Here is a 57,671-nt window from a genome sequence, read left to right as displayed (position 1 = left end):
GTACTGGGTGGCGCGCGCGTCGCCCTGCACCCGTACGAAGCGGGTGTCCTTCGCGTCCATGCCGATCGCCTCCCGGCCGCCCTTGCCCTGGGTGACGGTCGCCGCCGTACGCCAGGACCGGCCGTCGGCCGACACCTGGATGCGGTAGCGGGCGGCGTAGGCGTCCTGCCAGCGCAGGACGACCTGGCCGACCCGGGCGGGCGCCGCCAGCTCCACCTGCCACCAGGCGCCGTCCTCGACGGGGGACGACCAGCGGGTGGCCGGGTCGCCGTCGATCGCCTGCCACGCCGGGAAATCGGGCGTCTCGTCGCCGGACGACATGGCCGTGGCACCGGCCGCGCGGGTCAGGTCGGGGCCGCCGGTACGGGGCGAGGCCCGGACCGTCAGCGTCCGCTGTTCGCCGTGGAACGTCAGCGGCACCTCGTACGTACCCGCCGGTGTGCCGGGCTCGACCGCGACCTCCACCGGAACGGTCGTGCCGAGCCCGCGCGGGACCGTCGTCTCCTTGGGTACTTTCACCCGAATGCCGGAAGGCGCCTTGGCCGTCAGCGCGCCCCGCACCGCCCCCGGGCTCTCGGCCGCCAGCCGCGCCTCGACCTTCTGCGGGCCGCCGCCGATCTCCGCGTCCGTCTCGCCGCGCGCCAGATCCAGACTGGCCCGCGGCCCGTCGCCGAACCAGGGCACCACCCTGCGCACCGCGGGGGCCGTGGTCCCGGGACCCGACACGCCGTTGTTGGGGCCCGCGCCCTGCCAGGAGATCCGCACCGCGTCGGCCCGTACGCCCTTGGCGTCCGTCTGCGTCCAGCCGGTCGCCGAGAGCGGGCCCAGCGTGCGCCAGCCCTCACCGGGGACATGCGCCTGGACGCTCGCGCCCGCGCCCGTCCCCGGCTCGGTCATGGTGTTCACCGTGGTGAGCGGGCGGACCTTCCCGATGTCGACGGTGTACGCGTGCGCCGATCTGGTGACGTCCTTGCCGTCGGGCCTGCCCGCGCCCGTCCAGGCCGACGACTCCTTGACCGCGCGGTCAAGGAACGGGTCCAGCACGCCCGTGCCGACCTTCACCCGGCTCGCCTTGACCGCCTTGTGCAGCGGGTCGAGTTCCAGCGACGACTGCCAGGCGGACGAGCCTTCGCCGCGCGCCTCGTCCTGGAGCATGTCGACGGCGAGTTCGCCCGCCCTGCCGTAGCGCGACAGTTGCTCTATCCACGGCTGCGTCTCGGCGTCGAGCCGCCCGTCGGCGGTCGCCGCGAGCCGCAGCGGGGCCTCCCGCATCACCGTGAAGGCGGCCCGCAGCCGCGCCGCCGCGCTGTCCCGCACCTTCGGGTCGGTCTCCGACGACGTACGGGTGCGCCAGAAGTCGGCCAGCAGCGGCTTGAGATAGCCCGACTCCGTCGAACTCAGAATGGACGAAGAGTCGTTGCCCGCGAGCGCCGTCAGCGCCTCACGCGCCTTGACGTCCCCGCCCGCCAGATCGCTTATCGCCGCGTGCCAGGACGCGTCGGGCTGGTAGTCCCGCGGGTTCCAGGCGTAGTCGGCCGCGGTGAACAGCGGGATACGGGAAATCGCGGGCTGCTGCATGGCGTTGGCGAGCAGCGCCGCGGAACCGCCCGCGACGGCGGGCTCCCTGCCGGTGTACGGGCCGAGGAAGAGCCGCCCCTGCTCGTAGTCGTTGACCGGGTAGTTGTCCATTGTGACCAGCGGATGCTGGAACGCGGCACGCGCGCCCGCCAGTTCACGCCCGGTGATGGTGCGGGGGACCACCCCGACGCCCGTCCAGGCGACCTGCACCCGGCCGTCCAGCGCCTTGCCGAGCGCGGTGCGGTAGGCGGTCGCGCCGTCCTGGTAGTACTCGGTCGGCATCAACCCGAGCGGTTCCGCCCCGGGATGGCGCTGCGCGAGGTGGGCCGCCACCGCGTTGGCCACGCGCGCGTGCGCCCTGGCCGCCGCCTCCGGGCCCGAGCCGTAGGTGTCCGCGTCGTCGTCGCAGTGCCACTCGCTGTAACTCGCGTCCTGGAACTGCAACTGGAAGGCGCGCACCCCGAGCGCCCACATCGAGTCGATCTTGCGGTTGAGCGCCTTGACGTCCTTGTCCGACGCCAGGCACATCGCCTGCGCGGGGGCGACGGCCCAGGCGAGCGTCACATGGTTGGCACGGGCCCGCTCCGCGAGCGCGCGGAAGTCGGCCCGCTGCGCCGCCGGGTACGGATCACGCCACTGCGCCTGCCGGTACGGGTCGTCGCCCGGCGCGTACAGATAGCGGTTCTGCTTCGTGCGGCCCATGAAGTCGAGCTGCGCCAGCCGCTGCCGCTGGTCCCAGGGCGTGCCGTAGAACCCCTCCGTCGTGCCGCGCACCGCCGTGCCCGGCCAGTCGCGTACGACGACGCCCGGGACCACAGGGCCCGCGGGCTGCTTCACCACGAGCTGGCGCAGCGTCTGCGCCGCGTGGAACAGCCCGTCGTCACCGACGCCGTCCAGTGCGATCGTGCCGCGCCCCGCGACACCGCCGACGGCGATCCGGTAGCCGCCGGACGGGAGATCGGCGCTCTCGGGCGCGCGCAGGGCGCGCAGCGCGCTCCGCGCTTCCGTACCGCCCATCAGGACGACAGGGCCCGGCACCGAGGCAGCGGCGGCGGCCGAGGGAAGGGTCCGTACGATCCGCGCGCCCGCCTGGCTCAGCAGGTGTTTCACCGCTTCGACGGCGTACGGGTCGGCGTCCGCGGCCGCCACGACCGCGACCTCGTCGCCCAGCGGCACCGCCTGGCCCGCGGCCCGGATCGTCTGCGGCTTGGGCCACACCGCCGGGACGCCGGGCGCGGCGTCGCGGTCGGGGGTGGTCGCGGCCGGCGAACCCGGGTCGTGCGGGGCCGCCGACGCCTCCGGCGCGGCGCCGAGCAGACCACCGATCACCGCGACGGCGACGGCCGTCGCGGTCCGCTTCCTGCGCCCCAGCTGCACGCCTGATCCCCTCGCGCTCCGTAGTCCCGCTCCGTGGTCACACGCCTGCGTCCTGTCAGATCCTGTCGGTACAGGGCCTGAGGGGCACTGAGCCCACCACCCCGGCGGGTAGGTGTCAATGTGCGTGGCCGCTGTGTCGTAATTGCCCGGTGTGCAGGGCAGGGTGTTCACTTGGGGCCCACTGCCCGGTTCGGGCAGTCCGTTCGGCCGGACGGTCCAAGTGACCGGTCGGCGCGCCTCGTTCGGGTGACAGGCGCTGACGCGCGGGGGAACGGATCGTGAGCCGGAACACGTTCACCCGCCGTACACGTCTGCGGCTCCGCCCACTGGGTAGGGCTGCTGTGTCCCTTACGCCGATCATGGGAGGCGCCGTCATGGCCGCATCCGCACTTGTGCCGCCCGGCTGTTCCAAACGGCCCCTTTCCGAAGAGGCCCTGTCCAAACAGGTGGTGGAGGGTCCGCCGCAGGCCGTCCCCGGCCCGCTGACCAGCGAACCCCCACTCGCCGACGCCGCGCCGCTGACCAGCGAGCCGCCGCTTGCCGACACCGCCCCGCTCACCAGTGAGCCGACCGCGCCGGGCACGGCCGGCGGCACGGAGTCCCCAGGAGTCTGAATGGGCCTGGCCAGGCTCGCCCAACTGCACGGCGTCGCCACCTCCTACTCGCCCTCGCCGGACGTCGACGTACCGGTGTCCGACGAGGCGGTCGTCGCGGTGCTCGCCGCCCTCGGCGTCGACGCGTCCACGCCCGCCGCCGTCGACGAAGCCCTGACGCGCGCGGAGAGCGCGGCGGCGCGCCTGCTGCTGCCCCCGACGCTGGTGCTGTGGGGCGCCGCCGCGCACCCGGAGCCGCCGGCCGCCGTGCGCGCGCTGCCCGCGGGTACGACGCTGGTGCTCGACCTGGAGCGCGATCCGGAGACCGCGCCCGGCGATCCCCTGGAGCTGCCCGCAGGGGGTACGTGGCCGTCCCTTCCGCTCGGGGTGCACCGGCTGACGGCCGTCGCCCCCGACGGGCGCACCGCAGCCGCCGCGCTCGTGGCCGCCCCCGAGACGGTGCCGCAGCCGCCCGGCCGTACCCACGGCTTCCTGGTGCAGCTCTACTCCCTGCTCTCCAGCCGCTCCTGGGGCATGGGCGACCTCGGTGACCTCGCCGAGCTGGCCGGCTGGTCGGGGCGGGCCCTGGGCGCCGGATTCGTCCAGATCAACCCGCTGCACGCGGCTGTCCCCGGCGAGCGGACCGACCCCTCCCCGTACCGCCCCTCGTCCCGGCGCTTCCCCGACCCGGTCCATCTGCGGATCGAGGCGGTGCCCGAGTACGCCTACGTCGAGGGCGCCGACCGCGCGCGGCTCGACGCGCTGCTGGTGAAGGCCGCCGAGCTGCGCTCCGCCGTCCTCGACAAGGGCGCGCTGATCGACCGCGACGCCGTGTGGCTGCTCAAGCGCGAGGCGCTGGAGATCCTGGCCGGTGTCCCGCTCGGCCCCGGCCGCACGGCCGACTACCACGCCTTCCTGGCGTCCCAGGGCCAGGCCCTGGAGGACCACGCCACCTGGTACGCCCTCGCCGAGGCGTACGGCCCGCAGTGGCACGACTGGCCGGCCGGGCTCCGCGACCCCCGCTCGGCCGAGACCGAGGCCGCCCGCCGTGAGCTGCTGCCCCGCGTCGACTTCCACTCGCGGCTCGCCTGGCTGACCGATCAGCAGCTCGCGGCGGCCGGACAGGCCGCGGCCGACGCCGGCATGGCCGTCGGCATCGTCCACGACCTGGCGGTCGGTGTGCACCCCGACGGCGCCGACGCCTGGGCCCAGCAGGACGCCTTCGCCGCCGGGATGTCCGTCGGCGCCCCGCCGGACGCCTTCAACGCGCTCGGCCAGGACTGGGGGCTGCCGCCCTGGCGCCCCGACGTGCTCGCCGCCTCCGGCTACGCCCCGTACCGGGGCCTGCTGAAGGGCCTCCTGCGTAACGCGGGCGCGCTGCGGATCGACCATGTGATGGGTCTGTTCCGGCTCTGGTGGGTGCCGGCCGGCCAGGAACCCACCCGGGGAACGTATGTCCGGTACGACGCGGAGGCGATGCTCGCCGTCCTCGCCCTGGAGGCGCACCGCGCGGGCGCCGTCGTCATCGGCGAAGACCTCGGCACGGTCGAACCCGGCGTACGCGAGGCGCTGGAGCGGCGCGGGGTGCTCGGCACATCCGTGCTCTGGTTCGAGCGGGACTGGACCGGTACGGGACAGCCGCTGGCACCGGAGACCTGGCGCGCCGGGTGCGTGGCCACGGCGACCACCCACGACCTGCCGTCCACGGCCGCCCGGCTCACCGGCGAGCACGTGGAGCTGCGCCACCGCCTCGGCCTGCTCACCAGGCCGCTCGCCCAGGAACAGGCCGAGGAGCACGCCGAGGTGGCCGAATGGCTCGGCTACCTCACCGGACTCGATCTGCTCACCGACGGCAGCGACGACGAGGAGGAGCAGATCCGCGCGGTCTACCGCTTCCTGCTGCGCACCCCGGCCCGCATGGTCGGCGTCTGGCTGCCGGACACGGTGGGCGACCGCCGCCCGCAGAACCTGCCGGGCACCTGGGACCAGTACCCCAACTGGCGCCTGCCGGTCGCCGACGCGCAGGGCCGCCCGGTCACCCTGGAGGAGCTGGTCGCCTCGCCCCGGCTGCGTGCCCTGATGGACGTCCTGAGTCCCCGTACGGCACCCCCGCGCGCGCGGCGGCGGTAGGCGTTCGCTACGTTTGCACCGTGGACAAGAAGAACGCTCTGCGCGCCGGCGCCGTCGCGGCCGGTACGACGCTGATCATGCTGCTCATGTCGTCCCCGGCGCTGGCCCTGACCCGGGACGACGGCGACGACCCGGGATCCGGCCTGAGCGTGATCGAGACGCTCGGTCTGTTCGTCTTCACACCGCTGGTGCTGTTCGGCATCATCGCCGGTCTGGTGACGGTCCTCGACAAGTCCCGCAAGCAGCAGAAGCAGAGCCAGAGCTGACGCTCGAAGCTGCTGGGCGCCGCACGGCACGCGATGTGCCGGGACGGCGCCTTTGTGCGCGCGGGGGGAGTGAGCGCGGCGTACCCGGTAGAAAGACCGTTCTCCCCGCTATTATGGGCGGTATGACACAGACGGCATCCGGCACAGGCACCGGCAGGAAGGTCTCCGAGGCCCGGGAGCGGCTTCTGGGGACCGCCGCGCGGCTCTTCTACGCGGAGGGCATCCACACGGTGGGTGTCGACCGTCTGGTCGCCGAGGCGAAGGTCACCAACGCGACCTTCTACCGCCACTTCCGCAGCAAGGAAGAGCTGGCCGTCGCGTACATCGAGAGCGTCGACCAGGCGATCCGCACCCAGATCGGCGCGCTGACGGCCGCGGACGTGCCGACCGACGACATCCTGCGGGGCATCGGCGCCTCCCTGGTCGAGCAGATCCGCTCACCCGGCTACCGGGGCTGCGCGTTCCTCAACGCGGCGGCGGAGTTCCCCGACCCCGCCCACCCGGTCCACCGCGCCGTCGTGTCGCACCGCGCGTGGTTCCTGCGGACGATCACCGGACTGTTCGCGGAGATCACGACCGATCAGGCCGACCACGCCGGGCGGCACTTCGTCATGCTCCGCGACGGCGCGATGAGCGCGGGCTACCTCGGCGACCCGGTCCTGGCCGGCGAGACGCTGCAGCGCGGCATCGAGGGACTGCTCCGGATCCACACCGCCCGCGGGCCCGGCGGGAGCGCCGCCCCCACGCCGGGCGACGCGCCCTCGGCGACGGCGGTCACCGGCATCGAATGCGCGCCGCCCGACGCGTGAGCCCGGGTCCTCGGCCGGACAGGGCCTAGTGCCAGTTCCAGTCGATCAGCGTGGTCAGCGTGTCCGAGTGGAAGTCCGGGAAGTCCATCGGCACCACGCCCAGATGCGTACGGTCCGACACCCGCGCGGCCAGATAGCTCTGCACGCCCGGCATGATCGCGTCCGCGTTGAACTTCGGCCACCCCCCACCCGCGTAGCTGGTGAAGTTGATGTACATCAGCGCGGAGTCCTGGTCCGCCGCCGCGTTGTCGAACTGCTGCGTCACCTTCCCGGTCTTCTGCGACGGCGACGACAGTCCCTGGTAGATGTCCTGGAGCGAGAACCACTCGTTCGACAGGAAGTCGTTGTCGCCGCCCGGCCACTGCAGCACCGGCAGGTCGTTGTCGAACTGGGCGATCAGGACGATCCGTCCGCGCGCCTCGCCCAGGGACGGCACCCGGTCGGTGACGAGGAACCAGGGGCGCCAGCCCTTGGCGTCCAGGTAGACGTCGAAAACGTCCTTGAAGCGCGCGCCGACGTCGTTGTTGGTGCCGTTCTCCTTCTTCAGCCGCATCACGATCGTCTCGCCCGGATGCTGCCGCAGGAAGTCGCGGCACTGCGAGAGCACCCCGTCGAAGGTGATGCCCTGGTAGTACGAGGCGTGGTAGATCCCGAACGAGTCGTCGAGATGGTCCTGGAGGCCGTTGGCCCGGATGTCCAGGAAGCGCACGCCGCGCTGGAGTTGCTCGGCGATGCCCCAGTTCTGGGTGTGTGACCACTCGGTGCCGTTGTCGGGGTCGGTACAGCCCGAGTCGTGGGTGCCGGGGATGGTCATCCGCAGCAGTGACAGCGCGTCGGGCAGCCCGCCCATCCAGTCGGCGGGAACGGCGCTGCCGGTGGCCGCCGCGATGCGCGGGCCGGTCGCGATGCGCGGGGCGGTCGCGGCGCGCGCGGTCGCGATGCCGCCGCCGGTGGCGAGGGCGGTGGTGGTGAGGGCGGCTGCGGAGCGTATGAGGGAGCGACGGCTCAGAGTCATGGGCGGTACCTGCCCCACCGGGGAGCGTTCTCAACATCCCTTGTACGGAGGGGACTTCGGCGACCGGTGCCGGACGGGGGGCGGTCCCGCAGGACCGCCCCCCGCCCCGGCCGGCCAGGCCCTACGCCTGCGCGTCCGCCGCCTGCGCCCGCAGCGCGCGCTCCACGCCCGCGCGCGACTCCGACATCAGCCTGCGCAGCGCCGCGTTCGGACCCGCCGAAGCCAGCCACGCGTCCGTCGCCTCCAGCGTCGCCGCCTCGACCTGGATGCCCGGGTACAGGCCGAGCGCGACCTGCTGGGCCATCTCGTGCGAGCGGGAGCCCCACACGTCGGCCACCGCCGCGAAGTACTTCTCCGTGTACGGCGCCAGCAGCTCGCGCTGGTCGGCCTGGACGAAGCCGTCGATCACGGCCTCCTGTACCGCGTTCGGCAGCTTGTCGCTCTCCACCGCCGCCGCCCACGCCTCGGCCTTCGCCTCGGCCGTCGGCCGCGCCGAGCGCGCCGCCGCCGCGTGGCGCTCGCCCGCCGCCGTCTTGTCGCGCTCGTACTCCGCCGCGATCTCCTCCTCGTCGTGCAGCCCGACCGCGGCGAGGCGCTCGACGAACGCCCAGCGCAGCTCCGTGTCGACCGCGAGGCCCTCGATCGTCTCCGTGCCGTCCAGCAGGCCCTGCAGCACGTCCAGCTGCTGGGGGGTGCGGGCCGTCGCCGCGAAGGCGCGGGCCCAGGCGAGCTGGTGGTCGCCGGCCGGCTCGGCCGCGCGCAGATGCGCCAGCGTGGCGTCCGTCCACTGCGTCAGGCCCGTCTCACGCCAGGCCGGCGCCGCGTACATGTCCAGCGCCAGCTTCACCTGGCGGTGCAGGGACTGCACCACACCGATGTCCGACTCCTTCGTGATGCCGGACAGCACCAGCGCCAGGTAGTCGCGCGTGGCCAGTTCGCCGTCGCGCGTCATGTCCCAGGCCGAGGCCCACGACAGCGCGCGCGGCAGCGACTCGGCGAAGTCGCCGAGGTGCGCCGTGACGACGCGCAGCGACTCCTCGTCCAGCCGGACCTTCGCGTACGACAGGTCGTCGTCGTTGAGCAGGATCACGGCGGGGCGCGGCGTGTTCTGCGGGAACGGCACCTCCGTACGCTCGCCCTCCACGTCCAGCTCGATCCTGCTGCTGCGCACGAGCGCGCCCGAACCGTCGAGGTCGTAGCAGCCGATCGCGATCCGGTGCGGCCGCAGCACGGGCTCACCCTTCGCGCCGGCCGGGAGCGCGGGCGCCTCCTGCCGTACGGCGAACGACGTCACGTTCCCCGCGGCGTCCAGCTCGATCTCCGGGCGCAGGATGTTGATGCCGGCCGTCTCCAGCCACGCCTTCGACCAGGTCTTCAGATCCCGGCCCGACGTCTCCTCCAGCGCGCCCAGCAGGTCGGACAGGCGGGTGTTCCCGAACGCGTGCGCCTTGAAGTACGCCTGCACGCCACGGAAGAACTCGTCCTTGCCGACGTACGCGACGAGCTGCTTCAGTACCGAGGCGCCCTTCGCGTACGTGATTCCGTCGAAGTTGACCAGGACGTCGTCCAGGTCACGGATCTCCGCCATGATCGGGTGCGTCGACGGCAGCTGGTCCTGCCGGTAGGCCCAGGTCTTCATGGAGTTGGCGAACGTCGTCCAGGACTTCGGCCAGCGCGAGCCCGGCGCGTCCGACAGACAGGCGATCGAGGTGTACGTGGCGAACGACTCGTTCAGCCAGAGGTCGTTCCACCACTCCATCGTGACGAGGTCGCCGAACCACATGTGCGCCAGCTCGTGCAGGATCGTCTCGGCACGCGCCTCGTACGCGGCGTCCGTCACCTTCGAGCGGAAGACGTACTGGTCGCGGATGGTCACGGCGCCCGCGTTCTCCATCGCGCCCGCGTTGAACTCCGGGACGAAGAGCTGGTCGTACTTGGCGAAGGGGTACGCGTAGTCGAACTTCTCCTGGAACCAGTCGAAGCCCAGCCGGGTGACCTCGAAGATCGCGTCGGCGTCGAGGTACTCGGCCAGCGAGGGCCGGCAGTAGACGCCGAGCGGCACCGACTGCCCGTCGCGCTCGTACGTGCTGTGCACCGAGTGGTACGGGCCGACGATCAGCGCGGTGATGTACGACGAGATGCGCGGCGTCGGCTCGAAGCGCCAGACGTTCTCCGCCGGCTCGGGCGTGGGGGAGTTGGACACCACGGTCCAGCCCTGCGGCGCCGTCACCGTGAACCGGAAGGTCGCCTTGAGGTCCGGCTGCTCGAACGAGGCGAACACCCGCCGGGCGTCCGGCACCTCGAACTGCGTGTACAGATAGGCCTGGTCGTCGACCGGGTCGACGAACCTGTGCAGCCCCTCACCGGTGTTGGTGTAGGCGCAGTCCGCGACGACGGTCAGTTCGTTGTCGCCCTCGCGCAGTCCCGCCAGGGCGATCCGGGAGTCCTTGAAGACGCCTTCCGCGTCCAGCGGCGTGCCGTTCAGGACGACCTCGCGTACCGAGGGGGCCACCAGATCGATGAAGGTCTCCGCCCCGGCCTCCGCGCTCCGGAAGCGCACCGTGGTCGCGGACCGGTAGGTCCCGCCCTCCTGCGCGCCGCTGAGATCGAGGTCGATCTCGTACGAGTCAACGGTGAGGAGGCGCGCACGCTCCTGCGCCTCTTCGCGGGTCAGATTTGTGCCAGGCACCCGGGTCATCTCCTCGGTTCGTGACGTTTCCGCCCATCCTTCCACGCGCCGCCTCCGGCCACGGAACAGGACAGCGAGGTCCGAAAACCGCCGGTCACGGCCGTACCGCCGGGCCAGGCTCGGACCGTGACCACTTACCACGCACGGCCGGTCGGACAGACCGCACTCAAGGAACTCCGTGACCGCGACGACGCGGGCCGCCCCCTGGCCCCGTTCACCGACGACGAGGGCGGCGCCCCGCTGCGCTGCTGCCTGCGGCGCAGCCGGGCGGGCGAACGCCTCGCGCTCGTCTCCTACGCCCCGCTGCGCCGCTGGGCGGCCGAGACCTCGGCCGCCCCGGGGGCCTACGACGAGCAGGGGCCCGTCTTCATCCACGCCGAGGAGTGCCCGGGTCCCACGGACGGCGACGGCTGTCCGCTCGGCGCCCCCGGCGCGCTGCGCACCGTACGGCGCTACGGCTACGACGGGCACATCCTCGGCGGCAGCCTGCTGGAGATCCCCCGCGCCGCTGAGGCGGCGTTCGACGAGAAGTTCACCGAGGCCTTCGCCGACCCGGCCGTGGCGCTCGTCCACGTCCGGGCCGTCGAGTACGGCTGCTTCCTCTACGAGGTGCGCAGGGACTGAGCGGGCCGGACCAGCCAGGACCGGCCGGGACCGGCCAGGGGGAACAGGGCCGGGCGGCTCAGCCGCGCAGCTCGGCCGCGACCAGCTCCGCGATCTGCACCGCGTTCAGCGCGGCGCCCTTGCGGAGGTTGTCGTTCGAGACGAACAGCGCGAGACCGTTGACCACCGTCTCGTCGTCACGGATCCGGCCCACGAACGACGCGTCCTTGCCCGCTGCCTGGAGCGGGGTCGGGATGTCGGACAGCTCCACGCCGGGGGCGTCCTTCAGCAGCTCGTACGCGCGCGCCACGCTGACCGGCCGCTCGAAGCGGGCATTGAGCTGGAGGGAGTGCCCGGAGAAGACCGGCACCCGCACACAGGTCCCGGAGACCTTCAGCTCCGGGATCTCCAGGATCTTGCGGGACTCGTTGCGGAGCTTCTGCTCCTCGTCCGTCTCGAACGACCCGTCGTCCACGATCGAGCCGGCCAGCGGCAGCACGTTGAAGGCGATGGGGCGCTTGTAGACGGACGGCTCGGGGAAGTCGACCGCGCCGCCGTCGTGGGTGAGCTTGTCCGCCTCGGCGACGACCTTCTGCGCCTGGCCGTGCAGCTCGGCGACGCCGGCCAGCCCCGAGCCCGAGACCGCCTGGTACGTCGTGGCGACCAAGGCCACCAGACCGGCCTCGTCGTGCAGCGGGCGCAGCACGGGCATCGCCGCCATCGTCGTGCAGTTCGGGTTGGCGATGATGCCCTTGGGGCGGTCCTTGATGGCGTGCGGGTTGACCTCGGAGACCACCAGCGGGACCAGCGGGTCACGGCGCCAGGCGGACGAGTTGTCGATCACGACGGCGCCCTGGCCCGCGACCTTCTCGGCGAGCGCCTTCGACGTGGCGCCGCCGGCCGAGAAGATCACGATGTCGAGGCCGGTGTAGTCGGCGGCAGACGCGTCCTCGACCGTGACCGGCGCGCCCTGCCAGTCGAGGGCGGAGCCCGCGGACCGGGCGGAGGCGAAGAGCCGCAGCTCGGTGACCGGGAAGCTCCGTTCGGCCAGGATCCTGCGCAGGACAGTGCCGACCTGACCGGTGGCTCCGACGATTCCGACCTTCACGGGGACTCCTCCATAGGGACACGTACACGAACGAGCGGCCTGGTTGCCGCTCCATGATGAGTCTGACCAGGCCCGTCCTGTCTACTCCATTGTCCACATGCCGGAGGGCGGGCGCCCGTCACGGACGCCCGCCCCCTGGACAGCGGGTGTTACGGAGTGACGCTCTCGATGACGACGCTGCCGGAGCCAGCGACCGTGCCGCGTGCGTTCAGCAGTCGGACATCACCGAAGAACTGCCGGCCCTCGGGGGCCGCGCTGCTCACCACGACATCGGCCGATACCTGCGCCGAGGCGCCGTTGGCGAGCTTCACCGGCTGCGCCTCGTCCACCTGGATCGAACCGAGCGACGCCGAGTAGTACACGTCGCGGTAGTCGAAGGCGGTCGACCCCGTGGGTACGGAGTAGCCGTCCACCAGGATCGTGTACGTACCGGCCGCGGGCTCGGCCAGACTGACGGCCTCCTCCGAGTCGCCGTCCGCCGACTGCCCGACCGTCACGCCGTCCTTGAGGACGGTCAGGTCCAGGTCGGCGCCCGTGTCTGCGGGGTTGCCGATCGCGACGTCGAGCCGCTCGGCGCCCGCGGGAACGGTGACGGTGGTCACCTGCTGCTCGCCCTGCGCGATCGTCGGACGGTCCACCTTCGCGGAGCCGAGCGAGCCGCCGGAGAGCTTGCCGTCAATCGGCGCGAACCCGTTGGTGACCTTCCACTCCACCGGGGTCGGGGTGCCGATCTTGGCCTCGGGGAGGGTGGTCACGGCCGGGTCGAAGGTGACGCCGAGCACGGTCGCGTCCAGCTTGTACTTGTTGTCGAGCAGCGGCGACGTACGCCGCGCCTCGACCTCGATCTCCCAGACGCCCGGCAGCGGGTCCGTGTACGAACGCAGATCCGGACGGCAGACGTTGGCCGGGTTCACATAGTTCGGGTAGCACATGGTCGTCGTGGTGTCGTCGACCGGAACGCCGTACGGGTGGATGGCGATGAACCGGGTCTGGCTGCCCTTGGCGAGTCCGCCGAGGGCGACCTCAAGGGACTTCGCGCCCTCGGGGACGGTGATGAAGTACGACTTGGTGGAGTTGCGCTGCACCGAGCCGGACGCCGAGAACGTGTAGCCGGGCTTCACCAGGTCCTTGGAGACGACGACGGTGGCGAGGATCTGCTTGTCGATCCCCTCCGTGCGCTTGTCGTCGGCCTGCAGGATGGCGCTGTGCACACCGGTCGAGCCGGGCCTGGCCTGCACGGTCACGGTCACCGGCTGGTTCAGCGGCAGCCGCACCTTGCCGCTGCTGAGCAGCCGGAAGGTGCCGTCGTCGTACTTCCAGCTGAGCTGGTGCTCCAGGGCGCCCTTGGGGCCCGTGGTGCGGGTGATGGTGACGTCGTACGTCTTGGCCTTGCCGACCTTCAGACCGCCCTCGCGGTCGTAGATGCCGGGGCCGAAGCCCGGGTCCACGAGCGCGAAGTCGAGCGCGCTGTCGACCGGTGCCTTGACCGCGTACTCGTGGGCGTCGACGCCGCGCTGCACGGACTTCCACGCGCCGACGACGTCGATCAGGCCCGCGCCCTGCTCATGGGCCTGCACGCCGTCGATCTTCTTGGCGCTGCTGGTGAGCGCGGTGCGCAGGCGCGCCGGGGTGAGGTCGATGTGCTTCTGCTTGGCGGCGGAGAGCAGCAGCGCGCTCGCGCCGGCCGCCTGCGGGGAGGCCATCGAGGTGCCCTGGAGCATCGAGTAGCCGGGCGGGAGCTGGTACCCGGCCTCGGCGACGGGCGAGCCCGGCAGCCAGGTCTGGGTGCTGTTGATCGCGGCGCCCGGTGCGCTGATGGTCGGCGTGAGACCGCCGTCCTCGCGCGGGCCGCGTGCGGAGAACGGCATCATGGCGTTCTTCTTGGTCACGCCGGAGCCGTAGTCGGCCGCCCAGGTGTCCTTGGAGATGGTCGCGCCGACGGAGATGACCTTGTCGGCCAGGGCCGGGTCGCTGATGGTGTTGGTGCCGGGGCCGTCGTTGCCCGCCGAGATGACCAGCTGGACACCGTAGGTGTCGATCAGCCGGGTGTAGAGCAGGGTGCGCGCGTTGTTGGCGTCGTTCAGCGGGGGCAGCCCGCCGATGGACATGTTGACGATGTCCACACCGCGGTTGGCGACGAGGTCGAGCATGCCCTCGGTCAGCGCGATGTTGGTGCAGCCGCCGCCCCAGGAGCAGGCGCGGGACGAGACGAGCTGGGCGCCGGGCGCCGCGCCGTCCATCTTGCCGCCGAACAGGCCGTTGGCGGCGGTGATGCCGCCGACGTGCGTGCCGTGCTCGGCCTGGATGACACCGATGTTGACGTAGTCGGACGTGGTGCCCGCGGCGTCGATGACGACGTCCTTGCGGATCTCGACGACGAACGGCACGCGCTCGACGACCGCGGTCCTCGGGTCGTCCTTGCCGAAGTAGCCGATCTGGAACTTGTCCTTGTACGGCTTCATCGCGGTGTCGTCGGTGAAGTCGGCGTTGTTGTTGAGGTCGACGCGCACGGTGCCCTTGGCCGGGTCGTAGAGCACGCCCCAGGTGTCGGTCGTGTCGCCGTCCCTGTTGAGGTCGCCCGCCTCGTCACCGCCGAGGGTGGCCGCCTCGGAGAAGGTGCTGTAGTCGAACGAGCCGGCGGGGGCCTTCCAGGTACGGCCCGCGGCCGTGAACACCGGCCCGCTGACAGCGGCGTTCATCCGGCGCCAGGTGGCGTCGCCGTCGGCCACCGGGTCGGTGGAGGTGACCCAGTCGACGACCTTGCGGGCGCCGGTGCTGGTCTTCTGCAGTGCGGGGTGCCCCAGGTCGATGCCGGAGTCGAGGATGCCGATGGTGACGCCGCGGCCGTCCGCCTTGGGATGCTGCTTGACGAAGTCGACGGCGCCGGTCTCGAAGGAGGGGTTGTACGGGTTCTTCGCCGGGGTGTGCTTGTCCGGGCCGGGGTAGGTCTTGGTGGCCGAGTTCTTACCCTTGGCCGCCTTCGCCCCGTCGGCCGTGGTGCCGGCGGGCGACGGGTCGTCCAGCTTGATCTCCTGCTTGAGATCGATGCCCTGGACGGAGGAGAGTTTCGACGCCGCCTTGATCGCGGCCTTCGCCCTGGAGGTCGGCAGCGTGGCGCGTACGTATCCGAGCTTGTCGTACGTCTTGCCGACCGAAGCGCCCTGCACGGCGTCGAGTTGACCGGCGACCTGCTCGGTCGCCCCGGGCGCCGTCGCGACCATCAGCGTGACGTTCTTCTCGCCCGTGGCCTCGGCCTTGGCGAGTACGTCGGCGTCGACCGCCCCGAGTTTGTCGGAGGGGGAGACGCTCGGCTTGACGTTCGGGCGGGCGGCCGGGTCGTCGGCGCCCGTCGCTGAGAACGCGGGCACAGCACCGGAGGCGATCAGCGCTGCCGCCAGTCCGGCGGCAGCCGCGACCCGGGACACGCGTCTCGGCCCGGATATGGATCTCTCGGATTCGGAGGTCATCAGCATCCCTGTGTTGTGTAAAGGAACAGTCCGGATTTCGGCACCGGATGACCGCTCAGCTTTACCTAATCGACAGGGATTTGTGCAGGGTTGACAGCTACGTGATCTGGACATGGCGGAGACCCGCCACCGTCACTCCCACGCCAAGGGGGACGAACCGGTCACCTGGGCAGGACGAGTACGTATGCGGCGGGATCGCGGTCGTCCGCCGCGCTCAGTGCCGTACGCACCACCGTGGCCTGCTGGTCGAGCGATTCGCGCAGCTTGCGGGGGGTGAGATGGACGACCGTGACACCCAGCCGCTCCAGGTGCTCGCGCTTGCGCGCGTACCGCGACCACAGCGCCTCGTCCTCGCCCGCACCGCCCTGCCGGGGCGCCCGGGTGTCCAACTCGACGGCGACGGCCTGTTCCGGCCAGTACGCGTCCACGCAGCCCAGCGAAGGACCGCCGGGCAGCCGCAGTTCCACGTTCCACACCGGGTCGGGCAGCCCGTTCAGGAACACCATCTCGTACAGCCGGCCCTCCGCCAGTGCCCGGCCCTCGGCGAGCAGCGCGTCCACCGCCTCGACCACGTGCGGCCGGGCCAGCAGCCTCGCCTGATTCAACTCCCGCACCAGCGCCGACGGTTCGCAGTAGCCGCCGCGGACGGCCTCGGCCAGCAGCAGCCCGACCGCCGCCGCTTCGGACAGGTCGGCGACCGCGTCGGCCACCGCACGCGCCACCGGCGCGACCGGCACACCGGTGAGCGAAACGGACCGGGGCAGGGCATGTGTACGGATCAGCCGGGCGAAGCCCGTGGAGCGCAGCCGCCGGGTGCGCGCCACGAGCACGTCGACGGTGTCGAGGGCGTGCGGCGAGGGCGCCGACTCGAAGCCGTACAGCGCCAGCGCGGCGGGACCGGTGATCATCGCGGCGCCGTACGGGAAGTCGGCGGGCGGCCGGGGCCCGTCGGCGGCCCGGGACCCGTCCGACGGTTGCGTGGGGACCCCCGCCGCGCCCTCCGGGCTCGGCCGGCCCGCGTACAGCAGCGCGGCGTGCAGCCGCTCCTCGCCGGTCGGCGGACCCTGGTGCAACAGACAGACCCCCGGCAGCAGTTGCTGCCAGGGGCCGTCGGGCCTGCACTGCGCGTGCGCCTTGGCGGCGGGCACGCCGTGCTCACGGAGCTGGGCGAGCGACAGCACGCGCAGCCGCACGCCTTCGGTGAGGTGGCTCAAGGGGCAGGGGGTGACGGGGGTGTTGTTGTTCATGTCCCGGGTCTCCCCGCGCGCTCACCCTCCGCTAACCCCTGTTACGCGTTCGTCGACATAACCGGACAAGCTCGTCCTAAAGTACGGACGTTCGACTGCCGATCACGTTCTGCCGCTCACGCGGCGGCGGCGTCGCACTCCTGACCGCGCAGGGACCGCGCCAGGTCGTCGGCCGCCTCCGTCACCAGCCTGCGCAGCGCCGGCGCCGCGTCCTCGTGCGCGGCGAGCCAGGCCCGCGTCGCTTCGAGCGTCGACGGGTCGTCCTTGAGATCGGGGTACAGGCCCTTCACCACATCCATGCCGATCTGGATCGAACGCTCCGACCACACCCGCTCGATCGCCTCGAAGTACCGCTCCGCGTACGGCGCGATCAGCTCCCGCTGGCCGGGCTGGGCGAAGCCCGCGATCGTCGCCTCCACCAGCGCGTTCGACAGGACGTCCGACTCGACGACCTGCGCCCACGCCTGCGCCTTGACGGCGGCGGACGGCCGGGCCGCCAGGCACCGCACCTGGTGCCGCTTCCCCGACGCCGTGTCGTCGCGGGCCAGTTCGGCCGCGACGTCCGACTCGTCGGCCAGGCCGTGCGCCACGAGCGGTTCGAGGAACGTCCAGCGCAGCTCCTGGTCGACATCGAGACCGTCGATCTTGGCCGAGCCCGCCAGCAGCCCGCGCAGCAGCTGGAAGTCGGAGTCCGAAGCGGCGACGGCGGCCAGGAACCGCGCCCAGGTCAGCTGGTGCTGGCTGCCCGGCTCCGCCGTACGCAGCTCGCTCAGCGCGCCCTCGGCGAGCAACTGCCCGCCCTCCGCGCGCCACTGCGGCGCCGCGTACCGGGTCAGCGCGGACCGCGCCCAGGCGTGCAGCATCTGGAGCACCCCGATGTCGCTCTCCCGACCCGCGTGGGCGAGCACCAGCGCGATGAAGTCGCGGGCTGGCATCAGGGCGTCCCGGGTCAGGTTCCACAGCGCCGACCAGCACAGGGCGCGCGCCAGCGGGTCGGTCAGCTCACCGAGCCGCGCGCGCAGGGTGTCCAGCGAACCGGCGTCGAAGCGGATCTTGCAGTACGTCAGGTCGTCGTCGTTGACCAGGATCAGCTCGGGCCGCTCGGCGCCCGCCAGCTCCGGCACGACCGTTCGGGGGCCGACGACATCGGTCTCCGTACGGGCGAACCGGTCGAGGCCGCCGTCCGGTGTGCGCCGGTAGAGGCCGATCGCCACCCGGTGCGGCCGCAGTTCGGGCCACGCCTCCGCCGCGTCCTGGACGATGGCCAGTTCCGTGATCCGGTCCTCGCCGTCGTACACGACCTGCGGGGTCAGGGAGTTGACGCCCGCCGTCTCCAGCCAGGCCCGCGACCAGGCCGCCAGGTCCCGGCCGGAGGTCTCCGTCAGCACGGCCAGCAGGTCTTCAAGACGGGTGTTGCCGTACGCGTGCCGCTTGAAGTAGCGCCTGGCGCCCTCCAGGAAGGCGTCCCTGCCGACGTAGGCGACCAGCTGCTTGAGCACCGAGGCGCCCTTCGCGTACGTGATCCCGTCGAAGTTGAGCTTCGCGTCCTCCAGGTCACGGATGTCGGCCGTGATCGGGTGGGTGGACGGCAGCTGGTCGGCGCGGTACGCCCACGCCTTGCGGTTGTTGGCGAAGGTCGTCCAGCCGTTGGTGAAGCGGGTGGCCTCCACCATCGCGAACACGCCCATGTAGTCGGCGAAGGACTCCTTCAGCCACAGGTCGTCCCACCACCGCATGGTGACCAGGTCGCCGAACCACATGTGCGCCATCTCGTGCAGGATCACATTGGCCCGGCGCTCGTACGACGCCTGGGTGACCTTGCCCCGGTAGATGTACTCCTCGCGGAAGGTGACGAGCCCGGGGTTCTCCATCGCGCCCAGGTTGTACTCCGGCACGAAGGCCTGGTCGTACTTGCCGAACGGGTACGGGTAGTCGAAGTTGTCGTGGAAGAAGTCCAGGCCCTGCTTGGTGAGCAGGAAGACGTCGTCCGCGTCGAAGTGCCGGGCCAGGCCCTTGCGGCACATCGCGCCGAGCGGGATCTCCAGCGTCGAGCCGTCCGGCAGGGCGCGCCGGTAGGTGTCGCTCACGTAGTGGTACGGGCCGGCGACGACCGCCGTGATGTACGTCGAGATCGGCTTCGTCTCCGCGAACCGCCACACCCCGTCCGTCAGGGTCCCGGCGCCGTTGCTCCAGACCTGCCAGCCGTCGGGGGCCGTCACCTCGAACAGGTACGGCGCCTTGAGGTCGGGCTGCTCGAAGTTGGCGAACACCCGCCGCGCGTCGGCCGGTTCGTACTGCGTGTACAGATAGACCTCGCCGTCCTCCGGGTCGACGAAGCGGTGCATGCCCTCGCCCGTACGGCTGTACGCGCACTGCGCGTCCACCACCAGCACGTTCTCCGCCTGGAGGCCGTCGAGCGCGATCCGTGAGCCGTCGAAGACGGCCGCGGGGTCCAGCTCGTGCCCGTTCAGCGACAGGGCCGTCACCGACGGGGCGATCAGATCCGCGAAGCTCGCGGCCCCGGGCTCGGCGCACCGGAAGCGGATCGTCGTCACCGACCGGAACGTACGGGGCCCTGCCGCACCCGCGGGCACACCGGACGCGGCGGGCGCGTCCTGCGCTCCCGGCTCCGCGTCGAGCGCCGAGCGCAGGTCGAGGGCGATCTCGTACCCGTCCACGGACAGCAGGGCTGCCCGCTCGCGGGCCTCGTCACGGGACAGATTCTCACCGGGCACGGACACTCCTTCGGGACTCGTACGAACAGGACCGATCCTCGCACGCGGTGCTGACAGGGGGCGAAGGGGAATGCGCCGGGCCGCCCGGTACGTTGCCGCAGCGAGGTGTATCCGCAGTCCGTAAGAGGAGAGACATGTCCGAGAAGACCCCCGTCGACTTCTGGTTCGACCCGCTGTGCCCCTGGGCCTGGATGACCTCGCGCTGGGTGCTCGAAGTGGAGAAGGGCCGTGACCTCGACATCCGCTGGCACGTCATGAGCCTGGCCGTGCTGAACGAGCCGCGCCTCGACGAGATGCCCGAGGAGTACCGCGACATGATGGCGACGAAGGCGTGGGCGCCGGTCCGTGTCGTCATCGCCGCCCAGCAGAAGCACGGCGACGAGGTCGTGGGCAAGCTCTACACGGCGCTCGGCACGCACATCCACGTCAACGGCGAGGGCCCGACCCGCGAGGCCATCGCCGCCGCGCTCAAGGACGTCGACCTCCCCGCCGACCTGCTCGACTACGCCGACTCCGACACGTACGACACCGAGCTGCGCGCCTCCCACCAGGAAGGCATCGACAAGGTCGGCCAGGAGGTCGGCACCCCCGTCATCGCCGTCCCCGGCGCCGACGGCGAGCAGGTCGCCTTCTTCGGCCCGGTCGTCACGCCCGCCCCGAAGGGCGAGGAGGCGCTGAAGCTCTGGGACGGCACGCTGCTGGTCGCCTCGATCCCCGGCTTCTACGAGCTCAAGCGCACCAGGACGCAGGGCCCGGTCTTCGACTGACCTCTCCCACGGACGGCACATGACAGCACCGGACGGCACCGGGCTCCCGCGGACGCGGCGGGGGCCCGGTGTTGTTGGGCCCCCGACAACGCTCTGACCTCGGCTTTGTGGACAACTGACGGCGCCACGGCGCGAGCGGGTACGTTACCGTCAGGCTGACCGTAACCGCCCCCGCACCTCCCCGGAGTCCCGATGAGCACCGCTGCCGCAGCCCCCCGTACCGGAGCGGTCCTCGCCGACCTCCTGCCGGCCACCCGCACCCGCGACATCGCGCTGGTGCTCGGCGGCGCCGCGCTCACCGGCGTGGCGGCGCAGCTCTCCGTCACCGTGCCCGGATCGCCCGTGCCGGTCACCGGCCAGACCTTCGCTGCGCTCCTCGTCGGTACGGCGCTGGGTGCCCGCAGGGGCTTCCTCTCCCTCGCCGTCTACACCCTCGTCGGTCTCGCGGGCGTGCCGTGGTTCTCGGCCGGCAGCTCCGGCCCCGGCGGCGCCTCCCTCGGCTATGTCTTCGGCATGCTGCTCGCGGCCGCCGCCGTCGGTGCGCTGGCCGAGCGCGGCGGCGACCGCTCCGTGCTGCGCACGGCGGCCACGATGGTGCTGGGCTCGGCGGTCATCTACGCGGTGGGCGTGCCGTATCTGGCGGTGTCCACCGGCATGTCGACGAGCGCGGCGATATCAGCCGGCCTTGTGCCCTTCCTGCTCGGCGACGGGCTGAAGGCCGCTCTCGCGACCGGTGCCTTCCCCGCCGCCTGGACGTTCGTCAACCGCAAGGGCTGACCCCGCCGCTCCCGCGCCGGGCGCGCCGCCGTTCTGCCGCCTGCGGTGGTCCCGTACCAGCGCGACGGCCACCACGATCGCCGCCACCAGCAGCGACAGCAGCACCTGGTCGCGCCCGGAGTCGTCGGTGAGCATGTAGACGAGGACGAACACGATCATCACGATCGTCGCCCAGGTCAGATACGGGAACAGCCACATCCGCACGACGAGCTTGTCCGGGTTCTCCCGCAGGATGATGCCGCGCATCCGCAGCTGGGTGCAGCAGATGACCAGCCACACGAAGAGCGCCACGGCCCCGGACGAGTTGAGCAGGAACTGGAACACCGTGTCGGGCCACTGGTAGTTGAACCAGACGGCGAGGAAGCCGAAGAGCACGGACGACAGGATCGCCACCTGCGGCACCCCGCGCTTGTTGATCCGGGCGAAGGCCACGGGTGCGTCCTTGCGCCGTCCCAGCGAGAACGCCATCCGGGACGCCGTGTAGAGACCGGAGTTGAGACAGGACAGCACGGCCGTCAGCACGATGACGTTCATGATGTCGCCCGCGTGCGGCAGCCCGATCGAGTTGAGGGCCGCCACGTACGAGCCGTCCTTCTCGATGGACTTGTCGTTCCAGGGGACGAGCGTCAGCACGACGAAGATCGATCCGAGGTAGAAGATCGCGATACGCCAGATCACGCTGTTCGTCGCCTTCGACACGGCGCCCCGCGGGTCCGCCGACTCACCCGCGGCCAGCGTGACGATCTCGCTGCCCATGAAGGAGAAGACGACCAGCAGCACCCCGGTCAGGATCGCGCCGGGCCCCTTGGGCAGGAACCCGCCGGTGTCGGTGAGATGGCTGAAGCCGGCTCCCGCGTTGTGCGAGCCGGGCAGCACGCCGAAGACGGCCAGCAGCCCGATGACGACGAACGCCCCGATCGCCACGACCTTGATACCCGCGAACCAGAACTCGAACTCGCCGTAGGAGGCGACCGAGGCGAGGTTCGACGCGGTCAGTACGACCATGACGATCAGCGCCCACGCCCATTGCGGCACCGCGGGCACCCAGCCCTCCAGGATCACCGCGCCGGCCGTCGCCTCGACGGCCAGCACCACGACCCAGAAGAACCAGTAGAGCCAGCCGATCGAGAAGCCGGCCCAGCGGCCGAGCGCCCGGTCGGCGTAGGCGGAGAAGGAGCCCGACGTCGGTTGGGCGGCGGCCATCTCGCCCAGCATCCGCATGACGAGCACGACCATCGCGCCGACGAGCGCGTACGACAGCAGGATGGCGGGCCCGGCCGCTGCGATACCGGAGCCCGAGCCGACGAACAGCCCCGCCCCGATCACACCGCCGATCGCGATCATCGACAGATGGCGGTTCTTGAGGCCGGCCCGCAGGCCGTCGGGCGATTGCGGATTCCCAGGTTGGGTGGGGTCTCCGCCTTCCTTCGTGGGGGTAGGCAGGGGAGCCATATGTGATTCCTTATTCCAGAGCAGTACATGACAATGCCGACACCGCACTGGCGCCAGGCACCCCGTAGCGCTACCCAACGTCGCGCATGCCACACTCACCTCATGCGCGTGTACCTCGGCTCCGACCATGCCGGCTTCGAACTCAAGGCCCACCTCGTCGCCTGGCTCACGGCCCACGGCCATGAGCCCGTCGACTGCGGACCCCACATCTACGACGCCCAGGACGACTACCCGCCGTTCTGCCTGCGCACGGCGCAGCGCACCGCTGCCGACCCGGGCAGCCTCGGCATCGTGATCGGCGGCTCGGGCAACGGCGAGCAGATCGCCGCCAACAAGGTCAAGGGCGTACGGGCCGCACTGGCCTGGAGCGAGGAGACCGCCGAGCTGGGCCGCGAGCACAACAACGCGAACGTGATGGCGGTCGGCAGCCGGATGCACAGCCTCGACGAGGCGACCTCGTTCGTCGAGGTCTTCCTCAAGACCCCGTACTCGGGCGCCGAACGCCACGCGCGCCGGATCGAGATGCTGGAGCGGTACGAGGCGACGGGCGAACTCCCCCCGATCCCCGCGCACCACCCGCAGCAGGGCTAGGTCGCGTCCGCGCGGTCTCGTCCGGGCGGACACTCCCTGCCCGCCCCGCCCCCGCCTCGCCCCACCGAGTCCCACCGTGCCGCCGGGCCGTGCGCCCGGCGGCACCGTCAGTTCGCCGTCGCTCAGGAGTCTTCGTGCCGGAAGGGCATACGATCCACCGTCTCGCCGCGGACCACATCGACCGCTTCGGCGGCCGGCCGGTCCGGGTCAGCAGCCCGCAGGGCAAGTTCTCCGACAGCGCGGCGCTGCTCGACGGGCGGGTCATGGAGGGCGCCGACGCCCACGGGAAACACCTCTTTCTCGGCTTCGGCGGCGCCGGCTGGGTCCATGTCCATCTCGGCCTCTTCGGCAAGGTGCACTTCGGCGCCCCGCCGCTCCCGCCGCCCAGGGACACCGTCCGGCTGCGCATCGCGGACGACACGGCGTACATGGACCTGCGCGGCCCCACCACCTGCGCCCTGATCACCGAGCCGGAGAAGCAGGCGATACACGACCGCCTCGGCCCCGACCCGCTGCGCGCTGCTACCGACGATCCCGAAGCGGCCGAGGCGTACGGCGAGAAGGCGTGGGAGCGGATCTCCCGCTCCCGGGTCACCGTCGCCGCACTGTTGATGGACCAGAAGGTCATCGCCGGCGTCGGCAACGTCTACCGCGCCGAGGTCCTGTTCCGGCACGGCATCGACCCCTACCGCGCCGGCAAGGACCTCGGCCACGACGAGTGGCACGCCGTCTGGGCCGATCTGATCGGACTGATGCGCGAAGGCGTACGGAACAACCGCATCGACACCGTCCGCCCCGAACACACCCCCGAGGCGATGGGCCGCCCTCCCCGGGTCGACGACCACGGCGGCGAGGTCTACGTCTACCGCAGGGCGCTGCTGCCCTGCCTGCTGTGCGGCACCGAGATCCGGACGGCGCCCCTCGCCGCCCGGAACCTCTTCTGGTGCCCCAACTGCCAGCGGGACTAGGGACGTCAGGCCCGGGTGCCGATGACGACGGTGGCGAACAGCTCCTCCGAGCCCGCCACCCGTGGCTTGAGACCGTCGCGCGCGACCGTGGCCACCGCGCGCGCCGTCTGCCGCTCGCTCGTCTCGAACAGCAGATGGCCGCCCGGCGCCAGCCAGCGCGCGGCCTCGGCCGTCACGCGGCGCAGTACGTCGAGGCCGTCCGCGCCGCCGTCGAGCGCCACCCGCGCCTCGTGCACCCGGGCCTCTTGCGGCAGCAGTTCGATCTCCTCGGTGGGCACGTACGGCACATTGGCCAGCAGGACGTCGACCCGGCCCCTGAGCGACGCGGGCAGCGGATCGTACAGATCGCCCTCGTAGACCGACCCGCCGGCCGCCGCCACATTGCGCCGCGCGCACCGGACGGCGACGGGGTCGATGTCGGCGGCGTACAGCTCCGCCGCGCGCTGTTCGGGGCGCGCGGCGAGCGCGGCGCCGAGCGCCCCCGAGCCGCAGCACAGATCGACGATGACGGAGCCCGGGCCGGCGAGTTCGGCCGCCTGCTGGACCAGGAACTCGGTGCGCCTGCGCGGTACGAAGACGCCGGGGTCGACGGCGATCCGCAGCCCGCAGAACTCGGCCCAGCCGAGGACATGTTCGAGGGGGAGTCCGGCGGCCCGCCGCTCCACCATCGCGGTGAGTTCGGCGGGTGAAGCGGCGGTGGAGAGGATCAACTCCGCCTCGTCCTCGGCGAAGACACAGCCGGCGGCCCGGAGCCTGGTGACAACGGCGGAGAGCGGAAGGGGTGACGGTGAGGTCGACATGGAAGCCTTTCGGGAAGCCTGCGAGCGCTCCCTCGGCCCCGGTGCGCGGGCCCGGCTACGCCGGACGTACCGCGCTGCCGTGGGAGAGGGACACCCGGCCTGCGCCAGCGGTAATGGGTCCCACCTCCTCGGTCGTACGTGTCTGAAGACGCCCTCACTCTACCCGAGCGGCTCCCGCCGCCCGCCGCCCGGAACCGCTCACCGGAACCGTTCAGAAGCCGTGCGGCAGCCAGGGCGCGATGTCCGAGGCGAACGCGGGCGAAGCGGCGGCCAGCGCGCCCTCCCGCAGCTCCCGCACCCGGCCGGCCCGAGCCAGCGACGACAGCGTCACCCCGCCCAGATAGGCGGCGCCCAGCTCCCGCGCCGAGAGGGACAGCTCCGCCGGATCGGCCGTGCGCTCGCAGGACGCGCCCTTCGCGTCACCGGAGAGCCGCCAACGCCCCTCGTTCCAGGGGCAGAAGCTGTCCTCGACCTCGATCACCACATCCACCGGCGCCTGGTACGTGCGGGCTTCGAGCGCCGCACCCACCTCGACGAGCCGCACATACAGCCCGTCCCGCAGCAGCATGCTGCTGCGCCGCACGTCGGAGACCAGATGCTGGATCGCGTCGTCGGCCGGGCGGTTGTTCACGCTGACCGTGGACGTCAGATCGATGTCGAAGAGGAAGCGCCACAGCGCCGCGTACGCCGCCGCGTCCCGCGCGTGCAGATGATGGAGATGGACCGTGCCCTTGGGCCCTCTGGTGTCGAACTCCGGTTTGGTCTGGAACAGCACGAACCCGACGCTCTCGCCGTCCCGTTCGGCCAGCACGCACTGCGACGCCGACTTGCCGTGCCGGTCGTCCGCGGGGTCGAAGAACTGCACCCGGTCCCACCCGGCCGTGCGGGCCGTCATACCGGGGCGGACAGCGACGTCCGCCGCGTACAGCTCCTCACAGACACGCTGCACCTCCGGATCGGTGGACCGCGCGCGGCGCAGCCGTACGCCGTCGGTCCCCAGCGGTGCGTCGACCCGCACCCGCGACGAGTCGATGTCCAGCGAGAGCTTCTGCGTCGCGGCGCCGTACCCGAACCGCCCGTAGATCGGCGGCTCCGACGCGGTCAGCACCGCGAGCGGTTCGCCCCACTCCCGTACGTCGTCGAGCTGCCGGCGCATCATCGACGTGAGCACGCCCTGCCGCCGGTGCGTCGCCCCCACGCTCACCATGGTCACGCCGGCGGCGGGCACCGAAGCGCCGCCGGGCACGGTCACCCGGAAGCTGAACGCCCCTGCCGTACCCACGCATTCGTCGCCGTCCCAGACGCCGATGAAGCGGTCGTGCTCCGCCAGTCCTGCCCACAGCGCCTGTTCCTCGGCGGACTCCCCGGCCCCGCCGAAGGCGAGCAAGAACGCCTCGTACCAACGGTCCCATTCCGACGTGCGCAGCACCCGCAGCTCTTTGGTCATATGCCATCAGTACCAGGGGTTACGGTGACAAGGCGACCCGATTTCGAACACAATGTCATGGGGGTCCCCCTGCACGACGGGCGACCGGATCGATAGGGTCCACAACAATGGCCGGTGTCGCGGGAGCGGACTCGTTTTCGGCCCGGATGCGCAGGCGACTGCACCGGGTCCGCAACGTCGTGCGCAAATCCGGGGTCGACTACTTCCGCGGTGACGGCTCCGACTGGATCGCCTTCATCGGGCTGCTGCTCTTCATCCCGGCCATCACCGTCACCACCCTCGCCGTCCCGGTCTGGTGCGCGCCCGCCGCGCTGGTCCTGCCGATCGTGGCCGGCGGGCTGTTGCTGCGCCCGGCGAGCCTGCTCGCGCTGTACGCGGCGTCCGCCGTGGCGCTCATCGTCGAATCGATAGTCCTCGGCCCGTACGACGAAGGCGCCTCACGCGTCACCCCCGGCACCGTGCTCGTGGTCGCCGCCTGCGGTCTCTTCGGGCTGCTCATCGCCCAGTTCAGGGCCAGGGTCGGGGTGCCGTGGCGGCGCGGCGGGACGATGCTCTTCGACCTGCGGGAACGTATCCGCGTACAGAGCGCGCTGCCCCGGCTGCCGGAGGGCTGGCACCGCGAGATGGCGCTGCGCCCGGCGGGCGGCCAGTCCTTCTCCGGTGACTTCGTGGTCGCCGCCCGCACCAACGGCGGCCGGACGCTCGAAGTCGTCCTCACCGACGTCTCGGGCAAGGGTATGGACGCGGGCTCCCGCGCCCTGCTCCTGTCGGGCGCGTTCGGCGGTCTGCTCGGCTCGCTCCCCTCGCACGGCTTCCTCCCGGCGGCCAACGGCTATCTGCTCCGGCAGGACTGGGACGAGGGCTTCGCCACCTCCATCCACCTCGTACTCGACCTCGACTCGGGCGACTACGAACTCCTCTCGGCGGGACATCTGCCCGCCCTGCAACTGCACGCGGGAAGCGGTCGCTGGGAGGAGAAGTCGGGCGAGGGCCCGCTGCTGGGTGTCTACGACGGAGCCCAGTTCGACGCGGTCAAGGGCTCGTTGGCGCACGGCGACGTACTGATGCTGTTCACCGACGGCCTGGTGGAGATCCCCGGCCGCGACCTCTCCGAAGGCGTGGACCGCCTCACGGGCGAGGCCGACCGCTATGTGACGGCGGGCTTCGAGGGCGCGGCCTGGCATCTGATCGAGGCGGTGGCGAAGAACGTGAACGACGACAGAGCCCTGCTGCTGATCTGCCGCGAGGCCTGAGCCGGGAATGCCGCGCCTCACCCGGACCGTCGGGACGTTTCCAGCGGCTCAGGCTCCGGCAGCGGTTCCGTCGTCGGCTCCGCGCCCAACTCCGGCGTGGCCGCGCGGCTGAAGGCGGAGCCCGGGAGGATCCGGGCCAGCCAGGCCGATCGGCCGGCGGCCAGGGGGCCGAGGACGGCCAGCACCAGGACGTAGCCCGCGATGAACGGCGCCAGTCGGGGGTCCAGGCCCGCCGCCGCTGCCATCGTCGCGAGGATCAGGGCGAACTCGCCGCGCGCCAGCAGCGTGGTCGAGATGTTCGCCGCCTGGCCCGCGCCGAAGCGGTAGACCCGCGCAGCCGCGAGACCGGCGAAGACGTTCATCGCGAGGGTCACCCCGACCGCCGCCAGCACCGGCCAGAGCACGCTCGGCAGATCCCCCGGGTTGATCGAGAGTCCGAAGCCGAAGAAGAAGATCGCGCCGAACGCGTCCCGCAGCGGGTGGACGAGCTTGCGGATCCGCTCGCCCGACGTCGTACTGCCGAGCATCAGACCGACCATGAAGGCGCCGATGGCGTCGGCGACCCCGAACCACTCGGAGACGCCCGCGACGAACACGGCGGCGCCGAGGAAGGAGATGACGAGCAGTTCGTCGTCCTTCGTGTTCATCAGCCGGCCGATGACCTTCGTGCCGAACCGGGCCGCCAGCGCCAGCAGCAGCAGGAACCCGAACGCCTTCCCGCCGTCCATCAGCGCGGCCTGCAAACTGGTCGCGCCGGACAGGATCGGCTGGAGCGCGGCGAGATAGAGCGCCAGGAAGATGTCCTCGACGACGATGATGCCGAGGATCGGCTTCGTCTCCGGATTGCCGATCCGGCCGAGGTCGACCAGCACCTTGGTCACGATGGCGGACGACGAGATACCGAGCACTCCCGCCAGCACCAGCGCCTCCGACATGCCCCAGCCGAGGGCGAAGCCGAAACCGAGCCCCGCGCCGACGTTCAGCGCGAGATAGGTGCCTCCGGCGAGCGCCATCTTGCGCCCGCCGGTCTTGAGATCGTCCATGTGGAACTCAAGACCGAGGTAGAAGAGCAGCAGCACCAGGCCGAGGGCCGAGAGCATTTCGAGGTCGTGCGGGTCGGAGACCAGCACGATGCCGGGGGTGTGCGGACCGAGGAGAATCCCGGCCAGGATGAACAGCGGGATGGTGGGCAGTTCGATACGGCTGCCGAGGCGGGCGAGCAGGGCGGCAGCGAGGAAGGCGCCGCCCATGGCTATGAGGGTCTCTGCGTGTCCGATGGGCTCAATCCTCCCGTACAGGGCATGCAAGGTCAACGAATAGTCAAGTCTACGCCAAAGGTTAGTTTACCAAAGGATTTACTCCGCAACTCTGAAAACCGGTCCTGGGGGTAGCCCCACCCCGGGTCCGCCGGGGGACTCCATGGCCGCGGACCTGCGCGTTCTCTAGCGTCGAAGGCACACAGAATCGGCGAAGCGAAGCCGGCGAGAGAAGGCGGACTCCACCATGGGACTGCGGCGCGCACGTACCGGCACCGGCTCCGACCAGCAGTACGGCACCCCCGACGCCCGGCACGCCCCGGCGGTCGAACTCGTCGACGTACGGCGGCAGTACGGCAAAGGCGCCAACGCCGTGCACGCCCTGCGCGGCATCGACCTCGCCCTGCCGCGCGGCACGTTCACCGCCGTCATGGGCCCCTCGGGGTCGGGCAAGTCCACGTTCCTGCAGTGCGCCGCCGGGCTCGACCGCCCCACCTCCGGATCCGTACGGCTCGGCGGCACCGACATCACGGGCATGAGTGAGAACGAACTCACCGTCCTGCGCCGCACCCGGCTCGGCTTCGTCTTCCAGGCCTTCAACCTGCTGCCCGCGCTCACCGTCCAGGAGAACGTCGACCTGCCCGTACGGCTGTCAGGACACCGCCCCGACCGGCGCCGCACCTCGGAGGTGCTGGCCCAGGTCGGCCTCGGCGACAAGGCGCACCGCCGCCCCTCGGAACTGTCCGGCGGACAGCAGCAGCGCGTCGCCATCGCCCGCGCGCTCGTCGCCCGTCCCGACGTGCTCTTCGCCGACGAGCCGACCGGGGCGCTCGACACCACCACGGCCGCCGAGACGCTCACCCTGCTCAGGGACGCCGTGGACACCCTGCGCGCGACGGTCGTCATGGTCACCCACGACCCGGCGGCCGCCGCCTACGCGGACCGGGTCCTCTTCCTCGCCGACGGCTCGATCGCGGACAGCCTGCCGCGCGCCGACGCCGCCCGGATCGCGGCGCGGATGACGGCGCTGACCGCGCCGGCCTTCGCCGCCGCGTAGCCCGCACGGGCCGCCGCCCCCACGGACCCGTACCCAAACACGGACTGGCCTGCCTAAAGTTCGGGCCATGACGTATCTGACCCTCGGCGAGGTGGAAGCCACCGCCCGCAAGGCCCATGCCGCCCAGACCGACAAGGCGGGCCGTCCGTACACCGAGCATCTTCAGGCCGTCGCCGAGGGCGTCGCCGCGCGCGGCGGTACGGACGAGCAGATCGCCGCCGCCTGGCTGCACGACGCGATCGAGGACGGGGCGCTCTCGCTCGGCTGGCTCGAAGCGGTCGAACTGCCCGACCCCGTCAAGGAGATGGTCCTCGCCCTGACCAAGAGGGAGGGCGAGGACCTGGCCGCCTACAGCCGGCGCATAGTCGCCACGCCGGGCGCGCTCCTGATCAAGGAGTCCGACCTGGCGCACAACGCGGATCCCGAACGCCTCGCCGTACTCGACGAGCCGACCAGGCTCCGGCTCACCGAGAAGTACGCGACGATGCGCCGCCTGCTGGCCGCGCCGTAGCTGCCGCAGCGGGCGCGGCGGGATCCAGGTCCCGCCGGAAGCCCCACGCCATCTCCGGCTCCGTGGCGAACCGGAACAGCCGCCGCACCGGCGGCGTGCACAGCAGCGTCACGGCCACGGCGGCCAGCACCGACAGCAGCGCCTCGCCCGCCGGGTCGCTCAGCCAGGTGTACGTGTCGAACACCCCGGCGAACCCCGCTCCCTTGATCAGGAAGCCGTGCAGCAGATAGCCGCAGATCGTGCCGGTGCCGAGCACCGTGAACCACATCGCGCGCCGCGGCACCCACGCCAGGAACCCCGCGGTCAGCAGCAGGGAGCAGCAGAACAGCCCCGCCGTCATCAGCGGCCCCGTCCACCACACGTGATCCAGCTGCTGTGCGCTGGTGTTGTGGTAGAGCCAGCCGTTCTGCATCCTCGGCGCGATCCAGTACGCGAAGACGGCGGCGGCCGGGAAGAGCGGCAGCGCGAGCAGCCGGACCTCACGCCGCCGCACCAGCTGGAAGTGCTCGGGCTTGAGGCACAGCCCCAGCACGAAGTACGGCAGGAACTGCAGCACCCGCTGCAGATCCAGGTCGTTGCCGATGCCGGGGGAGAACGAGGCGAGCGCCGCGACCACCAGGGCGAGCGGCAGCGGATGACGGATCGCACGCCAGAGCGGGGTGGTCAGCCGCCATACGAACAGGGCGATCAGGAACCAGGTGAGGAACCAGGGGTCGGTGAGGCTTATCGACAGCTTGTGGGGCTCCTGGGCCGCCCACTTGAGCAGCGAGTAGCCGGTCTCGAAGACGATGTACGGCACGGCAACGCCGGTGACCAGCCGTTTGATCTGCTGCGGGCGGGCCGTGAAACTCCGGGAGAAGTAGCCGGAGATGATGATGAAGGCCGGCATGTGGAAGCTGTAGACGACCATGTACAGCGCCTTCGTGGCGCGGCTGCCGTCCATGACCGGCTCCCACGAGTGCGCCACGGCCACCAACACGATCGCCAGATACTTCGCGTTGTCGAAGAACGCGTCTCGCTTGGTGGACGCGGGGCGTCGCCCCGCGGTCGATTCTGTGGATTGCCGATCGGCCACCGTGCGCGTGTCGGCCATCTCTGAGGGCGCCGACAGCGCCGTAGCGGAGCCGTGCCGACCGGACCTGACCTCCCGGGTCGGGGGAAGCGGAGTCCTCTCATAACCGTTTGGAGCCTGAACCATCTCACGCACACTAGCGTCGCCGAATGTAATTCGTAAAACCTCGCGCGGGGCCCGGTCGGTGAAATCTGACACCGACAACAACCTGCCGATATGCACCATTTAACACTCATTAACCGGGGCATATCGGCAACCCGCGTACGGGGGTGGACTTCGGGTGAATTACCTCACCCGGACCAGTCGGGCGGTCGCTCGAAACGTCTGTGAATAACCTGTGTGTACATCGAAACGATGATCTCGAATTCGTATTCGCATTGACGGCGGCCGAGCCGCGCCCCCGCGCGTCGCCGGCGCGGACCCCACGGCGCGCGGGGCGTTCGAATGGCGTGAACCCGACGGCGATGATTCGTCACCGGGCAACACCCGGGGGGAGGTTGGTGGCACGATGGTCACAGCGGGGTGGGCGACGTGATGCTGTCCCGCGGCCGGCAAGGCGGACCGACCGAGGGTGTGATCAGTTGTGGCCATTTCACTGTCTGTGGTGCTGCTGTTGGCGATCATCCTCGTGGTGCTCATCCGCGGGGGATCCATCAAGGCCGGACCAGCGATTGTCGCGATCCTCTTCGGGTTCTTCCTGGCCTCCACCGACATGGCTCCGTCGGTGAACCGGTTCCTGAACTCGATAGCCGACACGATCAACCAGATCAACTTCTGAGCCCCCGACCCGCGTCGGCCGTCCCCGGTCGGCGCCGGGCGCGGGAACGACAACGGCCCGACCGGTGAGGTACTCACCTGATCGGGCCGTGGAGCGCTCTGAGCGGGCGACGGGAATCGAACCCGCGTAGCTAGTTTGGAAGACTAGGGCTCTACCATTGAGCTACGCCCGCGTGCACCGCAGGTCACGGACGTCCAACAGCCCGTCCGGGCGACCGCGGTACGGAGAGCATCGTAGCGGTTCCACGGCGTTCGCCGCACACCCGTGGCGCCCGTCCGCCACGCGCCCGGAAAAGCAGTCCTGTGCCGTGCGCCGGGCATGTACCCTACGTGTCGCACCGACGGGGTGTGGCGCAGCTTGGTAGCGCGTCCGCTTTGGGAGCGGAAGGTCGTCGGTTCGAATCCGGCCACCCCGACCATCAGATCAGTCACATCACTTCAAGATCGCGTTGTGGGGCGCTTCCTCCTTGCGGTTACTATGCAAGCTGCGTGCCCGTGTGTCTGAAGAGTCTCTGAGGAACCGGGCCGAATCCGCTGGGCCGCCGCAGTGCGGCGGACACAGCAGAACCCAAGAATCAGCCACCAAGGAGACCGAACCGTGAAGAGCGCCGTGGAGACCCTGAACCCGACTCGGGTTCGGCTCACAGTCGAGGTGCCCTTCGAGGAGCTCAAGGACAGCCTCGACGCGGCGTACAAGAAGATCAACCAGCAGGTCACGGTGAAGGGCTTCCGTAAGGGCAAGATCCCGGCCCGGGTCATCGACCAGCGGTTCGGCCGTGGTGCTGTGCTGGAGGAGGCCGTCAACGACGCCCTCCCGAAGTTCTACACCGAGGCCGTCAACGAGGGTGAGCTCAATGTCCTGGGCCAGCCCGACGTCGACATCAAGGAGCTGAAGGACGGCGAGCTGCTGTCCTTCACCGCCGAGGTGGACATCCGCCCGGAGATCGAGATCCCCGACTACTCGGGCATCGAGGTCACCGTCGACTCCGTCGAGGTCACCGACGAGGACGTGGACAAGTCGGTCGAGCAGCTGCGCGACCGCTTCGCCTCCACCAACCCCGTCGAGCGCCCCGCCGCCGAGGGCGACGTCGTGACGATCGACCTCGAGGCGAAGATCGACGGTGAGATCCTGGAGGACGGCGTCGCCAACGCCGTCGAGTACACGATCGGTTCCGGCGAGCTGCTCGACGGCATCGACGAGGCCGTCACCGGCCTGGAGGCCGGCGGCGAAGCCACCTTCTCCTCCGAGCTCAAGGGCGGCGCAGCCGAGGGCAAGACCGCCGAGGTCACCGTCAAGGTCACCGCGGTCGCCGCGCGTGAGCTGCCCGCGCTGGACGACGACTTCGCCCAGCTCGCCAGCGAGTTCGACACGCTGGACGAGATGAAGGCCGACAGCCGCAAGCGCCTCGAGTCCATGAAGCAGTACGACCAGGCCACCCAGGCCCAGGAGCGCGTCCTCGACGAGCTGCTGAAGCTGGCCGAGGTGCCGATCCCCGAGAAGCTCCTCGAGGACGAGATCAACACCCGTAAGCACAACCTGGAGCACCACCAGCTCGGTCAGATGGGCCTCGACCTCGCGAAGTACCTGGAGATCCAGGGACAGACCGAGGAGGAGTGGGAGGCCGAGACCAAGGAGCAGGCGGTCAAGGGCATCAAGACCCAGTTCATCCTCGACGAGCTGGTCAACAAGGAGAAGCTGAACGTCAACCAGGAGGAGCTCACCGAGCACCTCATGCGGCGCGCGCAGTCCTCCGGCATGGCGCCCGACCAGTTCGCCCAGGCGGTCGTCGAAGGCGGCCAGGTGCCGATGCTCGTCGGCGAGGTCGCCCGCGGCAAGGCGCTCGCCGTGGTCGTCGAGGCGGCGAAGGTCGTCGACACCAACGGTGAGCCCGTCGAGCTGGACGACGACGAGGACGCCGACGACGAGGAGACCCCGGCTGCCGAGGCGGCTGCCGACGCTCCCGCCGCCGACACCGACGGCACCGAGAAGTCCGACAAGACCGAGGCCTGAGCCGGCCCCGCTCTCGCGGTGACGGGCCCCGGACGCGACACGCGTCCGGGGCCCGCCTCGTTCCCCGCCTCCATGACCGCGTCCAGGGGCCTCGCACAGGCGTCGGAAGGCGTCACCGGACCCCGCAGGCGGGGGAAGACCCCAAGGCCCGCAGAGGGGCGCTCAGGGCCGTACGGAGCCCCAACTACCTTGCGCTCCCAGCGAACAGCAACGGAAGCGGGATGGCGCCCGCCCACCAGCGCGTTAGGGTCCATGAATACGAGGCTCGGGGAGTTCCCCGTCCCTCGGAACGAAGACGCTGAGACGGCCGCAGCCGTCAGAGACGAGCAGGTGGATACGTGACGAATCTGATGCCCTACGCCGCCGGTGAACCGTCCCTCGGTGGTGGCCTCGGCGACCAGGTCTACAGCCGACTGCTCGGCGAGCGGATCATCTTCCTCGGCCAGCAGGTCGACGACGACATCGCCAACAAGATCACAGCACAGCTGCTCCTCCTCGCGGCCGAGCCCGAGAAGGACATCTACCTCTACATCAACAGCCCCGGTGGCTCGGTCACGGCCGGCATGGCCGTCTACGACACCATGCAGTACATCCCGAACGACGTGGTCACCATCGGTATGGGCATGGCGGCCTCGATGGGCCAGTTCCTGCTGACCGGCGGCACGGCGGGCAAGCGCTTCGCGCTGCCCAACACCGACATCCTCATGCACCAGGGCTCGGCGGGCCTCGGCGGCACCGCGTCCGACATCAAGATCCAGGCCGAGCAGCTGCTCCGTACGAAGAAGCGCATGGCCGAGATCACCGCGCGCCACACCGGTCAGACCGAAGAGACGATCATCCGCGACGGTGACCGTGACCGCTGGTTCACCGCCGAGGAAGCCGTGTCGTACGGCATCATCGACGAGATCATCTCCGCTGCTTCGGGTGTTCCGGGCGGCGGCGGCACCGGGGCCTGAGCGCTCTCGCCGCGACCAGCCCCCGATCAGCCGGCCAGGCCCCCTTCCAGCGAACGCCACCAGGATGGTGAACACCCACATGAACGACTACTCCGCGAGCGGCCTCTACACCGGCCCGCAGGTGGACAACCGCTACGTCATCCCGCGCTTCGTGGAGCGCACCTCGCAGGGCGTGCGCGAGTACGACCCGTACGCGAAGCTCTTCGAGGAGCGCGTGATCTTCCTCGGCGTGCAGATCGACGACGCGTCCGCCAACGACGTCATGGCGCAGCTGCTCTGCCTGGAGTCGATGGACCCGGACCGCGACATCTCCATCTACATCAACAGCCCCGGCGGCTCGATGACGGCTCTGACCGCCATCTACGACACGATGCAGTTCGTGAAGCCGGACATCCAGACCGTGTGCATGGGACAGGCGGCCTCCGCCGCAGCCGTGCTGCTCGCCGCCGGCACCGCCGGCAAGCGACTGGCGCTGCCCAACGCCCGCGTGCTGATCCACCAGCCGTCCAGCCAGACCGGCCGTGAGCAGCTCTCCGACCTGGAGATCGCGGCCAACGAGATCCTGCGGATGCGCTCCCAGCTGGAGGAGATGCTGGCCAAGCACTCCACCACGCCGATCGAGAAGATCCGCGACGACATCGAGCGCGACAAGATCCTCACCGCCGAGGACGCGCTGGCGTACGGTCTGGTCGACCAGATCGTCTCGACCCGTAAGACCACGGCCGCAGCGGCAGCCTGAGGCCCCGGCGCTCTTGGCACGGATCGCACCGCGTCGCGGCGACGATGTCGCCCGGGAATGTGAACCGTGCCAAGGGGGGCCCGAACGGGGGCCCGGGCAAGGTACCGTCGGATATGAGGCACAGGAGCCGCTGAAGCAAGCTGCTCCCAGGCGAAGGGGAAGCACCTCGTGGCACGCATCGGTGATGGCGGCGACCTGCTCAAGTGCTCGTTCTGCGGCAAGAGCCAGAAGCAGGTGAAGAAGCTCATCGCAGGTCCCGGTGTGTACATCTGCGACGAGTGCATCGATCTCTGCAACGAGATCATCGAGGAGGAGCTGGCCGAGACCTCCGAGGTGCGCTGGGAGGAACTGCCCAAGCCCCGGGAGATCTACGAGTTCCTCGAGGGCTACGTCGTCGGCCAGGAGCCGGCGAAGAAGGCCCTCTCGGTAGCGGTGTACAACCACTACAAGCGCGTCCAGGCCGGTGAGAACGGCGGCGGCGCCAACCGGGACGACGCGATCGAGCTCGCGAAGTCCAACATCCTGCTGCTGGGCCCCACGGGCTCGGGCAAGACGCTCCTCGCGCAGACCCTGGCCCGCATGCTGAACGTGCCGTTCGCCATCGCGGACGCCACGGCGCTGACCGAGGCCGGTTACGTCGGCGAGGACGTCGAGAACATCCTGCTGAAGCTGATCCAGGCCGCGGACTACGACGTCAAGAAGGCCGAGACCGGCATCATCTACATCGACGAGATCGACAAGGTCGCCCGCAAGAGCGAGAACCCGTCGATCACCCGCGATGTCTCGGGCGAGGGTGTGCAGCAGGCCCTGCTGAAGATCCTCGAAGGCACCACGGCCTCGGTACCGCCGCAGGGCGGCCGGAAACACCCGCACCAGGAGTTCATCCAGATCGACACGACGAACGTGCTGTTCATCGTGGGCGGCGCCTTCTCCGGTCTTGAGCGGATCATCGAGTCACGGGCCGGCGCGAAGGGCATCGGCTTCGGGGCGACGATCCGCTCGAAGCGCGAGATCGAGGCGAGCGACCAGTTCCAGGAGGTCATGCCGGAGGACCTGGTGAAGTTCGGGATGATCCCGGAGTTCATCGGCCGGCTGCCCGTCCTGACCTCGGTGCACAACCTGGACCGCGAGGCGCTGCTGCAGATCCTCGTCGAGCCGCGCAACGCGCTGGTGAAGCAGTACCAGCGGCTGTTCGAACTCGACGGCGTGGAGCTGGAGTTCGACCGCCCGGCGCTGGAGGCCATCGCCGACCAGGCGATCCTGCGCGGCACCGGGGCGCGCGGGCTGCGCGCCATCATGGAGGAAGTCCTCCAGTCGGTGATGTACGAGGTCCCGTCCCGCAAGGACGTGGCCCGGGTGGTCATCACGGAAGACGTGGTCCACTCGCATGTGAACCCGACGCTGGTCCCGCGCGAGCCGCGGATCGTCAAGAACGACGGCCGGCACGAGAAGTCGGCGTAGGGCCTGGCCGCACCTGATACACGACGAAGGCGCCCCACCGGTTCGGTGGGGCGCCTTCGTCGTACGCCGGGTGCCTGAGGTCAGAGCTTGACGCGCACGTCGTTGCGGAGCTTCGCGGCGATGGAGGCCGCCTCGTCCAGGTCCGTGCCCTTGCCCGTGAGGGCGCCGGCGACATCGACCGCCGTGGTGAAGGCGACGGTGCTGTGGTCGCCCCAGATGCAGACCGGGACGTTGATCTCCTTCGGCCCCTTGGCCGTGGCCGACGGGTCGTTGTCCTTGATCTTCACGTTCTGGCACTTCATGACCGCGCCGTCCAGCCCCTCGGGCGTGACCGCCTTCGGGCTGCCCACCAGCTCGCCGGTGCTGTCGTCGGAGCTCTGCTCCTTCTGCGACTGGGTCTTCAGGTAGGCGAACATGGCGTCGACGACCTTCTCCGGGTCGTCGATCTGACCGTAAACCCCGCCGAAGGACAGCGCCTTGGCGCTCAGCGGGTCGTCCTCGCTGCCCGACTGGTAGGAGGCGTCGACGTCCTTGGGGTTCTTGATGCCCCACTTCTCGGCGTCCTTGAGGTCGCTCTGCGTCATGCCGCTGTCGCTGCCGGCCGAATCGCTCTTCTTGTACTCGCCCTTGAGCACCGTCGCCGGTGTGACCAGCTTGTGCGGGCCGTCGTCGGCGATCGAACTGCCGTCGTCGCCGGAGGTCAGGAAGTAGGCGCCGCCGCCGATCACGGCGAGCGCCACCACGACGGCGGCGATGATCAGCCCGGTCTTCTTCTTCTTGGGCTGGCCGTCCGGCGGCGGGTAGCCGGGCGCACCGTACGGGGGCTGCTGCGGCGGCTGGCCGTAGGGACCCGGCTGGGCCGGCTGTCCGTACGGGTTCGGCGCGCCCGCGGGCTGCTGCGGGTAGCCGTAGCCGGGCTGCGGGGGCTGGCCCTGCGGGGGCACCCCGGGGGGCTGCTGCGGGTAACCGTAGCCGGGCTGAGGCTGGCCCTGCGGCGGCTGCTGGCCGTAAGGGCCCGGCTGACCGTACGGACCAGGCTGCTGAGGCTGCTGCCCGCCGTACGGGCCCGGCTGGTTGTCACTCATGTGCGCTTTCCCCTCCGTGTACTTATCTGTTCCGAACATCCTGTCGGAAGGTCGCGCGACGTGGGGCATCGGGTGCCGCACCGTTACCCAGCAACTCGTTTCAGTACAGGGCTGTGACACCTCTAAACTGGGGCGCGTGACCGAGAACTCTCAAGCGCAGCCAGCCAGCAACCCCGAACTGCCGACCCAGTACGCGCCGGCCGAGGTGGAGGGGAAGCTGTATGAGCGCTGGGTAGAACGCGGTTACTTCGAGGCGGACGAGAAGAGCGACAAGCAGCCGTACACGATCGTCATCCCGCCGCCGAACGTCACGGGCTCGCTCCACCTGGGCCATGCCTTCGAGCACACGATCATCGACGCCCTGACCCGCCGTAAGCGCATGCAGGGCTACGAGACGCTGTGGCAGCCGGGGATGGACCACGCCGGCATCGCCACGCAGAACGTCGTCGAGCGCGAGCTGGCCAAGGACGGCAAGTCCCGTCAGGACCTCGGCCGCGAGGCGTTCGTCGAGCGCGTCTGGCAGTGGAAGGAAGAGTCCGGCGGCCAGATCTCCGGCCAGATGCGCCGGCTCGGCGACGGTGTCGCCTGGTCGCGTGAGCGCTTCACCATGGACGAGGGTCTGTCCAAGGCCGTCCAGACGATCTTCAAGAAGCTCTACGACGACGAGCTGATCTACCGCGCCGAGCGGATCATCAACTGGTGTCCGCGCTGTCTGACCGCGATCTCCGACATCGAGGTCGAGTACCAGGACGACGACGGCGAGCTGGTCTCGCTGAAGTACGGCGAGGGCGACGAGACGGTCGTCGTCGCGACGACCCGGGTCGAGACGATGCTCGGTGACACGGCCGTCGCCGTCCACCCCGACGACGCGCGGTACGCGCATCTCATCGGCAAGCAGATCAAGCTCCCGCTCACCAACCGCAGCATCCCGGTCGTCGCCGACGAGCATGTCGACCCGGAGTTCGGCACGGGCGCCGTCAAGGTGACCCCGGCGCACGACCCGAACGACTTCGCGATCGGCCAGCGCCACGGCCTGGAGACGCTCACGATCATGGACGAGCGCGCGGTCATCACCGCGCCCGGCCCCTTCGAGGGCCTCGACCGGTTCGAGGCGCGCTCCGCGATCGTCGAGGCGATGCGGGCGGACGGCCGGGTCGTCGCGGAGAAGCGTCCGTACGTCCACTCCGTCGGCCACTGCTCGCGCTGCAAGACGACGATCGAGCCGCGGCTTTCGCTCCAGTGGTGGGTCAAGGTCGGCCCGCTCGCCCAGGCGGCGGGCGACGCCGTCCGGGACGGCCGGGTCACGATCCACCCGAAGGAGATGGAGCCCCGGTACTTCGGCTGGGTCGACAACCTCAACGACTGGTGCATCTCACGGCAGTTGTGGTGGGGCCACCGCATCCCTGTCTGGCACGGCCCGAACGGCGAGAGCGTCTGTGTCGGACCCGACGACGAGGCGCCCACGGGCGAGGGCTGGTACCAGGACACCGACGTCCTCGACACCTGGTTCTCGTCCGGGCTCTGGCCCTTCTCGACCCTCGGCTGGCCCGAACAGACCCCGAGCCTGGAGAAGTTCTATCCGAACTCGGTCCTCGTCACCGGCTACGACATCCTGTTCTTCTGGGTCGCCCGGATGATGATGTTCGGTCTGTACGCCATGGACGGCACCCCGCCGTTCCACACCATCGCCCTGCACGGCATGGTCCGTGACCAGTTCGGCAAGAAGATGTCGAAGTCCTTCGGCAACGCGGTCAATCCGCTGGACTGGATGGACAAGTACGGCTCCGACGCGGTGCGTTTCACGCTCGCGCGCGGTGCCAACCCCGGTGTCGACGTCCCGATCGGCGAGGACTGGGTCCAGGGTTCGCGGAACTTCGCGAACAAGATCTGGAACGCCACCCGGTTCGCCATGATGAACGGCGCCACGGTCGAGGGCGACCTGCCCCCCGTCGCCGAGCAGTCCGCCACGGACCGCTGGATCCTTTCGCGGCTCAACGCCACGGTCGCGGAGGTCGACGCGTTCTACGACGACTACCAGTTCGCCAAGCTGTCCGACGCGCTCTTCCACTTCGCGTGGGACGAGGTCTTCGACTGGTACGTCGAGCTGTCCAAGACGACGTTCTTCGCCGGCGGCGAGCAGGCCAAGGTCTCCGGACGGGTCCTCGGCGAGGTCCTCGACGTCACGCTGCGGCTGCTGCACCCGGTCGTCCCGTTCGTCACCGAGACGCTGTGGACCACGCTCACCGGCAAGGAGTCCGTGGTCATCGCCGACTGGCCGGTCGACAGCGGCTTCCGTGACGAGGCGGCCGAACGCGAGATCGGCAACCTCCAGCAGGTCGTCACGGAGGTCCGCCGCTTCCGGGCCGACCAGGGTCTCCAGCAGGGCCAGAAGGTCCCGGCCCGGCTCGACCTGTCCGGTACGGACCTGGCGGCGCACGAGGCGGCCATCCGCCAGGTGCTGCGCCTCCAGCCCGAGGGCGAGGGCTTCCACGCGACGGCGACCCTGCCGGTCGCCGGTGCCACCGTGGCCCTCGACCTGTCGGGGACGATCGACGTCGAGGCGGAGCGCAAGCGGCTGACGAAGGACCTCGGCAACGCGGAGAAGGAGAAGGCGCAGGCGACGGCCAAGCTCGCCAACGAGGCGTTCATGGCGAAGGCCCCCGACAACGTCGTGGACAAGATCCGCGGCCGGCTGACCAAGGCCGAGGCGGACATCGCCCGCCTCACCGCACAGATCGCGGGCCTGCCCGAGAGCTGACCCGAACGACTGACGCCGCACCCGGACGCCCCGGCCCACCGCCGGGGCGTCCGGCGCTCCTGCCGCTCCGTAGACTGGTCGTGTGAGCGACGACCAGCCCGACCAGCCCGACGAAGAATTCGACGACATCGTCCATGCCGAGACGACCCGCGACCCCGACCTCGCCGTGATCGAGGCAGGCAGCCGCACCCTGCGCGCCCAGGCGAAGCCGCGGCAGGACGAGGGCCTGCCGGCCCGGCCCGCCGACCCCGAGGTGGACAAGGCGCTGCGCGCCGTCGAGCAGGAGCTCGCGGGGCGCTGGGGCGAGACGAAGCTCGACCCCTCGCTGGTCAGGATCGAGAAGCTGGTGGACGTCCTGGGTGACCCCCAGCGCGCCTACCCGACCATCCACATCACCGGCACCAACGGCAAGACGTCGACCGCCCGCATGATCGAGGCGCTGCTCGGCGCCTTCGAGCTGCGCACCGGGCGTTACACCAGCCCGCACGTCCAGTCGATCACCGAGCGGATCAGCCTGGACGGCGCCCCGATCTCCGCCGAGCGGTTCATCGAGACGTACGAGGACATCAAGGCGTTCGTCGAACTGGTCGACGCGGAGCAGGAGTACCGGCTCTCGTTCTTCGAGGTGCTGACCGGCATGGCGTACGCGGCCTTCGCCGACGCCCCGGTCGACGTCGGCGTGGTCGAGGTCGGCATGGGCGGCACGTGGGACGCGACGAACGTGATCGACGCGCAGGTCGCCGTGGTGACCCCGATCGACCTGGACCACACGGACCGGCTCGGCAGTACCTCGGGCGAGATCGCCGTGGAGAAGTCCGGGATCATCAAGCCGGGAGCGACGGTCGTCCTGGCGCAGCAGCCGGTGGACGCGGCGCAGGTGATGCTGAAGAAGGCCACCGAGGTGGAGGCGAAGGTCGCCCGCGAGGGCATGGAGTTCGGGGTGCTGGCCCGGGAGATCGCGGTCGGCGGCCAGCTGATGACCCTGCGCGGCCTCGGCGGTGAGTACGAGCAGGTGTTCCTGCCGCTGTACGGCGCGCACCAGGCGCACAACGCGGCCGTGGCGCTCGCCGCGGTCGAGGCGTTCTTCGGGATCGGCGCCGAGCAGTCGGGCCGGCTGGACATGGACACGGTCAGGGCGGCGTTCGCCTCCGTCTCCTCGCCGGGCCGTCTTGAGGTCGTGCGGAGCTCGCCGACGGTGGTGCTGGACGCGGCGCACAACCCCGCGGGTGCCCGCGCGGCGGCCGAGGGGCTGAGCGAGTCGTTCGGCTTCAGCAGGCTCATCGGGGTGGTGGGGTCCAGCGAGGGCAAGGACGTGCGCGGCGTGCTCGAAGCGCTGGAGCCGATCTGCCAGGAACTGGTCGTCACCCAGAACTCCAGCCATCGCGCGATGGACGTGGACGAGCTGGCCGGGATCGCGGTCGAGGTGTTCGGCAACGACCGGGTGCAGGTCGAGGCGCGTCTCGACGACGCTCTCGAGGCGGCGATCACGCTCGCCGAGGAGGAGAGCGAGTTCGCCGGGGCGGGTGTCCTGGTGACGGGGTCCGTGATCACGGTCGGCGAGGCCCGGCTACTCCTGGGAAGGGGCTGAGGTCCATGCGTATGCTCTGTGCCTCCACACTGCTGGCCGAGTTCTTCGTGATCGGTTTCGCCGGTCTGGTGGCGATGAAGTCGGACGACCTGTCGATGGGGACGGTCTGGACGATCTGCGGTGTCGCGATGCTGCTGTCGCTCCTGCTGTGCGGGATGCTCGGCCGTCCCGGCGGGGTGCAGCTCGGCTGGGCGCTGCAGATCGCGCTGATCGCGAGCGGTTTCGTGGTGCCGGTGATGTTCATCCTCGGTGCGGCGTTCGCCGCGCTCTGGTGGGCCTCGGTGCATTACGGACGCACGATCGACGCGGCGAAGGCCCGCTGGGCGGCGCAGGCGGAGGAGCGGACGGCGGCCGGGACCGGTCCCTCCGTAAAGCCTGACGCTGTGTAATCGGTGCTGTGGTATGCCCTGTAGCCTCTGAGCCGGGTGCATCCCGCATCCCGCATCCGCACAAGAAGGAGCCCGTACCGTGAGCCGTACGCTCGTCCTGCTCAAGCCCGATACCGTCCGCCGCGGCCTCGTCGGCGAGGTCATCGGCCGTATCGAGCGCAAGGCAGGCTGGACCATCGCCGCGCTCGAACTGCGCACGCTGGACCAGGAGACGCTGGAGCAGCACTACGGCGAGCACAAGGGCAAGCCTTTCTACGAGCCGCTGGTCGAGTTCATGGGCTCCGGTCCCGTCGTCGCGCTCGTCGTGGACGGCGAGCGGGTCATCGAGGGTGTCCGCGCGCTCGCGGGTCCGACTGACCCGATCGCAGCAGCGCCGGGGTCCATCCGGGGGGATTTCGGGACGATCGTCCGGGAGAACCTCATCCACGCCTCGGACTCCGAGGAGTCCGCCATTCGGGAACTGAAGATTTTCTTCCCCGGTCTTTCCTGACCAGCTGTCAGCCAAATAGCCTGATGGTCTGGGGCGACCGGAGGAATTCGGTCGCCCATGGGCATATGCGAGCCGGCATCGGGAACGCATCGCACCAACACATCGTCACCATTATTGAGGTGGGCCACCGCGCCGTCGGCGTACAGGCGGCACTACGATGAAGCCTCAAGCCACAGCCACCCACCTCGCCATCCTGAAAAGCCGTCAACGCTCGATTTGGGAAGGCCAGACGCATCCTCATGGGGAACAACATGTCGTTCATCGGCCGTGACATGGCTGTCGACCTCGGGACCGCCAACACGCTGGTGTACGTCAGGGGCCGAGGGATCGTACTCAACGAGCCGTCCGTCGTCGCCATCAACACCAACACGGGCGGCATCCTCGCGGTCGGCGCCGAAGCGAAGAAGATGATCGGCCGGACGCCGGGCAACATCGTTGCCGTCCGGCCGCTGAAGGACGGCGTGATCGCCGACTTCGAAATCACCGAGCGCATGCTGCGGTACTTCATCCTGAAGATCCACAAGCGCCGCTATCTGGCCCGCCCGCGCGTGGTCGTCTGTGTGCCCTCGGGCATCACAGGGGTCGAGCGCCGTGCGGTCATCGAGGCATCGACCCAGGCCGGCGCGCGCCAGGTGCACATCATCGAGGAGCCCATGGCAGCGGCCATCGGCTCAGGACTGCCCGTCCACGAGGCCACCGGCAACATGGTGGTGGACATCGGCGGCGGCACGACCGAGGTCGCCGTCATCTCGCTCGGCGGAATCGTCACGGCACAGTCGATCCGGGTCGCCGGCGACGAGCTGGACAACGCGATCATCCAGCACATCAAGAAGGAGTACTCGCTCCTCCTCGGTGAGCGCACCGCCGAGAGCATCAAGATCACCATCGGCTCGGCGTACGACCTCGACAAGGACGAGCACACCGAGATCCGCGGCCGTGACCTCGTGTCGGGACTGCCGAAGACCGTGGTCATCTCGGCCGCCGAGGTCCGCAAGGCCATCGAGGAGCCGGTCAACGCGATCGTCGACGCCGTGAAGACGACGCTCGACAAGTGCCCGCCGGAGCTGTCCGGCGACGTGATGGACCGCGGGATCGTCCTCACCGGCGGCGGCGCGCTGCTGCGCGGCCTGGACGAGCGGCTGCGCCGCGAGACCGGCATGCCCATCCATATCGCCGAGAACCCGCTGGACTCCGTCGCACTCGGGTCCGGTAAATGCGTAGAGGAATTCGAGGCTCTCCAGCAGGTACTGGACGCTCAGCCCCGCAGGTGACGAAATCCTCGAATTGTCCGCCGTACGACCGGCTTCTCTTCGTCCGGCGGACGGTTGATATACAGGCACAACCATTCCTACGAGGAAGGCACGGCCGCCGCACGTGAGGGACACAAAGGAGAGTCGTCTGCTCCTGGTGCTGCTGATCGCCATCGCGTTCGCACTGATCACGGTCGACATCCGCGGGGGTGAGGATTCCCCCGTCGACGGCGCGCGGCAGGCCGCCGCCACCGTCCTCGGTCCGGTGGAGGACGGCGTCGCGGCAGGCGTCGACCCGGTCGGGAACGCCATAAGCGCGGTACGGGACTCCGGCGAACGCCACAACCGCATCAGCACCCTGGAGCAGCAGAACGCGGCTCTCAAGCAGAAGCTGGGCAGCGACGACCGCAACCGCAGCCGGGTGCGTGAGCTGGACGGCATGCTGAAGAAGGCCGGCGCGGGACAGTACGGCATCAAGGGCGCCGAGGTCATCGCGATAGGAGCGGCCCAGGGCTTCTCCTGGACGGTGACCATCGACGCGGGCGCCAGGGACGGCATCAAGCGCGACATGACGGTGCTCAACGGCGACGGACTCGTCGGCCGGGTCACCACCGTCGGTCCCGGCACCTCGACCGTACTGCTCGCCAACGACCCCGACTTCACCGTCGGCACGCGTATGGAGAAGAGCAACGAGCTGGGCTTCGCGACGGGGCAGGGCGACCGGCCGCTCTCCGTCCAGCTCCTCAACGGCAAGTCCAAGGTCAAGAAGGGCGACCGGCTCGTCACGTTCGGCTCCAGCAAGGACAAGCCGTTCGTGCCGGGGGTGCCGGTCGGCCAGGTCGTCCGGGTCGACCCGTCCAACGGCGGTCTGACCAGGACCATCCAGGTGCGGCCCTTCGTCGGCTTCACCAAGCTCGACATCGTCGGTGTGGTCGTCCAGGCACCCCGCACGGACCCGCGCGACACCGTGCTGCCGCCGAAGCCGCGTGCGACCCCGACGCCCACCGTCACCGTCACGGTCACCCCCTCGGCCAACGCCGACGGTACGAACACCGTGCCGAACGGCGGCGTGCAGAGCAACGCGCCCGATCTCACCACCGACGACGCCGCCGTACGGCCCCAGAACAACGCGGGCGATCCACCGGGCGACGGCGACGACCCGTACGACGAGCAGGAATAGAGCTGATCCCCATGCGTATCAACCGGATTCTGCTCTCGACCGCCCTGGTCGTGGTCGCCCTCGTCGTCCAGGTGTCGGTCCTCGCCCGGCTTCATCTGCCCGGCGCCGTGCCCGACCTCATGCTCCTCGTCGTCCTCGCTCTCGCCTTCGTGTACGGGCACACGGCCGGCGCCTTCATCGGCTTCGGGGCCGGCCTGCTGACCGACCTCGCGCCGCCCGCCGACCACGCGGCCGGCCGCTACGCGCTGGTGCTCTGCGTGATCGGTTACGCGGCGGGCCTGGTACGCCCGGAGAAGGGCCAGATCAGATCGGCGCTCGCGCCGATGACCGCGGTCGTCGCGGCCGCCGTCGGCTCGACCTTGCTCTACGCGGGCGTCGGCGCGCTCGTCGGTGACACCGCCGCCCGCCATGTGGGTCTCGGCAGCCTGCTGTTCACCGCCGCTGTCTACGATCTGCTGCTGGCGCCGTTCGTGGTCCCGCTGGTCATGTGGCTCGCCAGACGCGCCGACAACGACCCGCTCGCCGAGAGCCAGAAGAACAGCGGGGGCGGCGCGGACGTGGCGGCCGGCTGGCTCGGCGCCGGCACCGGTCTGAAGATCGGCGGCCAGCGCGGCGGCATGCGGATCAAGACGGCACGCAGCCGCGCGGCACGGGCCGGACGTATCAAGGGGGTCAAACGACTGTGAGCAACATTCCGGAGACCGGGCGTACCCCCCGGGTACAGATCCGGCTGATCGTTATTCAGGTCCTCGTCTTCTCCCTGCTGCTCACCCTCGGCGGCCGGCTCTGGTACCTCCAGGTGCGCAACGGCCAGGAGTACACGGACGAGGCCAAGAACAACCACGTACAGCAGGTCGTCCAGCCGGCCGTCCGCGGCTCGATCCTCGACAACAAGGGCGTGCCCCTCGCCGACAACGAGACCCGTCTCGTCGTGTCGGCCAGCCGCACCGACCTGATGAAGATGCCGGACGACGGCAAGGCCGTACTGACCCGGCTCGCCGGTGTCCTCGGGATGAAGCCGGCCGACGTCATCCAGAAGGTCAGGCTCTGCGACGCGAAGACCCCGCAGCCCTGCTGGAACGGCTCGCCCTACCAGCCGATCCCGGTCACCACCGAGGCCACCACCCAGCAGGCGCTGCAGATCCGCGAGCGCACCGAGGACTTCCCCGGCATCACCGCAGAACCGACCGCGCTGCGCCGCTACCCGGCGCCCGCAGGGGCCAACGCCTCGCAGGAGCTGGGCTACCTCGGCCCGGTCACCGACGACGAGGTGGCGGGCTCGGAGAAGACGGACAACCCGCTGCTGCGCTCCGACTCGGTCGGCAGGGCGGGTCTGGAGAACAGCTACGACCAGCAGTTGCGCGGCAAGTCGGGGGTGACCCGCTACGAGGTGGACAACCTCGGCCGGGTCATCGGCAAGGCCGGCGCGACACCCGCGGTGCCCGGCAGCAATCTGGTCACGAGCATCGACTCGCGGATCCAGGCGCTGACCGAGAAGGAACTCGCGGCGGCCATGAAGACCCTGCGCAAGACCTGGGACTCGGTCACCAACAGCTACTACAAGGCCGACTCGGGCGCCGCCGTCGTGATGGACGTGCACACCGGGCGGGTCATCGCGATGGCCAGCGCGCCGACGTTCGACCCGAACGTGTGGGCCGGCGGCATCTCCGCCAAGAACTACAAGAAGCTCACCAAGGCGTCGTCCAACTATCCGCTGCTGAACCGCGCCATACAGGGTCAGTCGGCCCCGGGATCGACCTTCAAGGTCATCTCGACCAGCGCGGCCATCAACGCCGGATACGCGCCGGACGGCGGCTACCCCTGCACCTCGTCGATGACCATCGGCAACCGCGAGTTCAAGAACTTCGAGGGCGAGAACTTCGGCGACATCAGCATCGGCAGGGCCCTTGAGGTCTCCTGCGACACCGTCTTCTACTACCTGGCCTACGACCAGTGGAAGAAGGACGGCGGCAACAACCCGAAGCACCCCAAGGACTACTTCTTCAAGACGGCCCACCAGTTCGGGCTCGGCAAGAAGACCGGGATCGACCTGCCCAACGAGGTCAAGGGCCGGGTGCCCGACCGCCAGTGGAAGCAGGCGTACTGGGAGGCCAACAAGGCTCTGTGGTGCAAGCAGGGCAAGAAGGACGGCAACTACGTCCAGCAGATCGAGTTCGAGAACTGCGTGGACGGCAACAGGGTGCGCGCCGGTGACTCCGTCAACTACGCGATCGGCCAGGGCGACACGCTGCTGACCCCGATCCAGGAGGCCGTGATCTACTCCGCCATCGCCAACGGCGGCACGATGTACCAGCCGTCACTCGGCCGGGCCATCGTCAGCGCCGACGGCAAGAAGGTGCAGGAGATCAAGCCGGAGGTGGCGGGCAAGCTGCCGGACAGCAAGCAGACCCTGGCGTACATGAACAAGGCGCTGGAAGGCGTGGTCACCAGCGGTACCGCCGCCTGGCAGTTCGGCGGCTGGCCGCAGGACAAGATCAAGCTGCACGCCAAGACGGGTACGGCGGAGGTCGCCGGCAAGCAGACCACGTCCTGGTTCTCGACCTACACCAAGGACTACGCGATCGTGATGACGATCTCGCAGGGCGGCACCGGCTCCGGCGGTTCGGGTCCCGCCGTCCGCAAGATCTACGAGGCGATGTACGGGATCGACGCCGACGGCAATCTGAATCCGAAGAACGCCCTGATGCCCAAGCCGGTCAAGACGCTCCCCAAGATCCAGCCGGACGGTTCGATCGACGCGCCGACCCTCAAGCCGTACCAGCTGCCGAAGAAGAAGGAGCCGGTCGACCCGACGGCGCCACCGTCGGCGCCCGCCGCCCCCACCGATCCCGGCGGCACCCAGACGGTCGCGGGAGCACCCCTGACACCGGCACGGAGGGACTGACCGATGGCCGGCACAAGTGGCTTCTCCGTCTCCGGATACGGTCCCGAGCGCGGTACGTGGGCCAAGCTCGCCGCCCGCGACTCGCTGGTGCGCAGGCTCGACTGGCCGCTGCTGTTCTCGGCCCTCGCGCTGTCGTTCATCGGCTCGATGCTGGTGTGGTCGGCGACGCGTAACCGCACCCAGCTGAACAACGGCGACCCGTACTACTTCCTCATCCGGCACGTCATGAACACCGGCATCGGGCTCGGCCTGATGATCGCGACGGTCTGGCTGGGCCACCGCACCCTGCGCGGCGCGGTACCGGTGCTGTACGGGCTGTCCGTGGTGCTGATCCTCGCTGTGCTCACGCCGCTCGGCGCCACGATCAACGGCGCGCACGCGTGGATCGTGATCGGCGGCGGCTTCTCGATCCAGCCCTCGGAGTTCGTGAAGATCACCATCCTGCTGGGGATGGCGATGGTGCTGGCGTCCCGGGTGGACGCGGGGGACCAGCCGTATCCGGACCACCGCACGGTCGCCAAGGCGCTCGGCCTCGCCGTCCTGCCGATGGCGATCATCATGCTGATGCCGGACCTCGGTTCGGTGATGGTCATGGCGGTGATCGTGCTCGGCTGTCTGCTGGCCTCCGGCGCCGCCAACCGCTGGGTGCTCGGGCTGATCGGCGCCGGGGTGCTCGGCGCCTTCCTGGTCGCGGCGCTCGGGATCCTCGACGAGTACCAGATCAACCGGTTCGCCGCCTTCGCCAACCCGGACCTCGACCCGGCGGGTGTCGGCTACAACACCAACCAGGCGCGGATCGCGATCGGCTCGGGCGGTCTGACCGGCACGGGGCTCTTCCACGGCTCGCAGACCACCGGGCAGTTCGTGCCCGAGCAGCAGACCGACTTCGTCTTCACCGTCGCCGGTGAGGAACTGGGCTTCCTCGGTGCCGGTCTGATACTGCTGCTGCTCGGCGTCGTGCTGTGGCGCGCCTGCCGGATCGCCCGCGAGACGACGGAGCTGTACGGCACGGTCGTCGCCGCCGGGATCATCGCCTGGTTCGGTTTCCAGGCGTTCGAGAACATCGGGATGACGCTCGGGATCATGCCGGTGGCGGGGCTGCCGCTGCCTTTTGTCTCGTACGGGGGCTCGTCGATGTTCGCGGTCTGGATCGCGGTGGGACTGCTCCAGTCGATCAGAGTGCAGAGACCGATGTCCGCCTAGCGACACCGCCCCATGTGATCCGCCTCGCCCGCGCCGCCACCGTCATCGGTGGCGGCGCGGGCGATTAGGCATGGTTATCGCGGTTAGGTTCCCTATATGGCGGACACCAAGCGCGAGATCGAACGGAAGTACGAACTCCCCGAGCTGCCGGACGCCGAAGGACCTGCCGGGCTCCCGGACCTGACCCGGGCCCGCGGCGTCGCGTCCGTCCTCGCCGAGGGGGTCGTCGAACTCGACGCCGTCTACTACGACACCGCCGACCAGCGCCTCGCGGCCGGCCGGCTCACGCTGCGCCGTAGAGAGGGCGGCGACGACGCGGGCTGGCATCTCAAGTTCCCCGTCGCGACCGGGATACGCGACGAGCTGCGGGCACCGCTGGGCGACACCGTCCCCGACGAACTGGTGGCGCTCGCGAGCTCCCGTAGCCTCGGCGCCCCGCTCGTCCCCGTCGTCAGGCTGCGGACCGCCCGGGACGTCAGCCAGCTGTACGCGGCCGACGGTGAACGGCTGGCCGAGGTGAGCGTCGACACCGTACGCGCCGAGCGCCTCGCCGGAGCCGTGGCAGGACACCCGGCCACCGCCGCCTGGACCGAGGTCGAGGTCGAACTGGCCGAAGGCGCCGACCCGGCCGTCCTCGACGCCGTCGAGAAGAAGCTCCGCAAGGCGGGCCTGCGCCCGGCGGTGGCGCCGTCCAAACTCAGCAGGGCGCTCCAGGAGACCGCGCCGGCGGCACGCGCCGCCACGGGGCCGTCCGGGACCGCGGGCGATCACGTCCTCGCGTATCTGCGTGCCCAGATCGAGGCGATCGTCACCCAGGACCCCGCCGTCCGCCGCGACCTGCCCGACTCCGTCCACCAGCTGCGGGTCGCCACCCGCAGGCTGCGCTCCGCCTTCCGCAGCTACCGGAAGGTGCTCGACCGGTCGGTCACCGACCCGATCGGCACGGAGCTGCGCTGGCTCGCCGGCGAGCTGGGCGTCGACCGGGACAACGAGGTGCTGACCCAGCGGCTCTCCGCCCACATCGACGACGTACCGAGGACCCTGCTGCTCGGCCCGGTGGAGAGCAGGCTGCGGATCTGGAGCGTCGCCCGGCGCTCCGGCTCCCGCGAGCGCACCCTCGCCGTACTCGACAGCGAGCGCTACCGCACGCTGCTGACCGCCCTGGACGCGCTGCTCACCGAACCCCCGCTGCGCAAGGGCGCCGAGCGGACCCCCGGCACGGTGCTGCCGCGGGCGCTGCTGAAGGACTACGCCCGGCTGGCCCGCCGTACCGAGCACGCGCTGTCCCTCGCCCCGGGCGAGGAGCGCGACGTGGCGCTGCACAGCGCCCGCAAGGCGGCCAAGCGCGCCCGGTACGCGGCCGAGGCGGCGACCCCGGCCCTCGGCAAGCCGGCCGACCGGTTCCGCAAGCGCGTGAAGGACGTGCAGAGCACGCTCGGCGACCACCAGGACAGCGTCGTCGCACGTGAGACGCTGCGCGAGATCGGCATAGCGGCGCACGCCGCCGGTGAGACCGCCTTCACGTGGGGCCTCCTGTACGGCGAGGAGGAGGCGCGCTCGGCCGCGCTGGAGCGTGAACTGACCGTGGTCTGGGCCGAGTCGTCCCGCAGGAAATGGCGGTCGGCGCTGACGGGCTGAGCACCGGGGTAGTCTGGATGGCCGTCCCCGACAGTCCGTGCGCCCAGCTCTGAGAGATCTGCCTGATGCCTGCCGAATCGGTCTTCCCCCAGCTTGAAGCCCTTCTCCCGCATGTGCAGAAGCCGATCCAATACGTCGGCGGCGAGCTCAACTCCACGGTCAAGCCGTGGGACTCCTGCGACGTCCGGTGGGCACTGATGTACCCGGACGCGTACGAGGTCGGGCTGCCCAACCAGGGCGTCATGATCCTCTACGAGGTGCTGAACGAGCGCGAGGGCGTGCTCGCCGAGCGCACGTACAGCGTGTGGCCCGACCTCGAAGAGCTGATGCGCGAGCATCACGTCCCGCAGTTCACCGTGGACTCGCACCGCCCCGTCGGCGCCTTCGACGTCTTCGGTCTCAGCTTCTCCACCGAGCTCGGCTACACGAACATGCTGACGGCCCTGGACCTGGCGGGCATCCCGCTCAACGCCGCCGACCGGACCGTGGACCACCCGATCGTGCTGGCCGGCGGGCACGCCGCCTTCAACCCCGAGCCGATCGCCGAGTTCATCGACTGCGCCGTGATCGGCGACGGCGAGCAGGCCGTCCTGGAGATCACCGAGATCGTCCGCGCCTGGAAGGCGGAGGGCCGCCCCGGTGGCCGCGAGGGCGTACTGCTGCGGCTGGCGAAGACCGGCGGGGTGTACGTGCCGGGCTTCTACGACGTCGAGTACCTGCCCGACGGGCGCATCGGCCGCGTTGTACCGAACAGGTCGGGCGTGCCGTGGCGGGTCTCCAAGCACACGGTCATGGACCTCGACGAGTGGCCGTACCCGAAGCAGCCGCTCGTGCCGCTCGCCGAGACCGTGCACGAGCGGATGTCGGTGGAGATCTTCCGCGGCTGCACCCGGGGCTGCCGCTTCTGCCAGGCCGGCATGATCACCCGCCCGGTGCGCGAGCGCAGCATCACCGGGATCGGCGAGATGGTCGAGAAGGGCCTGAAGGCCACCGGCTTCGAGGAGGTCGGCCTGCTGTCGCTCTCCTCCGCCGACCACAGCGAGATCGGCGACATCGCCAAGGGCCTCGCCGACCGGTACGAGGAGGACAAGGTCGGTCTCTCCCTGCCCTCGACCCGGGTCGACGCCTTCAACGTCGACCTGGCCAACGAGCTGACCAGGAACGGCCGCAGGTCGGGTCTGACCTTCGCCCCGGAGGGCGGCTCGGAGCGGCTGCGCAAGGTCATCAACAAGATGGTCTCGGAAGAGGACCTGATCCGTACGGTCTCCACGGCGTACGGCAACGGCTGGCGCCAGGTGAAGCTCTACTTCATGTGCGGGCTGCCCACCGAGACCGACGAGGACGTGCTGCAGATCGGCGACATGGCGGTCAAGGTCATCGCCGAGGGCCGGCAGGTCTCCGGGCAGAACGACATCCGCTGCACGGTCTCCATCGGCGGCTTCGTACCCAAGCCGCACACCCCGTTCCAGTGGGCGCCGCAGCTCTCGGCGGAGGAGACCGACGCCCGGCTGAAGAAGCTGCGCGACAAGATCCACGCCGACAAGAAGTACGGCCGCTCCATCGGCTTCCGCTACCACGACGGCAAGCCCGGCATCGTCGAGGGCCTGCTCTCCCGCGGCGACCGTCGCACCGGCGCCGTGATCCGCGCGGTCTACGAGGACGGCGGCCGTTTCGACGGCTGGCGTGAGCACTTCAGCTACGACCGCTGGATGGCCTGCGCCGAGAAGACGCTCCCGCACTTCGGCGTGGACGTCGCCTGGTACACCACCCGCGAGCGCACCTACGAAGAGGTGCTGCCCTGGGACCACCTGGACTCCGGCCTGGACAAGGACTGGCTCTGGGAGGACTGGCAGGACGCGCTGGACGAGACAGAGGTGGACGACTGCCGCTGGACCCCGTGCTTCGACTGCGGCGTCTGCCCGCAGCTGGACACCGAGATCCAGATCGGCCCGACGGGCAAGAAGCTGCTGCCCCTCACGGTCGTCAAGTAGCGGCTTCACCGGCGCCACCGCGGGGTGTCATTCCGCGGTGGGCAGGCCGGTGAGGAACATGTGGATCATCAGGTCGTAGGTGTCGTCCAGCTTCTCCGGGAGGCCGAACGCGCCCTCGGCCTCCAGGAGCGCGAAGCCGTGGACCGTGGCGCGCAGGCAGCGGACCGCGTGGATGGCGGCCGAGTCCGACAGGCCGTAGGCGCGCAGGGTGGCCAGCATGATGTCGATCAGCCGCATGCCGGCGTCGGCGGTCGCCGGGTCGGGGGCCTGGTTGAGCGCCGCGTAGCGGTGCGGGTGGCGTACGACGTACTGGCGCCAGGCGAGCATCAGCGCGCGGGTGGCCTCGTCGGCCGAGCGGCCGAGTACCGCGTGGCCGATCTCGTCGGCGATCTCGGTCATGATCCGTGCGGACATGAGCTGGCGCAGCTCCGCGAGGCTGCGTACGTGCTTGTAGAGGGACGGGGTCGCGACGCCCGCGCGGGACGCGACCGCCGAGAGGGTCAGGGCCGCGAGGCCGTTCTCGTCGAGGAGGTTCATCGCGACCTCGACGACCGCGTCGGCGGAGAGGGAGGCCCTAGGCACGCGCGCCCTCCTTGAGGAAGGCGAGGATGTCGGCGGCGACGGCGTCGGGGAACTGCGCGTGGGCGTAGTGGCCCGCGCCTTCGATCATCGTGAGGCTGCCGAGCCCGGCGGGCAGCGCGGCCACGATGGCCTCGCCCTCGGCCTTCGGGTCGGCCCAGTCGGGGTCGAGGGTGCCTTCGACGATCAGCGTCGGGCAGCGGACCGAGCCGAGCGCGGCGCCGGCGTCCTTCGGCGCCGACATGCCCATCTTGGCGACCACGGCCATCCGGCCCGGCCTGCGCAGATCGGCCTCGACGGAGGCGATGTGCTCGGCGTACCCGGCCGGCTTGACGCCCGGGTAGGCGTGGTCGAGGTAGCGCTTCCAGGCGCCGACACTGCGGAACAGGCCGGTGGCCGTGAGCAGGGACAGGCCCTTGCGGTAGCGGCCGTTGGAGACGAGCGCGCCCAGGTCCATCTTCTGAGCGCGGGTGAACGGGCCGATCTCGACGACCGCGCTGACCAGCTCCGGCTCCTGGGCCGCCGCGACGGTCGCCGCGCCGCCGGCGAACGAGTGGCCCACGATCACGGCCGGGCCGCCGCCGAGGTGCCGGACCAGGGCGAGGATGTCGCCCGCGGCGTCGGTGCGGGTGTACGAGTCCCAGCCGGTGCTGGACTCGCCGTGGCCGCGCTGGTCGAAGGAGGCGACCCGGTGGCCGGCCGCCACGAGCAGGTCGGTCAGCGCCCGGAAGGCCGACCTGTTGTCGCCCATTCCGTGGGCGAGCACGATCAGCCCGCCCTCTCCGGACACGTCGTACGCGAGCTGTCCGCCGTCGAGCTTCAGGAACTCCGTCATGGTCACTCCCTGGTTGGTTAAGGTGTGTAGCCATTAAGCTAATGTCATTAGCCAGGCGTGTCAACACCCCTTCCTGCACAATGAGGCGATGCCGCACCTCATCGCCCCCGACGTCCGGATCCACCGCTCCTTCCTCGACGCGATGCAGGAGTTCGTGGAGGAGGGCGCCGACGAACGGTCGCTGCTCGTCCACGAGATGGAGGAGTACGCCGACACCTGGCACAGACCCGAGGTCTTCGCGCGGTACGTGGCCGGGCTCAACGCCGAGCCGCTGGAGGAGACCCCGCGCGTCGCGGGATGGGTGCCGATGACCACGGTCTGGTACGTCGAGGGCGACACCTTCCTCGGCCGGCTCTCCGTCCGGCACCGGCTCAACCGGTTCCTGGCCGAGGTCGGCGGTCACATCGGGTACGCCGTACGTCCGAGCGCCCGCAGGCGGGGGCACGCGACCGCGATGCTGCGTGGCTCGCTGCCCGTCGCGCACCGGCTCGGCATCGAGTCGGCGCTGGTCACCTGCGACACCACGAACATCGCCTCACGGCGGGTGATCGAGGCCGCGGGCGGTGTGCTGGAGGACCAGCGGGCCGGAAAGCTGCGCTTCTGGATCCGAACAGGCGTCTAAGGCGTCCTTGGTGGCATGGACCTCGACAAGCCGCCGCAGACGCGCGCGAACCGCCGGCCGCCGGAGCCGTACGAAGGCGGCGAGGGCTGTCTGACCGCGGCCGTGCGGATCCCGGTCCGGATCGTGGTGCTGGTGCTCGTCGTGCCCGTCCGGATGATCTGGGACCTCCTGGCGGTCGGCGCCCGGCTGCTGGGGCGCACGCTCGGCACGCTCGGGCACGTGCTGATCGAGGTCCCGCTGGTCTGGCTCTACGAGAAGCTGCTGACACCCCTCGGGCGCGGGCTGCTGTGGCTGATGGTGGCGCTGTGGCGGTACGCGCTGGTGCCGGTGGTCTACTACGGGCTGGTGGTGCCCGTGGTGTGGGTCTGCCGCGAGGTGCTCGCCCCGGCGGGCCGTGGCATCGGCGGCGCGCTGGGCTGGCTCTACGAGACGTTGCTCACGCCGCTCGGCCACGGGATGGGGTGGCTGGGGACGGCGCTGCTGGTGTGGCCGTGGGTGGCGCTGTGGCGGTACGTGCTGGTACCGCTGGTGTACTACGGGCTGGTGGTGCCCGTCGCGTGGACGTACCGCGACGTGCTCACCCCCGTCGGCCACGGCATCGCCTGGGTGCTGGCGGGCATCGGCCGGGGCCTGGTGTTCCTCGCGCGCGCCGGGTGGGCCGCCGTCGTATGGCTCGTACTCGTCCTGCTGGTCGCGCCCCTCGGCTGGCTGTACCGCAGGATCCTGGCACCGGTGGGGCGCGAGATCGGCGCGGCCCTCGCCTTCGGCTGGCGGGCCGCCGGGTACGTGTCGCACGCTGTGGGCCGCGCTCTCGCCTGGCTGGCCTGGCACGTTGTCGGCCGGCCGGCGCGCTGGACGTACCGGTACGTGTGCACGCCGGTGGGTCACTGGATACGCGGCAGCGTCCTCGCCCCGGCGAAGGCGGCGTCGCTCGCCGCCGGCCGGGCGGCGCGCGAGACGTTCCGCGGCGCGCGGCAGAGCGTGCGGCAGGCGCGGAAGGACGCGTGGCGGGTACTCGCCGGACCGCCCGGGAAGCCGGGACCTCGGGAACCGAATGAGGACCGTACGCGTACTCTGGGTAGTACAACGACTGTCCCCGGCGCGGTGCCCGCACCCGAAGTGTCCCTGAGCGATCAGGGCTAGCGCCTTCATCGAGGAGAGAACCACTGGGCAAGCGACAGCCCGAAGGCCCGCCGCCCGCACCGACGGTGCAGCGCATCAGACTGCGCTACACCAAGCGCGGTCGCCTCCGGTTCACCAGCCACCGCGACTTCCAGCGCGCCTTCGAGCGGGCACTGCGCCGTGCCGAGGTGCCGATGGCGTACTCGGCGGGATTCACTCCGCACCCCAAGGTGTCGTACGCCAATGCCGCACCCACCGGCACGGGCAGCGAGGCCGAGTTCCTGGAGATCGCCCTGGCCGACCGTCGCGACCCCGAGGAGCTGCGGGCCCTGCTGGACGCTTCACTGCCGGCGGGGCTGGACATCACCGACGCCGTCGAGGCCAGTACCTCGGGCCTCGCCGACCGGCTGACCGCTTCCGTATGGGAGCTGCGGCTGGTCGGCGTGGAGCCGCAGGAGGCGGGACACGCCGTGTCCGCCTTCCTCGCGGCCGAGACGGTCGAAGTGACCCGGCTGATGAAGAAC

General features: G+C 70.4%; 46 protein-coding genes and 2 tRNA genes (2 of these 48 cut by a window edge). 32 read left to right on the top strand and 16 right to left on the bottom strand.

What is annotated here, in order from left to right; translation table 11 throughout:
* Nucleotides 1–2,955: the 5' portion of a beta-N-acetylglucosaminidase domain-containing protein gene (locus OHS57_RS12810; protein WP_328581992.1), read on the bottom strand. It extends 45 nt beyond the left edge of the window; the window shows 2,955 of its 3,000 coding nt (coding positions 1–2,955); its start codon is at nucleotides 2,953–2,955; the stop codon falls past the left edge of the window.
* A 359-nt stretch (nucleotides 2,956–3,314) separates the two neighbouring features.
* On the opposite strand from OHS57_RS12810, the gene OHS57_RS12805 reads away from it, so the two are divergent.
* From OHS57_RS12805 to OHS57_RS12790, 4 genes are all read left to right on the top strand, one after another.
* Entirely contained in the window at nucleotides 3,315–3,569 is a 255-nt protein-coding gene (locus tag OHS57_RS12805) for a hypothetical protein (RefSeq protein WP_041989693.1), read from the top strand.
* Nucleotides 3,570–5,678, top strand: coding sequence for a 4-alpha-glucanotransferase (gene malQ / locus OHS57_RS12800; protein WP_328581991.1), 2,109 nt, complete (start codon nucleotides 3,570–3,572; stop codon nucleotides 5,676–5,678).
* A gap of 20 nt (nucleotides 5,679–5,698) precedes the next feature.
* Nucleotides 5,699–5,944 (top strand): hypothetical protein, encoded by a 246-nt coding sequence (locus tag OHS57_RS12795; protein ID WP_041989702.1) that lies wholly within the window; start codon nucleotides 5,699–5,701, stop codon nucleotides 5,942–5,944.
* Nucleotides 5,945–6,057: 113 nt separating this feature from the next.
* Complete coding sequence (locus OHS57_RS12790; RefSeq protein ID WP_328581990.1) at nucleotides 6,058–6,753, top strand: TetR/AcrR family transcriptional regulator; 696 nt, start codon at nucleotides 6,058–6,060, stop codon at nucleotides 6,751–6,753.
* 25 nt (nucleotides 6,754–6,778) lie between these two features.
* On the opposite strand, the gene OHS57_RS12785 is transcribed toward OHS57_RS12790, so the two are convergent.
* Complete coding sequence (locus OHS57_RS12785; protein ID WP_328581989.1) at nucleotides 6,779–7,768, bottom strand: phosphatidylinositol-specific phospholipase C; 990 nt, start codon at nucleotides 7,766–7,768, stop codon at nucleotides 6,779–6,781.
* 121 nt (nucleotides 7,769–7,889) lie between these two features.
* Nucleotides 7,890–10,457: an aminopeptidase N gene (gene pepN / locus OHS57_RS12780; RefSeq protein WP_328581988.1), complete on the bottom strand. Its 2,568-nt coding sequence runs from the start codon at nucleotides 10,455–10,457 to the stop codon at nucleotides 7,890–7,892.
* Between the two features lie 126 nt (nucleotides 10,458–10,583).
* Between pepN (OHS57_RS12780) and OHS57_RS12775 the strand changes: the two genes are divergently transcribed.
* The gene (locus OHS57_RS12775) at nucleotides 10,584–11,081 is read left to right on the top strand and encodes a DUF1203 domain-containing protein (RefSeq protein WP_328581987.1); all 498 of its coding nucleotides are present in this window, start codon (nucleotides 10,584–10,586) and stop codon (nucleotides 11,079–11,081) included.
* A gap of 58 nt (nucleotides 11,082–11,139) precedes the next feature.
* Here OHS57_RS12775 and OHS57_RS12770 read toward each other — a convergent pair whose 3' ends face one another.
* The 4 genes from OHS57_RS12770 to pepN (OHS57_RS12755) form a co-directional block, all read right to left on the bottom strand.
* The gene (locus tag OHS57_RS12770) at nucleotides 11,140–12,168 is read right to left on the bottom strand and encodes an aspartate-semialdehyde dehydrogenase (RefSeq protein ID WP_328581986.1); all 1,029 of its coding nucleotides are present in this window, start codon (nucleotides 12,166–12,168) and stop codon (nucleotides 11,140–11,142) included.
* A gap of 149 nt (nucleotides 12,169–12,317) precedes the next feature.
* On the bottom strand, nucleotides 12,318–15,641 hold the full coding sequence (locus tag OHS57_RS12765) for a S8 family serine peptidase (protein ID WP_328581985.1): 3,324 nt from the start codon (nucleotides 15,639–15,641) through the stop codon (nucleotides 12,318–12,320).
* Between the two features lie 155 nt (nucleotides 15,642–15,796).
* Nucleotides 15,797–16,882, bottom strand: a complete 1,086-nt coding sequence (locus OHS57_RS12760) for a hypothetical protein (protein WP_328581984.1) — start codon at nucleotides 16,880–16,882, stop codon at nucleotides 15,797–15,799.
* Between the two features lie 116 nt (nucleotides 16,883–16,998).
* Nucleotides 16,999–19,617, bottom strand: a complete 2,619-nt coding sequence (gene pepN / locus OHS57_RS12755) for an aminopeptidase N (protein WP_328581983.1) — start codon at nucleotides 19,615–19,617, stop codon at nucleotides 16,999–17,001.
* Nucleotides 19,618–19,751: 134 nt separating this feature from the next.
* Here pepN (OHS57_RS12755) and OHS57_RS12750 point away from each other — a divergent pair, with 134 nt between their 5' ends.
* Together OHS57_RS12750 and OHS57_RS12745 are read left to right on the top strand one after the other, a co-directional pair.
* Complete coding sequence (locus tag OHS57_RS12750) at nucleotides 19,752–20,384, top strand: mycothiol-dependent nitroreductase Rv2466c family protein (protein ID WP_041989717.1); 633 nt, start codon at nucleotides 19,752–19,754, stop codon at nucleotides 20,382–20,384.
* A gap of 192 nt (nucleotides 20,385–20,576) precedes the next feature.
* A complete protein-coding gene (locus OHS57_RS12745; protein ID WP_328581982.1) occupies nucleotides 20,577–21,161 on the top strand; it encodes a biotin transporter BioY in 585 nt (194 codons plus the stop codon).
* Here OHS57_RS12745 and OHS57_RS12740 read toward each other — a convergent pair.
* Nucleotides 21,060–22,613 carry an amino acid permease gene (locus OHS57_RS12740; RefSeq protein WP_328581981.1) on the bottom strand — a complete coding sequence of 518 codons (1,554 nt, stop codon included), beginning with the start codon at nucleotides 22,611–22,613 and terminating at the stop codon, nucleotides 21,060–21,062. The genes OHS57_RS12745 and OHS57_RS12740 overlap by 102 nt on opposite strands.
* 102 nt (nucleotides 22,614–22,715) lie before the next feature.
* Here OHS57_RS12740 and OHS57_RS12735 point away from each other — a divergent pair, with 102 nt between their 5' ends.
* Nucleotides 22,716–23,204, top strand: a complete 489-nt coding sequence (locus OHS57_RS12735) for a ribose-5-phosphate isomerase (protein WP_041989723.1) — start codon at nucleotides 22,716–22,718, stop codon at nucleotides 23,202–23,204.
* Between the two features lie 134 nt (nucleotides 23,205–23,338).
* Nucleotides 23,339–24,172: an Fpg/Nei family DNA glycosylase gene (locus OHS57_RS12730; protein ID WP_328581980.1), complete on the top strand. Its 834-nt coding sequence runs from the start codon at nucleotides 23,339–23,341 to the stop codon at nucleotides 24,170–24,172.
* 5 nt (nucleotides 24,173–24,177) lie between these two features.
* Here OHS57_RS12730 and OHS57_RS12725 read toward each other — a convergent pair whose 3' ends face one another.
* A complete protein-coding gene (locus OHS57_RS12725) occupies nucleotides 24,178–24,972 on the bottom strand; it encodes a putative protein N(5)-glutamine methyltransferase (RefSeq protein ID WP_328581979.1) in 795 nt (264 codons plus the stop codon).
* A gap of 211 nt (nucleotides 24,973–25,183) precedes the next feature.
* Nucleotides 25,184–26,419: a GNAT family N-acetyltransferase gene (locus OHS57_RS12720; protein ID WP_328581978.1), complete on the bottom strand. Its 1,236-nt coding sequence runs from the start codon at nucleotides 26,417–26,419 to the stop codon at nucleotides 25,184–25,186.
* Between the two features lie 107 nt (nucleotides 26,420–26,526).
* On the opposite strand from OHS57_RS12720, the gene OHS57_RS12715 reads away from it, so the two are divergent.
* The gene (locus OHS57_RS12715; protein ID WP_041989734.1) at nucleotides 26,527–27,672 is read left to right on the top strand and encodes a PP2C family protein-serine/threonine phosphatase; all 1,146 of its coding nucleotides are present in this window, start codon (nucleotides 26,527–26,529) and stop codon (nucleotides 27,670–27,672) included.
* Between the two features lie 17 nt (nucleotides 27,673–27,689).
* Here the strand turns inward: OHS57_RS12715 and OHS57_RS12710 are convergent, their stop codons facing one another.
* Entirely contained in the window at nucleotides 27,690–28,922 is a 1,233-nt protein-coding gene (locus tag OHS57_RS12710) for a cation:proton antiporter (RefSeq protein WP_328581977.1), read from the bottom strand.
* Nucleotides 28,923–29,175: 253 nt separating this feature from the next.
* Here OHS57_RS12710 and OHS57_RS12705 point away from each other — a divergent pair, with 253 nt between their 5' ends.
* Together OHS57_RS12705 and OHS57_RS12700 are read left to right on the top strand one after the other, a co-directional pair.
* Nucleotides 29,176–29,985, top strand: a complete 810-nt coding sequence (locus OHS57_RS12705; protein ID WP_328581976.1) for an ABC transporter ATP-binding protein — start codon at nucleotides 29,176–29,178, stop codon at nucleotides 29,983–29,985.
* A gap of 67 nt (nucleotides 29,986–30,052) precedes the next feature.
* Nucleotides 30,053–30,496: an HD domain-containing protein gene (locus tag OHS57_RS12700; protein WP_041989740.1), complete on the top strand. Its 444-nt coding sequence runs from the start codon at nucleotides 30,053–30,055 to the stop codon at nucleotides 30,494–30,496.
* On the opposite strand, the gene OHS57_RS12695 is transcribed toward OHS57_RS12700, so the two are convergent.
* Nucleotides 30,450–31,694: an acyltransferase family protein gene (locus OHS57_RS12695; protein WP_328581975.1), complete on the bottom strand. Its 1,245-nt coding sequence runs from the start codon at nucleotides 31,692–31,694 to the stop codon at nucleotides 30,450–30,452. The genes OHS57_RS12700 and OHS57_RS12695 overlap by 47 nt on opposite strands.
* A gap of 457 nt (nucleotides 31,695–32,151) precedes the next feature.
* On the opposite strand from OHS57_RS12695, the gene OHS57_RS12690 reads away from it, so the two are divergent.
* Entirely contained in the window at nucleotides 32,152–32,346 is a 195-nt protein-coding gene (locus tag OHS57_RS12690; RefSeq protein ID WP_041989743.1) for a hypothetical protein, read from the top strand.
* Nucleotides 32,347–32,447: 101 nt separating this feature from the next.
* Here OHS57_RS12690 and OHS57_RS12685 read toward each other — a convergent pair.
* Nucleotides 32,448–32,518, bottom strand: a tRNA-Gly gene (locus tag OHS57_RS12685).
* Between the two features lie 169 nt (nucleotides 32,519–32,687).
* Between OHS57_RS12685 and OHS57_RS12680 the strand changes: the two genes are divergently transcribed.
* The 5 genes from OHS57_RS12680 to clpX all read left to right on the top strand — a co-directional run bounded on the left by OHS57_RS12680 (nucleotide 32,688) and on the right by clpX (nucleotide 37,512).
* Nucleotides 32,688–32,764: transfer RNA gene (locus tag OHS57_RS12680), tRNA-Pro, on the top strand.
* Nucleotides 32,765–32,943: 179 nt separating this feature from the next.
* On the top strand, nucleotides 32,944–34,356 hold the full coding sequence (gene tig / locus OHS57_RS12675) for a trigger factor (protein ID WP_328581974.1): 1,413 nt from the start codon (nucleotides 32,944–32,946) through the stop codon (nucleotides 34,354–34,356).
* Between the two features lie 350 nt (nucleotides 34,357–34,706).
* Entirely contained in the window at nucleotides 34,707–35,312 is a 606-nt protein-coding gene (locus OHS57_RS12670) for an ATP-dependent Clp protease proteolytic subunit (RefSeq protein WP_031231653.1), read from the top strand.
* Nucleotides 35,313–35,376: 64 nt separating this feature from the next.
* Entirely contained in the window at nucleotides 35,377–36,051 is a 675-nt protein-coding gene (locus OHS57_RS12665) for an ATP-dependent Clp protease proteolytic subunit (RefSeq protein ID WP_041989749.1), read from the top strand.
* 168 nt (nucleotides 36,052–36,219) lie between these two features.
* Nucleotides 36,220–37,512, top strand: coding sequence for an ATP-dependent Clp protease ATP-binding subunit ClpX (gene clpX / locus OHS57_RS12660; RefSeq protein ID WP_041989752.1), 1,293 nt, complete (start codon nucleotides 36,220–36,222; stop codon nucleotides 37,510–37,512).
* A gap of 80 nt (nucleotides 37,513–37,592) precedes the next feature.
* Here clpX and OHS57_RS12655 read toward each other — a convergent pair whose 3' ends face one another.
* The gene (locus tag OHS57_RS12655; protein ID WP_041989755.1) at nucleotides 37,593–38,597 is read right to left on the bottom strand and encodes a hypothetical protein; all 1,005 of its coding nucleotides are present in this window, start codon (nucleotides 38,595–38,597) and stop codon (nucleotides 37,593–37,595) included.
* Nucleotides 38,598–38,733: 136 nt separating this feature from the next.
* Between OHS57_RS12655 and OHS57_RS12650 the strand changes: the two genes are divergently transcribed.
* The 11 genes from OHS57_RS12650 to OHS57_RS12600 all read left to right on the top strand — a co-directional run bounded on the left by OHS57_RS12650 (nucleotide 38,734) and on the right by OHS57_RS12600 (nucleotide 53,989).
* Nucleotides 38,734–41,355 carry a valine--tRNA ligase gene (locus OHS57_RS12650; protein ID WP_328581973.1) on the top strand — a complete coding sequence of 874 codons (2,622 nt, stop codon included), beginning with the start codon at nucleotides 38,734–38,736 and terminating at the stop codon, nucleotides 41,353–41,355.
* An 82-nt stretch (nucleotides 41,356–41,437) separates the two neighbouring features.
* Entirely contained in the window at nucleotides 41,438–42,943 is a 1,506-nt protein-coding gene (folC, locus tag OHS57_RS12645; RefSeq protein WP_328581972.1) for a bifunctional tetrahydrofolate synthase/dihydrofolate synthase, read from the top strand.
* Between the two features lie 5 nt (nucleotides 42,944–42,948).
* A complete protein-coding gene (locus OHS57_RS12640; protein WP_041989763.1) occupies nucleotides 42,949–43,332 on the top strand; it encodes a DUF4233 domain-containing protein in 384 nt (127 codons plus the stop codon).
* Between the two features lie 79 nt (nucleotides 43,333–43,411).
* Entirely contained in the window at nucleotides 43,412–43,822 is a 411-nt protein-coding gene (gene ndk, locus OHS57_RS12635) for a nucleoside-diphosphate kinase (protein WP_041989766.1), read from the top strand.
* A gap of 251 nt (nucleotides 43,823–44,073) precedes the next feature.
* On the top strand, nucleotides 44,074–45,093 hold the full coding sequence (locus OHS57_RS12630) for a rod shape-determining protein (protein WP_041996374.1): 1,020 nt from the start codon (nucleotides 44,074–44,076) through the stop codon (nucleotides 45,091–45,093).
* Nucleotides 45,094–45,196: 103 nt separating this feature from the next.
* A complete protein-coding gene (gene mreC / locus OHS57_RS12625; RefSeq protein ID WP_041989770.1) occupies nucleotides 45,197–46,252 on the top strand; it encodes a rod shape-determining protein MreC in 1,056 nt (351 codons plus the stop codon).
* A gap of 11 nt (nucleotides 46,253–46,263) precedes the next feature.
* A complete protein-coding gene (gene mreD, locus OHS57_RS12620; RefSeq protein WP_041989773.1) occupies nucleotides 46,264–46,938 on the top strand; it encodes a rod shape-determining protein MreD in 675 nt (224 codons plus the stop codon).
* On the top strand, nucleotides 46,935–49,157 hold the full coding sequence (gene mrdA, locus OHS57_RS12615; protein WP_041989776.1) for a penicillin-binding protein 2: 2,223 nt from the start codon (nucleotides 46,935–46,937) through the stop codon (nucleotides 49,155–49,157). Before mreD ends, mrdA begins: the two co-directional genes overlap by 4 nt.
* A gap of 3 nt (nucleotides 49,158–49,160) precedes the next feature.
* Entirely contained in the window at nucleotides 49,161–50,360 is a 1,200-nt protein-coding gene (gene rodA / locus OHS57_RS12610) for a rod shape-determining protein RodA (RefSeq protein WP_041989779.1), read from the top strand.
* Nucleotides 50,361–50,456: 96 nt separating this feature from the next.
* Nucleotides 50,457–51,998, top strand: a complete 1,542-nt coding sequence (locus OHS57_RS12605; protein WP_328581971.1) for a CYTH and CHAD domain-containing protein — start codon at nucleotides 50,457–50,459, stop codon at nucleotides 51,996–51,998.
* A gap of 65 nt (nucleotides 51,999–52,063) precedes the next feature.
* Entirely contained in the window at nucleotides 52,064–53,989 is a 1,926-nt protein-coding gene (locus tag OHS57_RS12600; RefSeq protein WP_041989782.1) for a TIGR03960 family B12-binding radical SAM protein, read from the top strand.
* Nucleotides 53,990–54,016: 27 nt separating this feature from the next.
* Here OHS57_RS12600 and OHS57_RS12595 read toward each other — a convergent pair whose 3' ends face one another.
* Together OHS57_RS12595 and OHS57_RS12590 are read right to left on the bottom strand one after the other, a co-directional pair.
* Nucleotides 54,017–54,571, bottom strand: a complete 555-nt coding sequence (locus OHS57_RS12595) for a TetR/AcrR family transcriptional regulator (protein ID WP_328581970.1) — start codon at nucleotides 54,569–54,571, stop codon at nucleotides 54,017–54,019.
* On the bottom strand, nucleotides 54,564–55,403 hold the full coding sequence (locus tag OHS57_RS12590) for an alpha/beta fold hydrolase (protein ID WP_328581969.1): 840 nt from the start codon (nucleotides 55,401–55,403) through the stop codon (nucleotides 54,564–54,566). Before OHS57_RS12590 ends, OHS57_RS12595 begins: the two co-directional genes overlap by 8 nt.
* A gap of 88 nt (nucleotides 55,404–55,491) precedes the next feature.
* Between OHS57_RS12590 and OHS57_RS12585 the strand changes: the two genes are divergently transcribed.
* From OHS57_RS12585 to OHS57_RS12575, 3 genes are all read left to right on the top strand, one after another.
* Nucleotides 55,492–56,025, top strand: coding sequence for a GNAT family N-acetyltransferase (locus OHS57_RS12585; protein ID WP_328581968.1), 534 nt, complete (start codon nucleotides 55,492–55,494; stop codon nucleotides 56,023–56,025).
* Between the two features lie 15 nt (nucleotides 56,026–56,040).
* The gene (locus OHS57_RS12580) at nucleotides 56,041–57,168 is read left to right on the top strand and encodes a hypothetical protein (protein WP_328581967.1); all 1,128 of its coding nucleotides are present in this window, start codon (nucleotides 56,041–56,043) and stop codon (nucleotides 57,166–57,168) included.
* 65 nt (nucleotides 57,169–57,233) lie between these two features.
* A protein-coding gene (locus OHS57_RS12575) for a TIGR03936 family radical SAM-associated protein (RefSeq protein ID WP_328581966.1) crosses the window boundary here: on the top strand, nucleotides 57,234–57,671 show its 5' portion. Its footprint extends 357 nt past the window's final position; only the first 438 of its 795 coding nucleotides appear in the window; it begins with the start codon at nucleotides 57,234–57,236; its stop codon lies beyond the right edge, outside the window.

The sequence above is a fragment of the Streptomyces sp. NBC_00370 genome, from assembly GCF_036084755.1.
In the GTDB taxonomy this organism is placed as follows: domain Bacteria; phylum Actinomycetota; class Actinomycetes; order Streptomycetales; family Streptomycetaceae; genus Streptomyces.
This window is presented reverse-complemented; position numbering and strand designations above follow the sequence as displayed.

What these genes read in the sequence shown, in the direction of transcription:
- OHS57_RS12805 (WP_041989693.1), top strand. Translation starts at nt 3,315, where the DNA reads ATGGGAGGCGCCGTCATGGCCGCATCCGCACTTGTGCCGCCCGGCTGT.
- malQ (WP_328581991.1), top strand. Translation starts at nt 3,570, where the DNA reads ATGGGCCTGGCCAGGCTCGCCCAACTGCACGGCGTCGCCACCTCCTAC.
- OHS57_RS12790 (WP_328581990.1), top strand. Translation starts at nt 6,058, where the DNA reads ATGGGCGGTATGACACAGACGGCATCCGGCACAGGCACCGGCAGGAAG.
- OHS57_RS12785 (WP_328581989.1), bottom strand. Translation starts at nt 7,768, where the DNA reads ATGACTCTGAGCCGTCGCTCCCTCATACGCTCCGCAGCCGCCCTCACC.
- OHS57_RS12765 (WP_328581985.1), bottom strand. Translation starts at nt 15,641, where the DNA reads ATGCTGATGACCTCCGAATCCGAGAGATCCATATCCGGGCCGAGACGC.
- OHS57_RS12760 (WP_328581984.1), bottom strand. Translation starts at nt 16,882, where the DNA reads ATGAACAACAACACCCCCGTCACCCCCTGCCCCTTGAGCCACCTCACC.
- OHS57_RS12750 (WP_041989717.1), top strand. Translation starts at nt 19,752, where the DNA reads ATGTCCGAGAAGACCCCCGTCGACTTCTGGTTCGACCCGCTGTGCCCC.
- OHS57_RS12745 (WP_328581982.1), top strand. Translation starts at nt 20,577, where the DNA reads ATGAGCACCGCTGCCGCAGCCCCCCGTACCGGAGCGGTCCTCGCCGAC.
- OHS57_RS12740 (WP_328581981.1), bottom strand. Translation starts at nt 22,613, where the DNA reads ATGGCTCCCCTGCCTACCCCCACGAAGGAAGGCGGAGACCCCACCCAA.
- OHS57_RS12735 (WP_041989723.1), top strand. Translation starts at nt 22,716, where the DNA reads ATGCGCGTGTACCTCGGCTCCGACCATGCCGGCTTCGAACTCAAGGCC.
- OHS57_RS12725 (WP_328581979.1), bottom strand. Translation starts at nt 24,972, where the DNA reads ATGTCGACCTCACCGTCACCCCTTCCGCTCTCCGCCGTTGTCACCAGG.
- OHS57_RS12720 (WP_328581978.1), bottom strand. Translation starts at nt 26,419, where the DNA reads ATGACCAAAGAGCTGCGGGTGCTGCGCACGTCGGAATGGGACCGTTGG.
- OHS57_RS12715 (WP_041989734.1), top strand. Translation starts at nt 26,527, where the DNA reads ATGGCCGGTGTCGCGGGAGCGGACTCGTTTTCGGCCCGGATGCGCAGG.
- OHS57_RS12710 (WP_328581977.1), bottom strand. Translation starts at nt 28,922, where the DNA reads ATGGGCGGCGCCTTCCTCGCTGCCGCCCTGCTCGCCCGCCTCGGCAGC.
- OHS57_RS12705 (WP_328581976.1), top strand. Translation starts at nt 29,176, where the DNA reads ATGGGACTGCGGCGCGCACGTACCGGCACCGGCTCCGACCAGCAGTAC.
- OHS57_RS12700 (WP_041989740.1), top strand. Translation starts at nt 30,053, where the DNA reads ATGACGTATCTGACCCTCGGCGAGGTGGAAGCCACCGCCCGCAAGGCC.
- OHS57_RS12695 (WP_328581975.1), bottom strand. Translation starts at nt 31,694, where the DNA reads ATGGTTCAGGCTCCAAACGGTTATGAGAGGACTCCGCTTCCCCCGACC.
- OHS57_RS12670 (WP_031231653.1), top strand. Translation starts at nt 34,707, where the DNA reads ATGCCCTACGCCGCCGGTGAACCGTCCCTCGGTGGTGGCCTCGGCGAC.
- OHS57_RS12665 (WP_041989749.1), top strand. Translation starts at nt 35,377, where the DNA reads ATGGTGAACACCCACATGAACGACTACTCCGCGAGCGGCCTCTACACC.
- OHS57_RS12655 (WP_041989755.1), bottom strand. Translation starts at nt 38,597, where the DNA reads ATGAGTGACAACCAGCCGGGCCCGTACGGCGGGCAGCAGCCTCAGCAG.
- OHS57_RS12640 (WP_041989763.1), top strand. Translation starts at nt 42,949, where the DNA reads ATGCGTATGCTCTGTGCCTCCACACTGCTGGCCGAGTTCTTCGTGATC.
- OHS57_RS12630 (WP_041996374.1), top strand. Translation starts at nt 44,074, where the DNA reads ATGTCGTTCATCGGCCGTGACATGGCTGTCGACCTCGGGACCGCCAAC.
- mreD (WP_041989773.1), top strand. Translation starts at nt 46,264, where the DNA reads ATGCGTATCAACCGGATTCTGCTCTCGACCGCCCTGGTCGTGGTCGCC.
- rodA (WP_041989779.1), top strand. Translation starts at nt 49,161, where the DNA reads ATGGCCGGCACAAGTGGCTTCTCCGTCTCCGGATACGGTCCCGAGCGC.
- OHS57_RS12605 (WP_328581971.1), top strand. Translation starts at nt 50,457, where the DNA reads ATGGCGGACACCAAGCGCGAGATCGAACGGAAGTACGAACTCCCCGAG.
- OHS57_RS12600 (WP_041989782.1), top strand. Translation starts at nt 52,064, where the DNA reads ATGCCTGCCGAATCGGTCTTCCCCCAGCTTGAAGCCCTTCTCCCGCAT.
- OHS57_RS12590 (WP_328581969.1), bottom strand. Translation starts at nt 55,403, where the DNA reads ATGACGGAGTTCCTGAAGCTCGACGGCGGACAGCTCGCGTACGACGTG.
- OHS57_RS12585 (WP_328581968.1), top strand. Translation starts at nt 55,492, where the DNA reads ATGCCGCACCTCATCGCCCCCGACGTCCGGATCCACCGCTCCTTCCTC.
- OHS57_RS12580 (WP_328581967.1), top strand. Translation starts at nt 56,041, where the DNA reads ATGGACCTCGACAAGCCGCCGCAGACGCGCGCGAACCGCCGGCCGCCG.